The following is a 56,953-nucleotide window of genomic DNA, read 5'->3' on the forward strand; positions in this document are numbered from 1 at the left end:
AGGTACACCGTCTGCTCGATGCGCTCCAGGAACTCCTCCCACTTCAGCGGGCGGTTGTCCATCGCCGAGGGGAGCCGGAAGCCGTGGTCGATCAGGGTGCGCTTGCGTGCCGCGTCGCCCTCGTACATCGCGCCGATCTGCGGGACCGTCTGGTGGGACTCGTCGATGACCAGCAGGAAGTCGTCCGGGAAGTAGTCGAGCAGGGTGTGCGGGGCCGAGCCGGGGTCGCGCCCGTCGATCTGCCGCGAGTAGTTCTCGATGCCTGAGCAGGTGCCGATCTGGCGCATCATCTCGATGTCGTAGGTCGTGCGCATGCGCAGCCGCTGGGCCTCCAGGAGCTTGCCCTGCTTCTCCATCGTGGTGAGCGTCTCGGCCAGCTCGGCCTCGATGGCGTTGATGGCGCGCTCCATGCGCTCGGGGCCGGCCACGTAGTGCGAGGCCGGGAAGACGTACAGCTCCTGGTCGTCGGAGATGACCTCGCCGGTGAGCGGGTGGAGCGTGGAGAGGGCCTCGATCTCGTCGCCGAACATCTCGATGCGGACGGCCAGCTCCTCGTAGACCGGGAAGATCTCGATGGTGTCGCCCCGGACGCGGAAGGTGCCCCGGGTGAAGGACACGTCGTTGCGCGTGTACTGGATATCGACGAAGCGGCGCAGCAGCTGGTCCCTGTCGAACTCCTCGCCGACCTTGAGCGGCACCATCCGGTCCACGTACTCCTGGGGGGTGCCCAGGCCGTAGATGCACGAGACGGAGGCGACCACGACCACGTCACGCCGGGTGAGGAGGGAGTTGGTGGCGCTGTGGCGGAGGCGCTCCACCTCCTCGTTGATCGAGGAGTCCTTCTCGATGTAGGTGTCCGTCTGGGGGACGTACGCCTCCGGCTGGTAGTAGTCGTAGTAGGAGACGAAGTACTCCACCGCGTTGTTCGGCAGCAGCTCGCGGAATTCGTTGGCCAGCTGGGCCGCGAGCGTCTTGTTGGGGGCCATCACCAGGGTCGGACGCTGGAGCTTCTCGATCATCCAGGCCGTCGTCGCCGACTTGCCCGTACCGGTCGCGCCGAGCAGGACGACGTCCTTCTCGCCGCCCGTGACGCGCTGGGCCAGCTCGGCGATGGCGGTGGGCTGGTCGCCGCTCGGCTGATAGGGGCTGACGACCTCGAAAGGCGCCACCTTGCGTTCGATCTCGGTGTTGGGCCGCATGCAATCCACGGTACGGCTCGCCACTGACAATGGGCCGCCGCGCCCAAACAGTCCCCGGGTGGCAGATAGCTGCCAGTTTGTCCCGCCGCAGGTCAGCGGCTCGGACGTCCCTCGTTCAGCTCCGCGCCACTTTGTCCCCGCTTGTTTGTATTGCGCATCGGGAACTGTCATCGCAGTCCGTGCACAGACAGAAGCGAGGAGTCCCGCATGTCGATACGCCCACTGACTGCGACCGCCACCACCGCCGGTGCGCTGCTGGGTATGAGCGCGCTCTTCCTCACCGTCGCCCCGACCGCCTCTGCGGCCGAACGGGCAGCGGCACCGACAAGACCAGGCCAGGCCCCCGCCGTGGGGGCAGCGGCCCCGGCAGCCCCGGCAAGTCACCGCCCCGCCCTCCCGGTGGGGCACCGGGGAGCATCCGCGTACGCGCCGGAGAACACGCTCGCCGCCGTCGACAAGGCCCGTCAGCTCGGCATCGAGTGGGTCGAGAACGACGTGCAGCGCACCAAGGACGGCGAGCTGATCGTCATGCACGACACGACGCTCTCCCGCACGACCGACGTCGAGCAGCGCTTCCCGGACCGCGCCCCCTGGAAGATCGCCGACTTCACCGCCAAGGAGATCAAGTCGCTGGACGCGGGCAGCTGGTTCGGCAAGGAGTTCGAGGGCGAGAGGGTCCCGACTCTGGACGAGTACCTCAGCCGGCTCAACCGGAACCGCCAGGAACTGCTCCTGGAGCTGAAGTCGCCCGACCTCTACCCCGGCATCGAACGCCAGACCCTCGACACGCTGAGCCGCAAGGGCTGGCTCAACAGGCACCACACCAAGAACAAGCTCATAATCCAGAGCTTCGACGCCAAAGCGGTCGAGAAGGTGCACCAGGACAGGCCGGATGTGAAGACCGGCTTCCTGGGCACGCCGAAGGTGAGTGAGCTGAAGTCCTACGCGAAGTTCGCCGACCAGATAAACCCGGCCTACGGCGACGTCAGCAAGGAGTACGTGGACGCCGCCCACGACGTCAGGGGCCCCCACCACCGCCGTCTGGAGGTCTTCACCTGGACGGTGAACGACGCCGAGACCGCGAAGAAGGTCGCCGGAGCGGGTGTGGACGGCATCATCTCCAACAAGCCGGACGTGGTACGGGACGCGGTGAAGGGTGCCGCGGCTCCCACGAGCTGACGCGTGAGGCGCCGCGGCTCCCTGGAGGCGCACGGCGCTGTCGGCGCCGGCGGCGGTGTCAGTGGCCCGTCCTAGTGCCCCTCCCGGCAAGCTCCTAGTGCCCCTCCCGGCAGCTTTGCCGCGTCGCGTCGTCCGGCACGCCCGCTCGCGGCGTTGGCCGGAAGTCCTGGTAGCTCCTTCCCCGAGCTCTCAACTCCTCCCCCGGCCTTCGGCCGGGAGGGACCCCCAGAGCAGGGGGAGACCCCGATCCAGGACTTCCGGCCGCCTTGCGCTCGCACGCTCCCCCACGCTCGGCTCCGCTCGCGCGGGCGGTGCCCCCACGACGACGCTCCTTCACGGGCGAACATCGCCGGTCACGGCACTAGTCTGCGGGCATGACTGACGGACCGGTGGAGCCGGTGAACGAGACGGCCGGTGCGGTGTCCTGCGCCTGGACGGTGCGGGACACCGCCATCGGCCCACTGCTGCTGGCAGCCACCGAAAAGGGCCTGGTCAACGTCGTCTTCCATGCGCGGGGACATGTGCGCGACCAGGCCCTCGCGCGGCTGTCCGGCCGTTTCGGGACCGCCGCGCCCCTCGACGGGGCCGGACCCGCCGGATCCGATACGGGCGCGCCTTCCTCACCGGCGGCGCATCTGGAGAGCGCGGGGAGAGCGCTGGCGGATTACTTCGGCGGGGCGCCCGGCCCCTTCCCGGTCCCGCTGGACTGGTCGCTGACCGGCGGATTCCACGAGCGGGTGCTGCGCGAGCTGGCCGCCTCGGTGCCGTACGGCACGACCGTGGGATACCAGGACCTCGCCGTGCGGGTCGGGGAGCCGGGCGCGGCCCGCGCGGTCGGGGTGGCCATGGGAGCCAATCCGCTGCCGGTCGTCGTCCCCTGTCATCGGGTCCTGGAAAGCTCCGGCCGCATAGGCGGCTTCGGCGGCGGCCTGGAGACCAAGCGCACGCTGCTGACGCTGGAGGGTGTGCTGCCCGAACCGCTGTTCTGAGGACCCGCCCGCCGCCTCCGCGGGCCGTCGCAGCCTCGCCCGCCACCACGTCGCCACGTCACCGCGCCGCCGCACCGCCGCGCCGCCGCGCCGCCGCATGGTGGGACGTCGCCCCATGGTGGGACAGAACCCGTGGCTGCCACACTGCGCGACGTGACCGACATCCGTGACTCAGCCGACGCACCTGCCACCTCCGACGGCCCGGGAGACATACCCGACGGCCCGGGGAACGTACCCGACGGTCTCCTTCCCGGCGGGGATCTGCGGGCTGTACGGCGGCGGATCCAGAACGCGCTCGTGGTCAGCCAGATCCTCGGGGGCCTCGGGGTGGCCACGGCGGTGGCGCTGGCCCCCGTGCTCGCCGAGGCAATCGGCGGATCCGAGGCGGTCGCGGGCCTCGCCTCCACCTCCTCGGTGATCGGGACGGCCCTCCTCTCGCTGCCCTTCGCCGCGCTCATGGCCCGGCGCGGCCGGCGGGTGGGCCTGGTCACGGCATACGCGGTGGCCGCCGTGGGCGGGCTCGTGGTCGTGGCAGCCGCGACGGCGGGGAACTTCCCGCTGCTGCTGGTGGGAATGGCGGCGTTCGGCGCGGGCACCTCGGCGAACCTCCAGGCGCGGTTCGCCGCCGCCGACCTGGCCGAGCCCGCGCACCGCGCGCGGGCGATCTCGACCGTCGTGTGGGCGACCACCATCGGCGCCGTACTGGGGCCGAACATCGCGGCGCCCGCCGGACGGTCCGTCGCCGGGCTGGGCGTGCCCGAGGCGGCGGGCCCGTTCCTGTGGGGTGCGGGCGTCTTCCTGGTGGCGGGGCTGGTGATGCAGGTGATGCTGCGGCCCGACCCGCTGCTGACGGCGCGCGCCCTGGCCCGCGCGAGCGGCGCGGAGGAGGGATCGGGCGCCGAGCGGTCGCTGCGGGCGGGGCTGGCCGCCGTGGCCGCCTCCCCGTCCGCGCGTGTGGCGCTGACCGCCATCGCCGGGTCGCACACCGTCATGGTCTCGGTGATGGTGATGACCCCCGTGGATCTGGGCGGGCACGGCGCCGGGGTGCAGCTGATCGGGCTGGTGATCAGCGGCCACATCCTGGGGATGTACGCGTTCTCGCCGGTCATGGGGGCTCTCGCGGACCGCGTCGGGCGGCTCGGCGTGCTCTTGACGGGCGTGGCGCTGCTGGCCTGCGCCACGGCGCTGGCGGGGACGGCGAACGGCCATCACGCGCAGTCCGCCGCCGGGCTCTTCCTGCTCGGCCTCGGCTGGTCGGCCGGGCTGGTGGCAGGCTCGGCGCTGCTCACCGACTCGGTGCCCCAGCCCGCCCGCGCCGCGGTGCAGGGCCTCTCCGACCTGATCATGAACTCCGCCGCGGGGATCGGCGGGGCCCTCTCCGGGCTCGTCGTCGCCCAGGCCGGCTACGGCTGGCTCAACGTCCTGGCCGCCGCGCTGCTGGTGCCGGTGGCCGTGCTGACGCTGCTGTCCCTGACGCGGCGGCGCAAAGTGACAGCGCGGCAGCGCCAGTGACAGCGCGCGTGACGGTGCGGCGGCCCCAGGGGAGAGGGCCGCTCCGCCTCCCGGCTGTCGGTGGCCCGCGACGAGCGCGAAGTCCGGGTGCCCTCAGCATCGGCGCCCTCAGCAGGGGTGCCCTCAGCAGGGGTGAAGTTCGAAAGCCACCGCCCGGCGGCCTCCGTAGCTCTGGCCGTACATGTCCAGTGCCCGGTCCACGATCGAGCGGGCGTACGCCTCCGGCTCCTCGTCGGTGAGCGCGGTGATGTAGGCGCGGTGCTCCAGCAGCGAGGCGAGCCCCTTGCGCGCCGCTTCCTCCCCCACCTCCACGGCGTGGGTCACGGCGGGTGTGGCGGCCACCGCGACCCAGCGCACCCCGTCCCACGGCCCCACGCCGTCCTTCTTCATCCGTTCGGTGAAGATCCACCGGTTGCCCGCGTCCCCGACGGCGTCCAGGACGGAGCGGCCCAGGGCCCGGTGGTCCGGGGTGTTCCAGGGGGCGCCCGGGGCGGCGCCCCAGGTGTCGCGGTGGTTGACGGTGATGACCAGTTCGGGGCGCAGAGCGCGGATGACCGCAGCAATGTCCGAGCGCAACGCGGGGCCCTCTTGCAATACCCCGTCCTGGTGGTCCAGGAAGCGCACATCGGTGACACCGACGGCGGCGGCGCTCGCGCGCTGTTCCCCCTCGCGCACTCGTGCGGCCTCCGCTGGATCCATGGTGTCGATGCCCGCCTCGCCCCTGGTCGCGAGGAGATAGCTGATCTGTTTGCCGCGCGCGGTCCACTCCGCGATGCCGGCGGCCACGCCGTACTCCAGGTCATCGGGGTGTGCCACCACCGCCAGGGCCCGGGTCCAGCCCTCCGGCATCGCCGCGAGCTGCGGGCTCGTGCGCGCCGCCGCTCCCGCTTCGGGGCCGCCGGGCACACCCCCTTCGCCCGGCATGCCTCCCCCGCCGGGCGCGCTCGCCCAGCCCGGTGCGCCTCCCCCGTCGGGCGCAGCCGCGTCGTCCGTTGTGGCGGCCATCGGTCTCACCCCTCGTATCGGCGTGCCCGAGCACGCTGGTCGGCGGCGGTTACGGCCCGTACCCGTGCCCCGTGCCCCGTGCCCGTACGAGCCTGTGCGGTCTCAACAGCGGTGGGAGAATGCGGGGTTCCCGCACGGGGGGCCGCTGCGGGTTTCCCCTCCCAGCTTCCCACCGGTGCCCTCTCCCGGCCTGCCGTCCCGGTGCTGCCCCGTTCCCCGTTGCTGCCGCCCCGGGGTCAGAGATCGCCGGGGCCAGGGACCGCCGGGGGGCTCAGCGCCAGCCGTACACCTGCTGGAGGCGGTGCACGACGGCCTGGAAACGGGCGCGGTCCAAGGCGCATGCCTCGCGGCGCATACCACCGGGTCGCACGCGCAGCACGCGGTCGATGCCGACCCAGGAGTCCCGGCCCTCGCGGTCCCAGGGCCCCGAGCCGAGCGGCAGCCACTCCTGGTCACCGTGGTGCTCGCGGGAGGTGAGCTGTACGGCGAGGACACTCTCGCCTCCGTGCCCGCTCCGGCCGGTGCCCTCGCGCGCGACGATCAGGACCGGCCGGTCCTTGCCCCGGCCGTCGGCCTCCTCGTAAGGCACCCACGTCCAGACGATTTCGCCGGGATCCGGGTCGCCGTCCGGGTCGGGCGCGTACTTCGTCCGTACCGGGCCGACGGAGCGGGGATCGACCTGGACGGTCGCGCCAGGACCATACCGTCCCGGAAGACTCTCCTCATCCGGAGCGCCGCCGAATCCCCTGGCGTCCTGGCCCTCGTCGCGTCCTTGATCGCGCACATGACTCATGGGATCAAGTTATCGTCCGCCTTCGGCTCCTCGAATTCCCCTTGAACCGGGCGCTTGAGGGAAGGGAAGGACTCGACTGCCGCGACGACCCGGAAAGCGGGGCACCGCCATGCCTCATGACGTCACCTCCCACGGCGCATCGCATACCGGCACATCCGCCGGTTCCCGAGCCCGCTCGGGCCTCTCCGCCCTGGAACGGCTGCGGGACGCGCTCCCGCGACCAGCGCGCCTCGCCCGTCTCGCGCCCCACGCACGCCACGCGCGCCGGATGTTACGGGACTGGTGGCTGAGGCGCGGTGCGCACGGCGACCACATCGCCTTCTACCGGGGCGTGATGCGTTCGGACGTGGCCCGGGACCCCAACGCCGCCGTGGGCACCCCGACCCAGGAACGCTGGGAGGCGGTGGGCGAGTTGCAGTTCAGCTACCTGCGCTCCCACGGGCTCCAGCCCGCGCACCGGCTACTGGAGATCGGCTGCGGGAATCTGCGCGCCGGATGGCGGTTCATCGACTACCTCGCGCCGGGCCACTATCACGGCCTCGACATCTCGCCGGACATCCTGCTCGCGGCCCAGCGTGTACTGGCCTCGCGCGGGCTCCAGGAGAAGCTGCCCCACCTGACACTCGTGGACGACATGCGCCTGGACCACCTGCCGGACGGGCACTTCGACATGGCACACGCGCACAGCGTCTTCTCGCACTCACCGCCGCAGGTGATCGAGGAGTGCCTCAGCCACATCCCGCGTGTCCTGAAACCGGGCGGATTCTTCGACTTCACCTACAACAGGACGGATGGCGAGGAACACCACGTCCTGCACGAGGACTTCTACTACCGTCCCGCGACGCTCATCGCGCTCGCCCAGGCGCAGGGGCTGCTGGCCGCGACGATGGACGACTGGGACGAACTGCCGCACCGGCAGTCGAAGATCCGCGCCACGCTGCCCCGCGCGTATGTCCGCGACGGGGAATGACCCGGCGGCGCGACGTCCGAACTCGCGTTGCGAGGCCGGCCGCCGGGGCGCGTGCACCCGTGGAGGCGCCACTTACGCGTACGGGTTGCCGCCCTGCGGCTGGCCGGGGTTGCCGTAGTAGGGGCCGGGCTGCCCCTGCGGGTCCGGGGCAGCCTGCGGCGCGCGGGGGTCGTTGTAGGGGCCCGGCCGCTGGGGCGGATACGGCTCCTGGGGCTGCTGGTAGCCAGGGTGGCCCTGCGGCTGCTGCTGATAGCCCGGCTGCGACTGCGGCTGTTGGGGCGGCTGCGGGGTGTAAGGCTGCTGGGGCTGGGGCTGCTGAGGGGCGTAACCCGGCTGCGACTGCGGGGCGTAACCCTGCTGGGGCGGCGGGGGCGCGTAACCCTGCGGGGGCGCGGGCGCGTACCCCTGCTGCGCTCCCTGCGGGCCCGGTGCGCCGCCGACAATGGCGAGCAGCTCCTCCAACTCCTTGCGCCACATGCGGTGCACGTTGATACGCACCGGCTTGGCCGAGTCCGGCAGGCTCATGGAGAAGAAGCTCCACAGCGGGTTGAGCTGGACCTCCCCGAACAGCGGGGGCGCCTGAACGCGCGGGATCGCGTACACGATCTCCTTCGGCTTCTGCGAGAACCGGGCCATACGGTGCAGGAGCAGGGCCTGATCCGTGACGGTGATGAAGTAGTACTTGACCAGGAACTGTCCGATCAGGCCCAGAAGTCCGACGCTGAGCCACGGGTTGGGGCCGGAGACAGTCATCACCGAAACCAACGGACGGTCCCCCGGGGCCTGTTGCGCGATGGCTTCGGCCACCTGCTTCTTCATCGTCGCCTTGCGAAAGGCCATCGGGCCACTCCTCGCTCCGTGCGCTGTGTGCGTCCTCGCTGCGGTCTGCGCGCTGCCCAGCCCGATGGCTGCTCCAACGCCCGGCGCAGCGTACTCGGCGAACATGACATGGATATGCCGGGGGTCCACGAGCCGGGACGAGCGTCCGGGCCGGGGTCCGGCCCGTGGTCCGGCCCGGTCAAAATCCCGGACAAGATCGGGGAGATCGCAGGTCAGCATGTGGTCACGGCCGGCCAAAGGAACTCGACCTCCGCGCAGGGCGAGTCAGGACGGCGGGGGGACGGGCGGTGGGGCGGTCACGTTGCCACTCCGCACCGGCGTGCAGCGTGGGCCCCATGGCCACATGAAATACAACAAATCCCAACTGTACACATCAATTATCAACAACGATTGCCCAAGAACTCTGAGCGCGCGCCGAAAGATCGATCAGAATCTCGTCCCGAAGAGCCCCGGTCAGAGCGTGGAAGCCGACGGGCGAACCAACGGACGGTGAGTACGGATGAGCAGAATATGGCTGGTGACGGGCGCGGGAAGCGGCTTCGGGCGCGAGATCACGCGGGCGGCCGTGGCCGTCGGCGACACCGTCGTCGCGACAGCCCGCCGCACCCCGGCACTGGATGACCTTGTCAGCGCCCACCCAGGCCAAGTCGACGCCGTACGGCTCGACGTGACCGACATGGAGGGCATCCAGGCGACGGTGTCCGACGTGATTGCCCGGCACGGCCGGATCGATGTCCTGGTCAACAACGCCGGGCGCGCTCACGTCGGAGCCATCGAGGAGACCACCGACGCCGAATTGCGAGCCATGTTCGACGTGCACCTCTTCGGCCCCGCCGCGCTCATCCGCGCCGTACTGCCGGACATGCGCGCCCGCCGCTCCGGAGCGATCGTGCAGCTCAGCAGCATGGGCGGTCAGATGTCCTACCCGGGCTTCGGGGCGTACAGCGCGACGAAGTTCGCGCTGGAGGGGATGTCCGAGGCACTGGCAGAGGAAATCTCGCCCTTTGGAATCAAGGTGCTGGTGGTGGAGCCCGGTACCTTCAGGACCGGGCTGTTCGGCGCCAGAAGCGCGAGCGAGGAGACCGGCCCCTACGCGGAGACCGTGGGGCCGACCCGGCGCATGATCGAGTCGAACGTCACCACGGCGCCCGGCGACCCGGCCAAGGCCGCCGCCGCGATAGTCACCGCACTGGATGCCGAACGCACCCCGCTCCGGCTCCCCCTCGGCGCGGACGCCGTCGAGGCGATCCTCGACCATCTGGACAGTGTGCGCGCGGAGATCGGCGCCTGGGAACAGGTCGCGCGGGCCACCGATCTCGCCGTCCGAACCCCTCTCCCGTGCACGCGAGGGGAGGGGCGGCCTTGGTCACCCCTCCCTCAGAGCCGCTGACATGGCGGTCAACGGGTCGGCGGCGGACGGGCCTTCGGGCCACCACTCCCCGTCCTCCCCGTCCTCGCCGTCCGCTCGGTAGGGATACCAGCGGCCATCCGGACCGTAACGGAGCTGAAGGAGACGGGTGGTGTGGGTAAGGCGGTTGCGGCGGATGGTCACGGGTATCCCCGCCGCGGCCAAGGTGCTGCGCGCCCGGTCGAAGTCACCGGCGGGCGGGTCCCACTCGTCCTCCAGCACCGTGAGCCCCGCCTCCTCGCCCTGCCGCCAGGCCGCGGCGGCGCGCGCCAGTTGCGGAGCGGCGCAACCCGCCGTACGCGCGAGGCCGGCGAAGAGCGGGGAGAGGGTGCGCCGCCCGGTCAAGTGAGGGTGGGTGGCCGCGAGCCGGATGATGTCGTGCTCCAGCGACAGTTCAGGCAGCGGACCGGCGGCGGCGGACGGCTCGCGTGCGGCGGGGGAGCCGTGTGGGACAGGGGTGCCGCGTACGTCCGGGATGCCGCGTACGCCAGAGGTGCCGCTTTCGGCGAGCGCGCTGTGTGCGACAGGCACGCCGTGTGGGACAGGCGCGCCGTGTGGGACAGGCGCGCGGTGAGTGGTCAGCGCCTGGTGCGCTCGCGTGGCCGCGTCGATCGCCAGGAACGCGAGGGCGTCCGGGCTGGGCCCGCCCGGAACGTCGGGAAACGGACCGGGTTCTCCCGGCGCCTCCGGCACGGGCAACGGCGCGGGCAACGGGGGCCGTACGAAGGTGGCCAGCCCCTCCCGCGCGGGCACGGAGCCCACAGCCGGCGGCCGGCCGGAGTGCGGTGGGGTGCCCGGTCCGGGGGCCGGGTCGGCGCCGCCGCTCTCCTCCCCCGCCGCCGGACCCTCCGTATCCGCACCACTCGCCCCGAAGCCCGGGAGACTCCCACCTCGCCCGCCGGTACGCGCCGTGCCGGTGCCCCCACCCCTCAACCGCGCCCGCCGGGCCGCCAGACGCGCCGCCTCCCGGCCACCGCCCGCGGCACCAGAGCCGGGGTCGGGGTCGGAGTCGGATCCGGGGTCGAGGTCGAGGTCGGGGTCGGGTCCGGAGTCGGGCCCGGGGAAAGGTCCGGATCCGGGTCCAGATCCGGCCGTCCCCGCATCCGCGACGGCCATCCCCGCTCCCGCGTCCACCCGGGCGTCAACGTCCGCACCAGCACCCGAGGTGTCGGCACCGGAACGCACCGCCGCCACATCGGCGCTTCCACGCTCCTCCCTCGCACGCCGCGCGGCCTCACGCGCCGCCTGCGCGGCGGCCGTTCGCGTGCTCGCCGCGCCAGAAGGCGTCCCGCCCGCGTCCGCGTCCTGTTCCCCCCTCCCGGTGTCACGTGGTCCCGCCGCCCCTCCCGAACCAGCCGTCGCCTCTTCACGTGGCGCCGCCGCCTCACCCGCGCCCCCTGACGCACCAGTACGCGCGCGCCTCACAGCCAGGCGCGCCGCCCACGCGCCGGTGCCTCCACTCTTCGGCGCCACGTCGCCAGAACTCGCGCCACTGTCAGCGCCAACGCCGGCACCGGAACCGGCTCCAACACCCGCACCAGTCCCAGTCCCGGCACCGGAACCGGCTCCCGCACCAGTCCCAGTCCCGGCACCAGTCCCCGCACCCGCACCCGCACCCGCACCCGCACCCGCACCCGCACCCGCACCCGAGCTGAGCGAACCGTCAGGGCTCATCGCATCGGGCTCGCTCTCATGCCGACGAGCACGGCGGAGCAGGCGGGTGTGGAGTTCGGGCTTCGCGAGTCCTCGGGCCCTGAGCAGGGTGAAGGGGTCGGCGTCCAGTTGGACCGCCATCTCGTGGCAGAGGGCCGCCACGTGGGCGCACGGGCGGCCCCTGTCGGGGCAGGTGCAGGCGGGGAGCAGTTCGCCGGGGCCGGGCAGGAGTCTGGCGCCCGCCTCCTGCGCGCGGGCCGTCAACCGCTGCGGAACCTCGCCCTCCGACAGTGCGGCCACCCACGTCGGCTGCTCCGCCGCCGTGTCCAGAAAAGCGTCCCACTGTGCGGGGGTCAGCACGGGAATCCGCAGCTCGGCGCGGTAGGGGCGGGGCCTGCCTCCGTACACGTACGCGGTGATCCGACCGCGCTCCACGCGCACCCCGGCAACGCCGCCGGCGACGCCCGCCGAGCCGGGCTCCCGCGCCTGCTGCGGGCGGGCCGTATCCAGCGCGACTCCCCCCAGCGCGGTCTCTCTCAGCGCGCGCAACCACGCCTCGCCCCACGGGCCGAGCCGGGCGTCCGAGCCACTCATGGCTCGCTCCGCAGCGAGACGAGGTCGGCGAGCTGCGCGTCGGACAGCTCGGTGAGCGCGGCCTCGCCGCCGCTGAGCACCGCTTCCGCCAACTGCCGTTTGGAGTGCAGAAGTTGGGCGATACGGTCCTCCACGGTGCCCTCCGTCAGGAGTCTGTGCACCTGGACGGGCTGGGTCTGGCCGATGCGGTAGGCACGGTCGGTGGCCTGCTCCTCGACCGCCGGGTTCCACCAGCGGTCGTAGTGGATCACGTGCCCGGCACGCGCGAGGTTCAGGCCCGTGCCGGCCGCCTTGAGGGACAGCAGGAAGACGGGGATCTCGCCGGACTGGAAGCGGTCCACCATCTCCTCGCGCCGCGCCACAGGGGTGCCACCGTGCAGAAGCTGGGTTCTCGTCCCGCGCTCGCCGAGGTGGGCCGCGAGGAGGTGGGCCATCTCCACGTACTGCGTGAAGACCAGCACCGAGCCTTCCTCGGCGAGGATCGTCTCCAGCAGTTCGTCGAGGAGTTCGAGCTTGCCGGATCGGCCGGGCTGCCCGGTGGCGGCCTCGCGCGAGCGCGGACGACCGTCGGCGGCCTCGCGCAGATACTGCGCCGGATGGTTGCAGATCTGTTTGAGGGCGGTCAGCAGCTTCATCACCAGACCGCGCCGCGCGATGCCCTTCGCCGCCTCGATCTCCGCGAGGGTCTCGCGCACCACCGCCTCGTACAGCGACGCCTGCTCGCGGCTGAGGGCGACCGGATGGTCGGTCTCGGTCTTGGGCGGCAGCTCGGGGACGATGCCGGGGTCGGACTTCTTGCGCCGCAGCAGGAACGGACCGACCAGGCGGGCGAGCCGCTGTGTCGCCTCCGGATCCTCGCCGCCCTCGACGGCGCGGGCGTGCCGGGCGCGGAACGTCTTGAGCGGGCCGAGCAGCCCTGGCGTCGTCCAGTCCAACAGCGCCCACAGCTCGGAGAGGTTGTTCTCGACCGGGGTACCGGTCAGGGCGACGCGGGCGGCGGAGGGAAGGGTGCGCAGGGCGCGGGCCGTGGCGGAACGCGCGTTCTTGACGTGCTGGGCCTCGTCGGCGACGACCAGGCCCCAGCGGCGTCCTGCCAGTTCGGCCGCGCTGGTGCGCATCGTCGCGTAGGTCGTGAGGACGAACCCGGCAGCCGCGCCCCCGCGCCCGGCCCGGCCCCCGTCCTCGCCCCCGTCCGTCCCAGCGGCGATGCCCCTGCCCTCGTCCTCGCCCGGCTCCGCGCTGCCCGTGCTGGGCTCGGGCTCTTCCGCTCCCCCGTCGTGCCCCCCGGCGAGGCCCCCGGCGGGCTCTTCCACGCGCTCGGCCAGTCCTTCGAGGCTGCGGCCGGGCCCGTGGTAGCGGCGGATGGGAACGCCGGGGGCGAAACGGGCGATCTCCCGCTGCCAGTTGCCCAGCAGCGAGGCCGGGCATACGACCAGCGTCGGCGCCGTCTCGCCCCGTTCGGCGCGGCGCAGGTGGAGCGCGATGAGGGTGACGGTCTTGCCCAGTCCCATGTCGTCCGCCAGGCAGCCGCCGAGGCCGAGCGAGGTCATCAGGTCGAGCCAGGCCAGCCCCCGGCGCTGGTAGCCGCGCAGCGTCGCGCGCAGCGCCGCAGGAGGAACCTCCACTCCAGCCCCGCCCACTCCCGCGCCCTCCTTCGCCCTCTCATCCTCCCCTTCGTCCTCCTCTCCGTTCGCCCTCTCGCCCTCTCCGCCGCGCTCTCCCCCGCCCTTCGCCTGGGCGGTGAGGCGGTCCCGGAGCGCGGCCAGCGCCCCCGTCGCCACGGCCGCCACCGGTTCGCCGTCGATCTCGGCTTCGCCCGACAGCGCGGCGGCGAGCGCCGCTGAGGGCTGGAGCAGACCGAGGTGCCGTTTACGCGCCTTGCGCACCAACTCCGGGTCCACCAGCACCCATTGGTCCCGCAGGCGCACCAGCGGGCGGTGCGCCTCGGCCAGCTCGTCCATCTCCCCCTCGGTGAGCGGGTCCCCTTCGAGGGCGAGCTGCCAGCGGAATTCGAGGAGGTGCTCCTCCTTGAAGAACCCGAAACCATCAGCGGCCGAGCCGGGCGCGTGCCGCCGGGGCCCGACGACGGCGGTCGCGTCCAGCTCGCGGGCGAGGTTGCGCGGCCAGTGCACGGCGACGTCCGCGGCGGCCAGCTCCCGCGCGGTACGGCCCAGCAGGTCGTTCAGCTCCTCCTCGGAGAGCGGGAGGACATCGGGCACCGGCCGCTGGAGCAGACGCTCCAGCGGGGGCCAGACGCGTGCCGCGCGGCGGATGGCCAGCAGGGTGTCGGCCCGTGCGCGGGGGCCGAGATACGCGGCCTCGCCCCGCCACAGCTGGCCGACATCCGCGACGAGCGTGGCGTCCTCGACGCTGTGGGCCTGGACGAGCGCGGCGGCACGCGACGGGGGCCCCGAGCCACCACTCGGACGCCCGGGCCCCGAGCCGTGCTCCGCCTCCCGGCCGCCACGTCGGTGCTCCGGCCCGGCGTCCGTCCGTACGCCCGCCCCCGCCTCCTGTTCCTCGTCCGTTCCCGAGTCGAACAGCCCGCGCGGCGACAGGTCCAGGCGCAGCGAGATCCGGATCCCGGCGTCCTGGCCCGCCGCGACCTCGGCCGCCCACTCCCGCACCCTCGGATAGCGCTCCGGGAGCCGCTGCGGCTCCCGCGCGGCGAATGCGGGCCCCACGACGGAAGGCCCGGCAGGCGTACGGGGCAGCGTGTCGGCTACAGCGTCCAGGAACGCGCGAACGAGCCCCTCGGCCTCCGGCACCCACGCCTCGGCTCCATCGGCCCTCTCAACTCCATCAGCCCTCTCGGCTCCAACAGCCGCTTCGGCCCTCTCAACCCCGTCGAGCCCTGCCGCTCCGCCCCAGCCTCCGCCTCCCTTTCCCCCGGACACGACTGCCCCGTCGGACGCCTCGCCCCCGCCCGCCGTCGCACCCGCGCCCCCGGACGCCGGCCGCACCGGCACCGCGTGGCCCTCCCCCGGCATTGCGGCGGCGATCGCTCGGAGATGCGCGGCATCGCTCTTGTCGAGAGGCCCGGCTCGCCACACATCCGTGTCCCCCTCACCCACCGAGGGCATCAGCCGACCCTGCGCGACCAGCCGCAAGCCGTGCAGCGCTGCGGCGCCCCAGCACGCGGCGGACGGGTGGGCTCCCGGGGCAGTGCGCGCCCGCATCAGCAGGGGCAGGGCCTCGCGGACCGTCAGCATCCGGGCGGGCACCTCCCGCCGTCGCACATCGCGCCCGCACAACTGGGCGACGGTCAGCTCGCCCGGCTCCCCCGGCTCTCCTTCGTCGGGCACCTCAGCCCCGTCCGGGCTCCAGAACGCCAGCCGCCCGGACCGGGGCACCTCGCCCGGAAGGAACACCACAGCGCACCGCAGCAGGTCCGCACCGCTCCCCTGCCTCATACGTGCCACCACTCTCCTGCTCACCACCGGCCACCCAGGCCGCCTCGCGGACCACTCACCCGCACGCGAGTCTAGGAGCGCCCACTGACAATTCCCGCCGACGATCAAGGAACAAGCAGGTCAGAGCCCTCACTAGCAGGTCAGGACCCTCAGCAGCAGGTCACAGCCCTCACGAACGGTCACGGCCGCCACGAGCCTCGCCGTCAGAGCCTTGAGGAGGGATACGAGCCGCGAGCGGCCACCCGGGCCACGAGGCGTGGCGGGCTACCGCTCAACCGGCCTGTGCCAGCCCGAAGTCCGCGCCGGAGATGGCGGCCAGGGCCGTGGCGATGCGGTGCAGCGGGGTCCGCAGGGCCGTCAGTTCGGCGCCGAGGGTCGCGGCGTGCGGCCAGGCGGTCGTGGTCCAGTGGGCTGGTCTCGGGGGGCCGCTGGGTCTCGTACGCCGCCAGGCGCGGGTGCCAGGTTGGACAAGAACAGCCGCAGTGTGCCGTTGAGCAACTCGTGTGCCAGCGCATGCACCGTACGCGCCGCCGGCTCCGGCGCGTCCCCGGGAGCGTCCCGGCGCTCGTCTCCGCCGACCGCCCCGGCCTCACGGCCCAGGCCGTCCGCCCTGTCCTCCCCGTCCGCCGGACCGCCATCCGTACCGTCGCCGGTAACGCCATCCGTACCGTCGCCGGTCCGGCCGCTCTCGGCCAGGCTGATGCTGTACTCGCGCAGCGTGCCGCGGGTGAAGGCGAACAGCGCGTGGAGCGAGGAGCGCCTCGCGCGCCGCCGGGCTGCCGGTCACCAGGGGCGCGGCGTGCGCGTGCAGCGCGCTGTGGACCCGCCACAGTTCCGGCAGCCGGCCCACGAAGCGGGGTGCCGCCGCGGGCAGCGGGCCGGGCAGCCAGCGCGGCTGTCCGGCATCCTGGCGGACTGATGGGCGTGACGGGTCTGACGGGCCTGGCCCCCTTCCCACTCCGGGATCCGCAGAGGTGAGCGCAGCGGCGCCAAGTGGGCCTGTATGTCCGCGACGAGCGCCTCCGCGGCTCCGGCGCCGCCGGGGGGCGGCCAGGGCCAGTGGCGGGCGTCCCGCAGTTCCACGGGGTGGATGTGGCCGCGCCCCGCTCGGGGTTGACGACCATGACCCTGGCGCGGGGGTCGCCCTCGGCCAGCCCGGCCAGATAGGCGGCGGTCAGCTCCCACTGACACGCCTCGCGCTCCGGATACTCGCGTGAATAGAAGGCGAGCAGCGCGTAGGAGCGGGCCAGTTCGGTGCGGATCGTCCGGCTGATTCCGGAAAACCCGGCAACACCCGTCTCATCCGTGAAGACCTTCAGCCCGGCACCGCGCAGGACCTCCAGCGACGGCCGCACGCGCTCCGCGTCACCGCGGCTGTAGCTGAAGAAGACGTCCCACACGGCGTCTTACCCTGCTGTGGTCGGACGGGGAGGGAGTCATGAGCCGAAGGCAGCAAGGTGGCAGGAAGCCGGCGAGGTTGCCGGGCCCGACACAGGTCAGCGCGCGGCTCGCGCTTCCGTTCGTCGGAGAGATCTCCGGTGTGTGGGAGCCGGCGGACGCGGAGCGCCGCGCTTCGTGGGAGCTGTATCTGGAGCTGGCGAGCCGCGTCTCGGTAGTCGAACTCGACCCCGAAGAGGGGCTGTTGCGCGAGGCACTGTCCTCGCTCTACTCCCTCTCGGCACCACCCGTGACATCCTCCGCCGCTAGGGCCCGGAAGTCGCACCGCCGCTCCGGCCCGGCCATGTGAGCTTCGGTGTGCTGGCGATGACGACGCTGAACCGCGTGCCGCGCCCCCTGCTGACCCGCTGGCATCCCCGGCCGGCCGCCTACGAGTCCCAGCGCCCCGAGGACACCGATCCGGTGGCCCACGAGCGGGCCTGGGAGCACGCGGAACAGTTGCGCTCCGACATCGCGGCGGTGCGCGAAGCGCTGCTCGCGCTGGCGCTCACCCCGCAAAAGGTCGCGGGGGTGGGCGATCTGATCCGGCTGGACGCGCCCTTACCGCCGCAGCCGCCCCTGCCGCCCCAGCCCCTCTCTCCGTCCCCACCCCCGCCCCAGCCTTCACCCCTGCCTCCGCCCGAGGGAGACTGACGCGGCGGCGGTGACCTTGGCTCCCCGCCCCCGCGAGGCTCCGTAAGCCCGGATCGACGGCGCCCGTGCCCTCAGCCGAGGTTGATGCCGCCGTGAATGTCGCCGGCCTGGATGACGTGGCCGGTCACCTGCGCGGAGCCGCCGACCGTGTTGTGCACCTCGGAATGCTCGGCACGCAGCGCCGGAGCGTGCTGTTCCGCCCAGACACGCAGCTGCGCGGCGAACTCCTCGTCCGCGCGGGCCCGGTCGGCGAGCCGCCCCGTGAGCACCCGCACCTGGTCCGCGTCCCCGGGATCGACGGGCGTCAGCTCGCCCGCCGCGCCCGCCCCTTGACCGCCCGGATCGCGCTGCCCCTCGGCGCCACGACCGGTGGCCCTCCGCGCGAGGGAGAGCAGAGACTCCCACGCGGACTGCCCCGCGGCGGTGGCGGCGCCCCCGGCGGCGGAAGCCGCGGCGGTCCTCGCGAGGGTGAGTGCGGCGTCAATGTCCATGCGGCACACGGTAGATCGGCCGATGCCCTCCCCGCCAGGGCTCCCCGCCGCTACGACCGGCGAGTACCGTCAGGCAGCATGGAAGCAGAGTCCGGGCGCCCCTTTCTCCTGCTGGACATCGACGACCCCGCTCAACCCCTTCGCGGCCAGGCTTCCGCTGCACCCGCGCGGCTACCGCGCGCACCGGCTGCTGCCACCCAGTCACGTGGCACGGCTGGCGGCCCGCGGACGGCCGCCCAGCCGCTCCGGGTCCGGCGCAACGCGGCCCACGGCGCGACGCTGCTGGGCCTCGGCTACGAGTTGGTGTGGGCGACCGCCTGGGCCGCCGAGGCCAACGAGTACATCGCCCCCTGCCGGGACTGCCACGGCTGCCCGTGATCGAGTGGCCCAAAGGCCCGGATCTCGTGCGGGACCTGGACGGGCTGCTGTGGAAGACCCGGTACGTGGTCGAGTGGGCGGCCGGACGCCCCTTCGCCCGGGTGGACGACGGGCTCACCCGCAAGGAGAGCGGGTTCGTCGCGGCCCACCACCCCGGCCCCGCGCTGCTGCACCCGGTGGACGCCCGGCGCGGGCTGCGCGCCAACGACTTCGCGGCGCCGGCCCGCTGGGCGGCCAAGCGGAAGCCCGGGGCCTGACGAGACGTCAGCGCACCCTCTCGGACGCCCCCGAGCCGGCCTCCGGCTGTCAGTTGCCCAGATCAGTGCTGCCGGGGGCCGGGGGCTCGAAGGAGTCGAAGCCCGCGGCCTCGACGAAGTCGGGGCGTGGATCGAGCGCGGCGGCGAGCTTGAAGTGTCCTCGCGCCTCGTCTTCCCGCGAACAGCGCTGGAGCGTGCGGGCGAGGGCGAAGTGCGCGAAGGCGTTGTCCGGCTCGCGCTCCAGCACCCATTGGAACTCCTGCTCGGCCGACTGGAGCCGGGCTTCGAGGAAGTAGGCACGGGCCCGCAGCAGCCGGGCGGCCGTGTGCTCGGGGTGTGCCTCGATCACCCCGTCGAGGAGGTTGACCGCACCACGCGGATCGCGCGCTTCCAGCAGTTGCTCCGCGGCGCGGAACTGGATGATGTTCGTCTCGGGGCTGGTCACGGACACCGCCCTCCTCTTCGGGTCGTTGCCCCGCACAACAGCACACGGGACCGCGCCATTCCCACCGGGTTTCCGCCGCCCTCCCCCGGCGATCTGCCCTCCCGGAGGCCGCCCTCCCGTGGGACCGGGGAGGTCACAACCCGCCCCGCGCTGAACCGGACAACGGCACAACCGCTCAACCGGACGACGGGATCGGCTCAACCGCGCCGATCCGGCCCGCCGAGCCGCTTCCACACCTCCCGCACCTGCGGCTCCAGCTCCTCCAGCGGGCCGTCGTTGTCGATCACGACATCGGCGACGGCCAGCCGCTCCTCGCGCCCTGCCTGCGCCGCCATCCGGGCCCGTGCCTCGCCCTCGTCCATGCCACGCAGCCGCACCAGCCTGTCGAGCTGGGTCCGCGGGTCGGCATCGACGACGATCACCTCGTCGTAGAGGGGCGCGAGCCCGTTCTCCACGAGCAGCGGCACATCGTGCACCACCACGCTGTCCTCGCCCGCCGCGCGCTCCAGCTCCGCCGAGCGCTGTCCGACCAGCGGGTGGACGATCGCGTTCAGCGCGGCGAGCCGTTCCGTGTCGGAGAAGACGAGCGAGCCCAGCCTGGGGCGGTCGAGCGTGCCGTCGGGCGCCAGTACGTCCGGCCCGAATTCCGCGACGATCGCGGCCAGCCCGGGGGTCCCGGGCGCCACGACCTCGCGGGCGATCACGTCCGCGTCGATGATCACCGCGCCGTATTCGCCCAGCAGCCGCGAGACCTCGCTCTTGCCGGCGCCGATCCCGCCTGTCAGACCCACCTTGACCATACGGCCACGCTATACGGTCCGCACCGGCCGCCACCTCGCCGTACCCGCCCCGGTCGCCCGGCTCTCTTCCCCGGCTCCATCACCGGCGCTACCCGCCTCCCGTCAGCTGCCGCGCCGCCCGTCCCCGTCGGGGCCTTCGCCCTCCCGGTCGGCGAGGAACTGCTCGAAGACCGCGCCGAGTTCGTCGGCGGACGGCAGCTCGACGGGCTCCGCGACCAGATTGCCGCGCGTTTCGGCACCGGCGACCGCGTCGTACTGCTGCTCAAGGCCGCGGACGACGGACACCAGTTCGTCGTCGCCCTCGGCGAGCTGCCGTTCGATCTCGTTCTGCGTGCGCAGCGCCTCGGTGCGCAGCGCGTGTGCGACATCGGGCAGGACGAGGCCGGTGGCGGAGGTGATCGCCTCGGTGACGATGAGCGCCGCGTCCGGATAGGTGGACCGCGCGATGTAGTGGGGCACGTGGGCGACGACGCCGAGCACGTCGTGTCCGCTCTCGGCCAGCCGCAGCTCGCTCAGTCCGGCGGCACTGCCGGGCACCTGGGCCTCCTCGAAGACGGGCCGCTGCCCCGGTACCAGCTCGGTGCGGTTGCCGTGCGGCGTCAGGCCGACCGGCCGGGTGTGCGGGACGCCCATCGGGATCCCGTGGAAGGTGACGGAGAGCCGGGCCCGCACCCGCTCGACGATCTCCACGACGGCAGCCGAGAACCGCTCCCACTCGTTGTCCGGCTCCGGGCCGGCGAGCAGGAGGAACGGCGCGTCCGTGGCGTCCCGCATCAGGCGCAGCTCCAGGCGTGGTGTCTCGTAGGAGACCCACGCGTTCCGGCGGAACGTCATCATCGGGCGGCGCGCGCGGTAGTCGATGAGCCGGTCCACGTCGAAGCGCGCGACCGTCACGGAGGGCTGGCTCTCCAGGAGCCGCTCCACGATCTGCTCACCGGTGTCGCCCGCGTCCATGAAGCCTTCGAAGTGGTAAAGCATCACCAGTCCGGCGCTGTCGGGCTCACCGACGATCGCGTCGACGGCCTCCAGCCCGGTCTGGTCCCACGCGTACAAACCCTGCGGATCCACTGATTCACGCTCCTCTGGCATACATACGCTCAACGCCCGCCACCCATCGGTCATTCCCACCGGGCCACACCGGCGGCGCGGACGCCCCCCTCACGCGCCGTACGCTCCGGGGGACGCGCCCCCGATCGCAGAGGCGGTGCGCCCACGCGCCCATGGGAGCACTCGCACAAGGGGCGCACCCGGACAACGGGCGAGGCCCGCACTCCCTTCAAGGGAGTGCGGGCCTCGTCGTGGGCTTGAGCCCGGGGTCAGCCGTCAGCTCTGACCACCGGCAAGCTTCTCGCGGAGCGCGGCGAGTGCCTCGTCGGAGGCCAGCGCGCCGCTGTCCTCATCCGAACCCTCGGACGAGTACGAGCCGCCGCCACCGCCCTGGCCGCCGCTGCCACCGCCCTGCGGTGTCGGGGCGCTGGTCGAGGTGGCACCCTCGGCAGCGGCCTGCTCGTCGGCCTCGCGGGACTTGATGACCTGCGCCTGGTGCTGCTCGAAGCGGGACTGCGCCTCGGCGTACTGGTTCTCCCACGCCTCGCGCTGGGCCTCGTAGCCCTCCAGCCAGTCGTTGGTCTCCGGGTCGAAGCCCTCGGGGTAGATGTAGTTGCCCTGGTCGTCGTAGGACGCCGCCATGCCGTAGAGCGTGGGGTCGAACTCGACGGCCGACGGGTCGGCGCCGAACGACTCGTTCGCCTGCTTCAGCGAGAGGCTGATGCGGCGGCGCTCCAGGTCGATGTCGATGACCTTGACGAAGATCTCGTCGTTGACCTGGACGACCTGCTCCGGGATCTCCACGTGGCGCTCGGCCAGCTCGGAGATGTGGACCAGACCCTCGATGCCCTCGTCCACGCGGACGAACGCGCCGAAGGGCACCAGCTTGGTGACCTTGCCGGGGACGACCTGGCCGATCTGGTGGGTCCGGGCGAACTGCTGCCACGGGTCTTCCTGGGTCGCCTTGAGCGACAGGGAGACGCGCTCGCGGTCCATGTCCACGTCCAGGACCTCGACCGTGACCTCCTGGCCGACCTCGACGACCTCGGAGGGGTGGTCGATGTGCTTCCAGGACAGCTCGGAGACGTGCACCAGTCCGTCGACGCCACCCAGGTCCACGAAGGCACCGAAGTTGACGATGGAGGAGACGACGCCGGAGCGCACCTGACCCTTCTGGAGGGTGGTGAGGAAGGTCTGGCGGACCTCGCTCTGGGTCTGCTCCAGCCAGGCACGGCGGGACAGGACCACGTTGTTGCGGTTCTTGTCCAGCTCGATGATCTTGGCTTCCAGCTCCTTGCCGACGTACGGCTGGAGGTCGCGGACGCGGCGCATCTCCACGAGGGAGGCCGGCAGGAAGCCGCGCAGGCCGATGTCCAGGATGAGGCCGCCCTTGACGACCTCGATGACGGTACCGGTGACGATGCCGTCCTCTTCCTTGATCTTCTCGATGGTGCCCCAGGCACGCTCGTACTGAGCGCGCTTCTTCGAGAGGATCAGGCGGCCTTCCTTGTCCTCCTTCTGGAGAACCAGGGCCTCGATCTCGTCGCCGACGGCCACGACCTCGTTCGGGTCGACGTCGTGCTTGATCGACAGCTCACGGGAAGGGATGACACCTTCGGTCTTGTAACCGATATCGAGCAGGACCTCGTCCCGGTCGACCTTCACGATGACGCCGTCGACGATGTCGCCGTCGTTGAAGTACTTGATCGTCTCGTCGATCGCGGCGAGGAATTCTTCCTCGGAACCGATGTCGTTTACCGCAACCTGCGGAGTGGTGGCGGAGGTCTCGGTGCTGCTCGTCATGTGGTTAACGGTCTCCGGTACGGACATTGAGTCGTAGGTACTGCTACGCCGAGAGCCCTTGATCGCACCACGTGCAAGCCAGCCGGACAGCCTTGAGAGACAGGAAACCCGAGGGGACATACAACCGATGCGAGCGCGGCCTGCTCCGTCTGAGGCGCACAGGCCCGCAGCGCAACTTGTAGCATACGGGGGCCGCTGGGCATGGTCAATGCGCGAAAGAGCACACCTGGGATGGAACGACCCATACCCGGCAGAACTCGCCGCTTTACATGGTCAGATGGCCCGCCCCGGCGCGGTCCGGAGATCGTCTCCGGTGTCCCACGGGGACGGCAGCGGACATCAACGAGAGTACGGCGGCAGGCGCTATGGAACAAAAGCACGATGCGGGCGGGGGTGTCCAGCCCGCCGCGCACGGCGGCACGGCAACCGGCCACGAGGCAGTCGATCACGAGACCGGCGGCCGTCAGGACACCACTCACAGCGGTGCTGCGGCCCCTGACGAGAACGTGCGGGGCGAGGCTGTGCTGGACGAGGCCGTGCAGGCCGTACGGCGGCCCGCCGGGGGCGGGGAGAGCAGCCGCGCGAACCGTGGCTGGTGGGACCGCAACGCCGACGAGTACCAGAACGACCACGGCGGTTTCCTGGGAGACGCCCGCTTCGTCTGGGGCCCGGAGGGTCTGGACGAGGCGGCGGCCGGGCTGCTCGGGCCCGCCTCGCAGCTCGCCGGGCTCGACGTGCTGGAGGTCGGTGCCGGCGCGGCGCAGTGCTCGCGCTGGCTGGCCGCACAAGGCGCGCGGCCCGTCGCGCTCGACCTCTCCCACCGTCAGCTCCAGCACGCGCTGCGGATAGGCGGTGAGGACGGTGGTGGCCGCGGCGGTGAGCCCGGCGAACCGGGATTTCCGCTGGTCGAGGCGGACGCGCGGGCGCTGCCCTTCGCCGACGCGTCCTTCGATCTGGCCTGCTCGGCGTACGGAGCGCTCCCGTTCGTGGCCGACCCCGAGCGGGTCTTCCGCGAGGTGCGGCGGGTGCTGCGGCCGGGCGGGCGCTGGGTCTTCTCGCTCACCCATCCGCTGCGCTGGTGCTTCGACGACGAGCCCGGTCCAGAGGGCCTCGTCGCCCTGGCCTCCTACTTCGACCGCACCCCCTACGTCGAGCAGGACGAGCAGGGGCGCACGGTGTATGCGGAGCATCACCGGACCATGGGCGACCGGGTTCGGGAGCTGGTGGGCGCGGGCTTCCGGTTGGAGGACCTCGTCGAACCGGAATGGCCGGAATGGAACCAGCAGGTCTGGGGCGGCTGGTCCCCGACGCGCGGCCGCCTCCTGCCCGGGACGGCGATCTTCGTCTGCTCCCGGCCGGAGTGAGCCGCTCGGTGCGGCGGACGGGGGAGCTGGCGGGGCTGCCCATCGGGGAGGCGCTGCCCCGGGTGCGCGCGGCGCTGGCGGAGTGCGGGGCCGCCGTGGTGCACGCCCCGCCCGGTACCGGCAAGACCACCTTGATCCCGCTCGCGCTGGCCGGCCTGCTCGGGGACGGTGAGCCCGCCCGCACCGTCCTGGTGGCCGAGCCGCGCCGGATGGCGGCCCGCTCGGCGGCCCGCCGGATGGCCTGGCTGCTGGGCGAGGAGCCCGGGGGCAGCGTCGGCTTCACCGTGCGCGGCGAGCGCCGCGCGGGTCCGCGGACCCGGGTGGAGGTCGTCACCACCGGCGTTCTGCTGCAACGCCTCCAGCGCGACCAGGAGTTGGCCGGGGTGGACGTCGTCCTCATGGACGAGTGCCACGAGCGGCATCTGGACGCCGATACGGCGCTCGCCTTCTTGCTGGACGTGCGCGCCACGCTCCGCCCCGACCTGCGGCTGATCGCCGCTTCCGCGACGCAGGACAGCGCGGCGTGGGCGCGGCTGCTGTCGGCTCCCGTCGTCCATGGCAGCGGGACCGGCCACCCCGTGGAGACGCGGTATGCCCCGCCGCCGTCCGGGGTGCGGCCCGCGCACGGTACGTGGGTCGATCCGGCGCTGCTGCGGCATGTCGCGGCGACGGTGCGCGAGGCGCTGGAGACCGTGCCGGAAGGCGATGTGCTGTGCTTCCTGCCCGGCGTCGGGGAGATCGACAGGGTCGGCGCTCTGCTGGGGGGCGCGGGGGATCCGGGCGCCGAGGTGCTGTCCCTGCACGGCCGCGCCCCGGCCGCGGCGCAGGACGCGGTGCTGCGGGGCGGCGGCGGGGGCAGGCGGCGGGTGATCCTCTCGACCGCCGTCGCCGAGTCGAGCCTGACGGTGCCCGGCGTGCGGGTTGTGATCGATTCGGGGCTCGCGCGGGAGCCCCGGATGGACCATGCGCGGGGCCTGGGCTCACTGGCGACAGTCCGGGTCTCCCGCGCGGGCGCCGACCAGCGGGCCGGCCGGGCGGGACGTGAGGCGCCCGGGGTCGCGTTCCGGTGCTGGCCCCGGGGCGAGGACGCGGGCCGGCCCAGGGAGGCGTCGCCCGAGATCACCGTCGCCGATCTGACGGCCTTCGCGCTCCAGGCCGCCTGCTGGGGCGACCCCGGTGCCGCGGGGCTGGCGCTGCTGGACGTACCGCCGCGCGGGGCGATGACGGCGGCCCATGACACCTTGCGGGCCGTCGGCGCGGTGGACGAGGCGGGGCGGGCGACCGCGCGGGGCGGCCGGATGGCCCGTCTGGGCCTGCACCCCCGGCTGGCCCGCGCGCTGCTGGACGGTGCGGCGGCAGTGGGTCCTCAACTGGCGGCGGAGATCGTGGCGTTGCTGAGTGAGGAGCCGCCGCGCGAGTACGGCGACGACGCGGCCGAAGCGCTGCGGCGGGCCCGCAGGCGGCGCGGGGGCGACGCGTACGGGGCGCGCTGGGCCGCGGAGGTACGGCGGTTGCGGGCGCTGCTGGGCGGCGGGGCTGGGCAGGAGGGCGGCGGCAGGGCCGGAGGCGGCCCGGCGGGCGGGGCCCGGTCCGCGCCACGGCCGCGCTCCCTCGGTGACGACGAAGCCGTGGGCCTGGTCATCGCGCTGGCCCAGCCGGAGCGGATCGGGCGGGCGCGGGGCGGCGCCTCGTATCTCATGCTCGCCGGAACCGGGGCCGAGCTGGGCGGGGACAGCGCGCTGCGGGGTACGCCATGGCTGGCTGTGGCCGTCGCCGACCGGCCGGTGGGCGCCGCCTCGGCCCGCGTGCGGCTCGCGGCGGCCCTCGACGAGCGGACGGCGCTGGAGGCGGCGGGCGCGCTGCACGAACTGCGCGAGGAGGTGCGGTGGGATGCCGCACAGGGCGCGGAGGGGGATGTCGTGGCGCGGGAAGTGGAATCCCTCGGCGCGGTCCGGCTCGCCGTACGCGCCCTGCCCCGTCCGGCGCCCGAACGGCTGCGGGCCGCCGCGCTGGAGGGCCTGCGTCGATCAGGACCCGGGCTGCTGCGCTGGACGGAGGGGGCCGTCTCGCTGCGGCGGCGGCTGGGGTTTCTCCACCGTGCGCTGGGCGAGCCGTGGCCCGACGTCTCGGACGAAGCGCTGCTGGCGCGGGCCGGGGAGTGGCTGGGCGCGGTGCGCTCCCGCGCCGACCTGGCCGCGACCGATGTCGCCGCGATGCTGACCGGGCTGCTGCCCTGGGCGTCGGGGGAGGCGGCGAGGCTGGCGGAGCTGGCGCCGGAGCGGATCGAGGTCCCTTCGGGGTCGCGTGTCCGGATCGACTACGAGCAGTATCCGCCGGTGCTGGCCGTCAAGGTCCAGGAGATGTTCGGCGCGCGGGAGACGCCGCGGATCGCGGACGGCCGGGTGGCGGTGCGGGTGCACCTCCTCTCCCCCGCCGGGCGCCCGGCGGCCGTCACCTCCGACCTGGGCTCCTTCTGGCAGAACGGGTATCCCGCCGTACGCGCGGAGCTGCGCGGTCGCTATCCCAAGCATCCCTGGCCGGAGGACCCCGTCTCGGCGGAGGCGACGCGGCATACGAAGGCGAGGCAGGCGGCGCGGGGGCGGGGCCCCTCGGGGAGCTGACCTGGCCTCCCCTCGCCGCCAAGCCCTCGTCCGCCGCCGTGCCCTGTGTCGTCGGTGTGCCGTCGGCGCGCGGCTGTCGTTGCCGCGCGGCGCTGTCACACCTGAAGCCGGTGCCTGCCGGGCGGACCTGCCGGCCGGTCCCCGTCCCCCTCGTTGCCGTCGTCGCCGTCGTCGCCGTCCGCTCCCGGGAGTGTGCCGGGGGCGGCGTGGCCCCGGCCCCGGCTCCTGGCCTCCAGGGTGAGGGAGAGGGCCAGCAGGATGCCGCCGAGGGCGAGGAAGCCCCAGGGCAGGTATGTCGTCATCGTCAGGACGAGTTGGCGCTGGGAGGAGACCAGATCGACCGTCGCGTCCTGGAAGTCGGGGCGCATCTTGACGTGTCCGGCGAAGGCGGTGAGCGGCTTCTTGCCGGGCTTGCCGCTCCAGCGCATCTCCTCCTTGTGGATCTCCTGGCCGTCGAGGGGTGCGCCGGTGGCCGGCTCGACCCAGAACATCCGCTTGGTGGTGTACCAGCGCTCCAGCCCCATCTGCCCGACGACCTCGGGGGTGGCTCCCAGGGGCAGCTTCTTGGGGACCTTCACCTTCGTCCAGGGGATGTCCTGCTCGAAGTAGTAGACCTCCATGCCGCGCACGGTGCGGGTGCCCTTGTAGTGGATGGGGGCCGAGGTGCGGGTCTGGAAGTCGAAGTATTCGTAGTCGCGCTTCTCGGTGAGGAAGGGCCACTTGTACTCGATGCCCTCGCGGCGTACCCGGTCGCCGTCAACGTGTTCGCCGGGGTCGTGGACGGGTTCTTGGGAGTGGGCGTCGAAGATGTAGCGCTCGGGGATCTGGGAGACCATCTTGCCCTCGGGGTCGGCGACGTAGCTGAGGGAGTCCCAGACGACGACGTCCCGCCCCGTGCGGTCCTTGACCTTCCCGGCCTCCGGCGCATTGCCCTTGAGGGTCTGGACGATGCTGACCTTCTCGACCTTCTTGGACTTCATGGTGGCGTAGTCGAGGAGGGTGGCGTTCTTCGCCTCCAGCACCATTTCCTGGTACTGGCCGGGCGGGATCTTCGCCAGGCGCGGGAAGGCGTACCAGCGGATCAGGGGCGAGAGCGCGGCGAAGAACACCGCCAGCGCCAGGAGGACGAGGCTCGCTTTCCTGCGCATGCTGCCTCCTGTTCACGGGTGCCGGGGGACGGTGGTGTGCAGCGGCTTCTTCGAGGTCTCGCCCGGTGGTGCGCCCACGGCCGTGATCGCGAAGACGAGCGCGAGGGCGGCGGCCAGGCCGATGACGGCCGCGATGAGGGCTCGCATACGGGGCCTCCCGGGGGTGGGCACGGCGAACTGATGCTCCGTCAGTTGCCGGGCCACGGTAGCAAGCGCGGCGAGGGATGGGAACCCGGCCGTGCTTGATCGGGATCCGAAGTGCGGGCGCCCGCCCGGGACTTGCGCTCGGGACCCCGCACGGCCCCGGCCCCTGAAACGCCCTCGCCCCCGGTGCGGGGCACCGGGGGCGAGGGGTGTCTGGCAGGTGAAGCGCGGAAGAAGGGGCGAGGGGGGTCAGCCCTTGATGGTGAGCTTTACCTCCAGCTTGGCGCCGCCGGTGGCGGTGAGGGTCAGGGTGTAGTCACCGGGGTTCGCGTCGGCGAAGAGCGCGGGGAGCCGCAGCACACCGTTGGGGTCGGTCTTGAGGCCCTGGAGAGTGCGCAGCGGATTGCCGTCGGCGTCCTTGAAGAAGGGGCCTTTCTCCGTGTCGGCCAGGGCCGCCGTCACCGTGACACCGGCCGCAGCCTTGTCGCCCCGGGTGGCCTTGACCTCGACGGGGTTCACGAAGGCACCGCCCTTCCCGGCCTCCAGCGGCGCCTCGCCCGTGCGGGCCAGCGCGTCCGCCCTCGGGGCCGTCACCGAGGCGCCGAACTCGACGGTGCCCAGGCCCTTGCCCGGGGCCGAGGCCCGCACCGTGAAGGGGCCGGGCTTGTCGCCCGCGTGCAGCATGGGTGCGGTGGCGAGGCCCGCGGAGTTCGTGGCGACGGCCACGCTCTTGATGCCGCCGGCGAAGCCCGCGCCGGTCTCGCCGCTGATCTCGAAGCGGACGCGGACGCCCTTGACGCCCTTGCCGTTGGACGCCGTGACCTTGACCTGGGGCCGCTGGGCGAAGCTCTCGCCTGCGGCTGCGGTGATGTCCTGGGCGCCGACGCGCTTGAGGGAGGAGGGCGCCGTAGGAGTGGGGGACGGAGTCGGAGTCGGGCTGGGGCTGTGGCCGCCGCCCCCGCCGGAACCGCCGCCGGGGCCGCCGTTGCCGGGCTTGGTGTGGCCGGAGCCGCCCTTGCCGCTCTCGCCCTTGCCGCCCTTGCCTCCGCTTCCGGCGCGCTCGACCGAGCCCGGGGAGGACTCGCCGCCCGAGCCGCCGCCCGCCCCGGGCGAGGTCGGCAGCGCGCCCGCGCCGTCGGGGACCGAGTGGGCGCCCTTGCGGTAGTAGTCGAACCAGGCGAGGACCGTGCGCAGGTAGGCACTGGAGTTGTTGTAGCTGAGGATCGCCCGGTCCAGGTCGGCCTTGACGCTCAGGTCGCGGCCGTCCGCGCACAGGTACGCGCCCGCCGCGAGCGCGGCGTCGTAGACGTTGTCGGGGTCCTCGCGGCCGTCGCCGTTGCCGTCCGCGCCCCACCGGTTCCAGGTGGAGGGTATGAACTGCATGGGTCCGACGGCCCGGTCGTACTGGGTGTCGTCGTCCCACCTGCCGCCGTCGGTGTCCTTGATGCTGGCGAAGCCCTGGCCGTTGAGCACCGGACCCAGGATGGGCCGCAGCGTCGTGCCGTCCTCGTCCACGGCGCCGCCGCGCGCCTGGCCCGACTCGACCTTGCCGATGGCGGCGAGGACCTCCCAGCGCAGCCCGCAGCCGGCCGAAGAGGAGGCCAGCGATCTGGCCGCCTTCTTGTAGGCGTCCAACACCGAGGCCGGGATACCCGATTGGTCACCCGAGCCGCCGGGGGCCGAGCCACCGGGCGGGTTGGGGGTCTCCAGCGGCGGCAGCTCGGTGTGGTACGAGTCGTCGCCGGACGTGCCGTCCCTGGCCGCATCCGGGCGGCCGTTGTCCCCGTGCTGCTCTCCGCCCAGTTCCACCCCGGGCGCCTGGGACGCGGTCAGCGCCGCCATGACGAGCGCTGCCACCGCCGTCCCGCCCAGTCCACGGCGGAGCCTCTTGCCGCTCAGCGCTCTGCGCCGCCTGCCCGTGACGCCCTGCCTCATTGCCGCGTGCCTGGCCCGGTATCGCACCATAAGTCAGTCCCGTCCTCTCCCCTGGGGACGCAATCAACGTGACCTTACGGCACCTGCGGGGCCCAAGTCAGCGGTCATCGGGCACTTACGGCTCTCCTGGTCCGCGATCCGGCCCGGTTCCCGCGGCATTTACCCGGGTGTCACCCCAACTCCCCCCGCGCGTACGGCAGATCACCGCGCCCGCGGCGGCCCCGGTGCGCCGGGGAGCGCCCCTGGCGCCCCCGGGGAGCCGCCCCGGGCAACCGGAGCGGCGGCTCTCCCCGCGCACCGGGTGGCGGACCGGCACACCAGGTGGCGGACCCGGCGCGCGGCACCGCCTGCCAGTGCGCCGCCGGCTCGCATGTCAGTGCGCGGCCGACTCCCAGTCCTGGCCCACACCGACCGAGACGTCCAGGGGCGCGCGCAGGCTGACGGCCGTGGACATCTCGGCACGCACCAGCTTCTCGACCTGCTCCCGCTCCCCCGGGGCGATCTCCAGCACGATTTCGTCGTGGACCTGGAGCAGCATCCGCGAACGCAGGCCCGCGGCGCGGATGCCCGCATCGACCTTCAGCATGGCGACCTTGACGATGTCCGCGGCCGTGCCCTGGATCGGCGCGTTGAGCGCCATGCGCTCGGCCATCTCGCGGCGCTGCCGGTTGTCGCTGGTCAGGTCGGGCAGATAGCGGCGGCGGCCCATGATCGTGTGGGTGTAGCCGGTGGCGCGGGCCTCCTCGACAGCAGTCCGCAGGTAGTCCCTGACCCCGCCGAAGCGCTCGAAGAAGGTGTCCATCAGCTTGCGCGCCTCATCCGGGGCGACGCCCAGCTGCTGGGAGAGGCCGAAGGCGGACAGACCGTAGGCCAGGCCGTAGGACATCGCCTTGATCTTGCGGCGCATCTCCGGATCGACCGCGCTCTTCTCCACCCCGAAGACCTGCGCGGCCACGGTGGTGTGCAGGTCCTCACCGGAGGTGAACGCCTCGATGAGGCCCGCGTCCTCGGACAGGTGCGCCATCACCCGCAGCTCGATCTGGCTGTAGTCCGCCGTCATCAGCGACTCGTAGCCCTCACCGACGCGGAAGCCGCGGCGGATGGCCCGGCCCTCGTCGGTGCGCACGGGGATGTTCTGGAGGTTCGGGTCCGTGGAGGAGAGCCGGCCGGTGGCGGCCACCGTCTGGTTGAAGGAGGTGTGAATGCGGCCGTCGGGCGCGATCGTCTTGATCAGGCCCTCGACGGTGGTGCGCAGCTTCTGCTGCTCGCGGTAGCGCAGCATGATCACCGGCAGTTCGTGCTCGGTCTGCCCCGCGAGCCAGGCCAGCGCGTCCGCGTCCGTGGTGTAACCCGTCTTGGTCTTCTTCGTCTTGGGCAGGCCCAGCTCGCCGAACAGGACCTCCTGGAGCTGCTTGGGCGAGCCGAGGTTGAACTCGTGGCCCACCGAGGCGTGGGCCTCGCTCACCGCCTGCTGCACGGCGTCGGCGAACTGCTGCTCCAGGCCCGTCAGCCACTCCCGGTCCGCGCAGATACCGGCCCGCTCCATACGCGCCAGCACCTCGGAGGTGGGCAGCTCCAGGTCGCGCAGCATCTCGGCCGCGCCGACCTGCTCCAGGCGCTCCTCGAAGGCGACGCCCAGATCGAGGATGGTGCGGGCCTTGACCATCAGCGCGTCCGCCTCGGCCCGCTCGTCCACCCCCAGCGCGAGCTGCCCGTCCGCCTCGGCCGCGGGCCCCAGCTCGCGGGCCAGGTACTCCACCGACAGCGCGTCGAGCGCGAAGGAGCGGCGGCCGGGCTTGTCGAGGTAGGCGGCCAGGGCGGTGTCCATCCATACGCCGCCGACGCTCCAGCCGTGCTCGGCGAAGACGCGCGTCAGGGACTTGGCGTCGTGCATGACCTTGCGCTTGCCGGAGTCGGCGAGCCAGGCGGCGAACGCCTTGTCGTCGTCCTCGGACAGCTGCGCCGGGTCGAACCACACGGCGGGGCCGGCCGCGGTGGCCAGCGCCACCTCGCTCACGCTGCCGCTGCCCAGCTTCCACACGTCCACCGTGGCCGCGCCGAGCGTGCCGGAGCCGTGCTCGGCGAGCCAGGGGCCCAAGGTGCCGGGCTCCACGAGGGTGCCCTCGACCTCGACGCCCTCGGCCACGGCGGGAGCCTCCTCCGTGGCGTTGCCCGGGTCCACGGCGAAGAGGCGGTCGCGGAAGTTCTGGTGGCGGAACTCCAGCGCGTCCAGGATGACGGCGAGGGCGTCCCTGTCGTACGGGGCGCGGACCAGGTCCTCGGGGCGGTCGGGCAGCTCGACGTCGCGCACCAGCTCGGTCAGCCGGCGGTTGAGCTGGACGGCCTCCAGGTGGTCGCGGAGGTTCTGGCCGGCCTTGCCCTTGACCTCCTCGGCGCGGTCGGCCAGCTCGGCGAAGGAGCCGAACTCCCGGATCCACTTGGCCGCGGTCTTCTCGCCGACGCCGGGGATGCCCGGCAGGTTGTCGGAGGGGTCGCCGCGCAGCGCGGCGTAATCCGGGTACTGCGCCGGGGTCAGGCCGTACTTCTCCTCGACCTTCTCCGGGGTGTAGCGCGTCAGCTCGGAGACGCCCTTGGTCGGGTACAGCACCGTGATGTTGTCGTTGACCAGCTGGAAGGCGTCGCGGTCGCCGGTGACGATGGAGACCTGGAAGCCCTCTTCCTCCGCCTCGGTGGCCAGTGTGGCGATCACGTCGTCGGCCTCGAAGCCGTCCACCGCGTAGCGGCGGACCTTCATGGCGTCGAGCAGCTCGCCGATCAGCTCCACCTGCCCCTTGAACTCATCAGGGCTCTTGGACCTGTTGGCCTTGTAGTCCGAGAACTGCTCGGAGCGCCAGGTCTTGCGCGAGACATCGAAGGCGACGGCGAAGTGCGTGGGCGCCTCGTCGCGCAGCGTGTTCGCCAGCATCGAGGTGAAGCCGTAGATCGCGTTCGTCGGCTGGCCCGTGACCGTGTTGAAGTTCTCCGCAGGCAGCGCGAAGAAGGCGCGGTACGCCAAGGAGTGTCCGTCCATGAGCAGAAGGCGGGGCCGGGCCTCGCCGCTCGCTGTCTCAGGTGCCTGCTGGGTCGTCTTCGCTGCTGCCTTCTTAGCCACGAGTCCGATCCTCGCATGCGGCACTGACACTCTCGGCGCGGCGGCGCGGAGAGCGCGGTGACAGGCGCCGGGCCGGACCCCGGTACGCGCCGCCGCGCCCCGTTGGCGTTCACGCCGTGCGCCCGTACGTGTTCACGCGGTGCGGCCCGGTCCCGCGGCCAGGTGTGCGGCTCGGCCCGACGGCCGGCCCGACACCCGGTCCGACGGCTGGTCCGGCATCCGGGCCGGCATCCGGTCCGGCATCCGGTCCGGCATCCGGTCCGAGGGTCCGGGCCCCGGCCCGGGTGCCCACGGCAGGTGATAAGTGGCACCATCTGACTCATGACGCGTAAGCCGCCCTCCTCCGACCCTGTTCAGGACGCCCCCGAGGTCGGGGCGCCGCATCATGCCGCGGCCGGGCTGCCGGCTGTCGGGCATTCACTGCGTATCGCCCGGCAGCAGATGGGTGTGAAGCGCACAGCCCTGACCCTCCTGCGCGTCAACCAGAAGCAGGGGTTCGACTGTCCGGGCTGCGCCTGGCCGGAGGGTGACAAACGGCACGCGGCGGAGTTCTGCGAGAACGGCGCCAAAGCGGTCGCCGAGGAAGCGACCACCCACCGGGTCACCCGGGCGTTCTTCGCCGAGCATCCGGTCGACGACCTGGCGGGGCGCTCCGGATACTGGCTCGGCCAGCAGGGCCGCCTCACCGAACCCATGTTCCTGCCCGAGGGCGGCGAGCGCTATGAGCCGATCAGCTGGGAGCGGGCCTTCGCGCTGGTCGCCGAGGAGCTGAAGGCACTCGCCTCACCGGATGAAGCGGTCTTCTACACCTCGGGGCGCACCAGCAACGAGGCGGCGTTCCTCTACCAGCTCTTCGCCCGCGAGTACGGCACGAACAACCTGCCCGACTGCTCCAACATGTGCCACGAGTCCTCCGGTTCCGCACTGACCGAGACCCTCGGCATCGGCAAGGGCAGCGTGCTGTTGGAGGACCTGTACAAGGCCGACCTGATCATCGTCGCCGGGCAGAATCCGGGCACCAACCATCCGCGCATGCTCTCCGCTCTGGAGAAGGCCAAGGCGGGCGGCGCGAAGATCATCACTGTCAACCCGCTGCCCGAGGCGGGTCTGGAGCGGTTCAAGAACCCGCAGACCCCCAAGGGCCTGGCCGGCGGCGGCACCGCGCTGACCGACCTGTTCCTCCAGATCCGCCTCGGCGGGGACCAGGCGCTCTTCCGCGTGCTCAACCGGATGCTGCTGGAGCGCGAGGGGGCCGTGGACGAGGAGTTCGTCCGGGAGTACACGCACGGCTTCGAGGACTTCGCGCGCGCCGCGCGGGCCGCCGACTGGGACGAGACGCTGACGGCCACCGGCCTGGAGCGCGCCGGGATCGAGCGCGCCCTGGAGATGGTGCTGGCCTCCCGGCGCACCGTCGTGTGCTGGGCCATGGGCCTGACCCAGCACAAGCACTCGGTGCCCACCATCCGGGAGGTCGTCAACTTCCTGCTGCTGCGCGGCAACGTCGGCCGGCCGGGCGCCGGGGTGTGCCCGGTGCGCGGGCACAGCAACGTGCAGGGCGACCGCACCATGGGCATCTTCGAGCGCCCGGCGCCGGAGTTCCTGGACGCGCTGGAGAAGGAGTTCGGCTTCGCACCGCCGCGCGAACACGGCTTCGACGTCGTACGCGCCATCCGGGCGCTGCGCGACGGGCAGGCCAAGGTCTTCTTCGCGATGGGCGGCAACTTCGTCTCCGCCTCACCCGACACGGAGGTGACCGAAGCCGCGATGCGCCGGGCGCGACTGACCGTGCACGTGTCCACCAAGCTCAACCGGTCGCACTGCGTGACCGGCGCGCGGGCGCTGATCCTGCCGACGCTGGGCAGGACCGAGCGCGACACCCAGTCCGCAGGCGATCAGTTCGTGACCGTCGAGGACTCCATGGGCATGGTGCACGCCTCCCGTGGCCGACTGGCTCCCGCAAGCGCCCAACTGCTGTCCGAACCCGCCATCGTCGCCCGCCTGGCGCGCGCCGTACTCGGCTCCGGCAGCGCCACACCCTGGGAGGACTTCGAGGGGGACTACGCCCTCATCCGGGACCGCATCGCCCGCGTCATCCCCGGCTTCGAGGACTTCAACGCGCGCGTGGCGCACCCCGGAGGGTTCGCGCTGCCGCACGCGCCGCGCGACGAGCGCCGCTTCCCCACCGCCACGGGCAAGGCCAACTTCACGGCGGCACCCGTCGAGTACCCGAAGCTGCCCGAGGGCCGCCTGCTGCTGCAGACGCTGCGCTCGCACGACCAGTACAACACCACCATCTACGGCCTGGACGACCGCTATCGCGGCATCAAGAACGGCCGCCGCGTGGTGCTCGTCCGCCCGGAGGACGCGCGGGCGCTCGGGCTGGAGGACGGCGCGTACGCGGACCTCACCAGCGAGTGGAGCGACGGGGTGGAGCGGGTGGCGCGCGGCTTCCGCGTCGTCCACTACCCGACAGCGCCCGGCTGCGCCGCCGCCTACTACCCCGAGACCAATGTGCTGGTCCCGCTGGATGCCACGGCCGACACGAGCAACACCCCGGCCAGCAAGTCCGTGGTGATCAGGCTCACCCCCGCGGGCGAGGAAGATCCGCTCGTCTGACCTAAGCTCGAAGCGGACGACGAACGAGAGCGATCGGAGCCGCGCGCATGGGTGAGAAGAGCACGACGAAGTTCCCCCAGGAGGTCCTGGACCAGTGGGCGGACTCGGGGCTCGACTTGTCGGCGCTCTTCTCGGCCGGGCACCTGGGCGAGCGCATGGGCCTCCAGATCGTGGAAGCCTCCCCCGAGCGCGTGGTCGGCACCCTCCCGGTCGAGGGCAACACCCAGCCCTACGGGCTGCTGCACGGCGGCGCGTCGGCCGTGCTGGCCGAGACGCTCGGCTCGGTCGGCGCGATGCTGCACGGCGGCCCCCGCAAGGCCGCCGTGGGCGTGGACCTCAACTGCACGCACCACAGGGGGCCGCGCTCCGGCCTGGTCACGGGCGTGGCCACCCCCACGCACCGGGGCCGCACGATGACCACGTACGAGATCGCCATCACCGATGAGGACGGCAAGCGGGTCTGCTCGGCCCGGCTCACCTGCCTCCTGCGCGATGCGTAGTCGGCAATCCGGCTGATTTTCCCGCGAACGTGGAGGCCGGGGTCGTCCCGGATTCCGCCGGGCCCTCACCGTCGTGGCCGCGCGCCGTCGCGGCGGTACGAGCGCCTGGCCCGCTCTCGCGGACGTACCGCCCGCCGCCGGTTTCTCGCGAGCGTGGGGGCCGGGGTCGTCCCGGATTCCGCCGGGCCCTCGCCGTCGTGGCCGCGCGCCGTCGCGGCGAGAAGGGGCATGCGCCGTCGTGATCACGCGCCGTCGAGGTGAGAAGGAGTGCGCGCCGTCGTAGTCGCGCGCGGCGGGGGGCTCGTGACGCGTAAGCGGGCGAGGTGGTGACCGGGGCGGCTCGAGGGGTGTGGCTCCGTGCCCGGGTGTGGTCCGGGCGGGGCGCGCCGATGGGGGGGCGCGGCTGCTCCGACTTCTGGTGACCCTGCGTAACCTGCGCACCGCGCAAGATCTCCGCTGCCTCCCCGGTGATCACTATGCGCGATCACTGAGCCGCGCCTTCCGTACGGTATGCGGACCCTCTCCGCGGGGCCCCGTGCGCGTCCCCTGAATCAACTGCGGCTTCGCCACGCGAAACGTGTCCGCCACATCCCCGTAACAGAGCGGAAGTTGGGGGGAGCCGTGGATCGTGACTGTCGGCTGTATGACGGTGATAACAAGAGAGTCACATCCTCTCCCGCACCTCTGCCCGTCTTCACCCCATCCCCATAGAGTCACCGCCAGTCACCGCGCCGCCGGGCGTGTACGACAAGCACCGATCTGTACCTCCGTACGGCCCGGCGCGCGAGACGGCCACTCACCACGAGGGCCGCGCTCTGGGGAAAGGACTGATCGTGCGTCACCGTTCCTTGCTCATACTCACCACCACCGTCACGGTGGGAGCTCTCACCCTGTCCGCGTGCGGCTCACGCGACGACAAGGGCAGCAGTGGCGACAGCGGTGCGGAGGCCACTGTCGTCATCGGGCTCGACGCCCCGCTGACGGGTGATCTGTCCGCGCTCGGCCAGGGCATCAAGAACTCCACGGACCTCGCCGTCAAGACCGCCAACAAGAACAAGGAAGTCAAGGGCGTCACCTTCAAACTGGAAGCCCTCGACGACCAGGGCCAGGCCGGTACCGGCCAGCAGAACGCCACCAAGCTCGTCGGCAACCAGGACGTCGTCGGCGTGGTCGGCCCCCTCAACTCGCACGTGGGCCAGTCCATGCAGAAGGTCTTCGGCAACGCCGACCTGGTCCAGGTCTCCCCCGCCAACACCGCGCCCCAGCTGACGCAAGGCCCCGACTGGCAGTCCGGAAGCAAGAAGCGCCTGTTCAAGACCTACTTCCGCACCGCCACCACCGACGCCGTCCAGGGCCCGTACGCCGCCCAATACCTGTACAACAAGAAGAAGTTCAAGAACGCGTACATCATCGACGACAAGAAGACCTACGGCGCGGGCCTGGCCGGAACCTTCGGCGACGAGTTCAAGAAGCTCGGCGGCAAGGTCGTCGGCACCGACCACATCAACCCCGAGGACCGCGACTTCTCCGCCGTCGCCACCAAAGTCGCCAAGTCCAAGGCCGACTTCGTCTACATCGGCAGCGAATACCCCACCGCCGCCCCGCTCTCCGCACAGATCAAGAAGGCGGGCGGCAACATGCCCGCCGTCGGCGGCGACGCGCTCTACAGCCAGGAATACATCAAGCTGCACAAGAAGAAGTCCGAAGGCGACATGGCCACCTCCGTCGGCGCGCCCCTGGAGACCCTCGACACCGCCAAGCAGTTCATGAAGAACTACAAGGCAGCCGGCTACAAGCTGCCCTACGAGGCATACGGCGGCTACTCCTACGACAGCGCCTGGGCCATCATCCAGGCCGTCAAGGCCGTCGTGGACAAGAACGACGGCAAGCTCCCCGACGACCGCGACGACGCCCGCAAGCAGATCACCGAAGCCATGCAGGACGTCAGGTTCAGCGGCGTGACCGGCGACGTCGCGTTCGACAAATACGGCGACACCACCAACAAGCAGCTCTCCGTCTACGAGGTCAAGGGCGGCAAGCACGTGCCCGTACAGACCGGCACCTTCCAGGGAAGCTGAGCCTCCTCCCGCCCGCTCCCCCCACCCGTTCCGGCTTCTCACTCCTCCCCCCCACCCGCCCCGCCCCAACCGAACCTCACTGCTGCGCGGGGGCGCCACGGCGCCCCCGCGCAGCCGTATCCGACACACCCGGAGGACACCCGGTGCAAGATCTGCCGGATCAGCTGGCGAACGGCCTCGCACTCGGCGCGTTGTACGGTCTCATCGCGATCGGGTACACGATGGTCTACGGCATCGTCCAGCTCATCAACTTCGCCCACGGCGAGATATTCATGATCGGCGGCTTCGGCGCGCTGACCGCCTACCTGTGGCTGCCCGACGGCACAGGACTCGCCATCGCCCTGCCCCTCATGATCCTGCTCGGCGTCGTGTGCGCCACGCTCGTCGGCGTCGGCGCCGAACGCTTCGCCTACCGGCCGCTGCGCGGCGGACCACGGCTCTCCCCGCTGATCACCGCGATCGGCCTGTCCCTCGCACTCCAGCAAGCCGTCTGGTCCTTCTACCCCGACGCCAAAAAGGCCCGCCCCTTCCCGCAGTTCACCGGCGGGGACTTCGACCTCGGCTTCGTCACCCTCTCCCGCGAGGACCTGTTCATCTACATCTCGGCACCCGTGTGCATGATCGCGCTCGGCGTCTTCGTCGCCAAGACCCGCACCGGGCGCGCCATGCAGGCCACCTCGCAGGACCCCGACACCGCCAAGCTCATGGGCATCAACACCGACCGCATCATCGTCATGGCCTTCGCCATCGGCGCCGCCTTCGCCGCCGTCGCCGCCATCGCGCAGGGCTTCAAAACCGGCGAAGTCAGCTTCCGCATGGGCTTCATCGCAGGGCTCAAAGCCTTCACCGCCGCCGTCCTCGGCGGCATCGGCAACATCTACGGCGCCATGGTCGGCGGACTCGTCCTCGGCGTCGCCGAAGCCATGGCCACCGCCTACATCGGAGACATCCCCGGCATGGAACAGTTCGGCGGCGGATCCTGGAAGGACGTATGGGCCTTCATCCTGCTCATCCTGGTCCTGCTGCTACGACCCCAGGGGCTTCTCGGCGAACGCCTCGCGGATCGGGCGTGATACCCATGACCGACCACCACACCACCGAAGCAGCCACCCCCGCCCCCCACACCACCACCGCGGGCCCTGCGCCCCTCCCCCTCAGCCCCGACCCGTACACCAGCCGCAAGCTCGGCCGGATCCTCGTCGGCGCCGGCGCGATCATCTCCCTCGCCAGCACCATGCTCGCCTGGACCTGGACCGCCGAATTCCCCGGCGACCTCACCGTCGCCTTCTACCCCGCCGGACTCCAGCTCCTCACTCTCGCCGCCTCGATCCTCACCGCCGCCCTCCTGCTGGCCGGCGCCCAGGTACGCGGACTGCGCTGGCTCACCCCCGGCGGCAAGCACAGCGCCCTGCTGCTGATGACGCTCGCCAACCTGGCCGCCACCTGGTACACGGCAGGCGCCATCGCCGTCGAACTCGGCGGCCTCGCCAACTTCGAACCCGGCATGTGGACCGGCATCGCCGGCACCCTCATCGCCCTCGTCGGAGCACTCGCGCTCCCCGCCGACCTGCCGCCCGAACCCTCCCCCACCGGGCAGGGCGGCAACCCGTGGCGCCGACTCGTCCACGCCCTCAAAGCGCCCTCACCCGGAGCCCCCACACCCGTCCCCGGCTGGGCCGAGATCCTGATCATCTGCGCGTCCTGCGCACTGGGCCTCTACGTCTTCGCCTACGGCATCGAAGCCGAGGACGGGCCGCCCTTCATCGGCTTCCTCGTCCTGGTCGCCTTCGCCGCACCCGCCCTGGGCAGGGCCGGGCTGACCCGCCGCCTGTCGGCCATCGCCGCCAAGCACCGCAACGTCACCCTGGCCGCCGCCTTCGTCGCCGCGCTGCTCTTCCCCCTCACCCAGAGCAACGAGGCATACACCAACATCGCGGTCAGCGTGCTGATCTTCGCCACCGTCGCGCTCGGCCTCAACATGGTCGTCGGCCTCGCCGGCATCCTCGACCTCGGCTACGTCGCCTTCCTCGGCGTCGGCGCCTACACCGCGGCCCTGCTCTCCGGCGCCGACACCTCACCGCTGGGCTTCCATGTGCCCTTCTGGGCGGCCGTCCTGATCGGCGCGGCCGTCGCCCTCGTCTTCGGCCTGATCATCGGCTTCCCCTCACTGCGGCTGCACGGCGACTACCTCGCCATCGTCACGCTCGGCTTCGGGGAGATCTTCCGCATCTCCGTACAGAACCTCGACGGCGACTCGGGCCCCAACGTCACCAATGGACCCAACGGCATCCCCAACATCCCCGACCTCGAACTCTTCGGCTTCAACCTCGGCGAAGAACACACCATCCTCGGCTTCGAACTCGGCAGATTCGCCAACTACTACCTGCTGATGCTGCTGTTCACCGCCATCGTCGTCACCATCTTCCGCCGCTCCGACAACTCCCGCATCGGACGCGCCTGGATCGCCATCCGCGAGGACGAGACCGCCGCCCGCGCCATGGGCGTCAACGCCTTCCGGCTCAAACTGATGGCCTTCGCCCTCGGCGCCACCCTGGCCGGCATGGCCGGAACCGTCCTCGCCCACGTCGAGTTCTCCGTCACACCCGAGTCCTACAAGTTCGTCCACACCGCGCCGCCCAACTCCGCCTTCCTCCTCATCGCCGTCATCCTCGGCGGCATGGGCACCGTCACCGGCCCCCTCATCGGCGCGGCCCTGCTCTACCTCATCCCGGCCAAGCTCCAGTTCATGGCCGACTACCAGCTGCTGCTCTTCGGCATCGCGCTCATCCTCCTGATGCGCTTCCGGCCCGAAGGACTCGTCGCCGACCGCCGCAAACAGCTGGAATTCCACGAAACGGGCCAACTCGACGTCCCCACGGCAGCGACCCCCGGCCTCAGCAAGACGGAGGCATGAGAAGAGATGACGACCACCACCACACCCGCGGACACCACCGCACCCGGCGCCGGCCGCGACACCGTGCTCGACGCCTCGGGAGTCACCATGCGCTTCGGCGGTCTCACCGCCGTCCGCGACGTCGGCCTGCACGTACGAGCCGGCGAAATCCTCGGCCTCATCGGCCCCAACGGCGCCGGCAAAACCACCTTCTTCAACTGCCTCACCGGCCTCTACACCCCCACCGAAGGCGTCGTCCGCTACCGGGGCACCGTCCTGCCCCACCGCTCCCACCTCGTCACCCAGGCCGGCATCGCCCGCACCTTCCAGAACATCCGGCTCTTCGCCAACATGACCGTCCTGGAAAACGTCCTCGTCGGCCGCCACACCCGCACCAGCGAGGGCCTCTTCTCCGCACTCCTGCGCGGCCCCCGCTTCCGCCGCGCCGAACGCGAATCCGAAGACCGCGCCATGGACCTGCTCCGCTTCACCGGACTCCAGGACAAACGCGAACACCTCGCACGCAACCTCCCCTACGGCGAACAGCGCAAGCTGGAAATCGCCCGCGCCCTCGCCAGCGAACCCGGACTCCTCCTCCTCGACGAACCCACCGCCGGCATGACCGCGGGCGAGACCACCGCCACCCGCGAACTCGTCCTGGCCATCCGCCAACAAGGCACCGCCGTACTCGTCATCGAGCACGACATGCGCTTCATCTTCAACCTCTGCGACCGCGTCGCCGTCCTCGTCCAAGGAGAAAAACTCATCGAGGGCACGCCCGAGACCGTACAGAACGACGAACGCGTCATCGCCGCCTACCTCGGCACACCCTTCGAAGGCGAACCCGGCGAAGCCGAGGCGGCAGAAGTCCGGGCCGCCGAAGCACACGTCCACGACGAAACACAGGTCCACGACGAGACGCACCCGCGCGAAGGGGACGAGGACTGATGGCCCTGCTCGAAGTCGAGGACCTCCGCGTCGCCTACGGCAAGATCGAAGCCGTCAAAGGCATCACCTTCTCCGTCGAAGCCGGCGAAGTCGTCACCCTCATCGGCACCAACGGCGCAGGCAAGACCACCACCCTGCGCACCCTCTCCGGCCTGCTCAAACCACTCACCGGAAAGATCACCTTCGACGGACAGCCACTCAACGGAGTCGGCGCCCACAAGATCGTCTCCATGGGCCTGGCCCACTCCCCCGAAGGCCGCCGCATCTTCCCCCGGCTCAGCATCGAGGAAAACCTCCAGCTCGGAGCGTTCCTCCGCAAAGACAGCGACGGCGTCACCCGGGACATCCACAGCGCCTACGAACGCTTCCCCATCCTCGGCGAACGCCGCAAACAAGCCGCCGGCACCCTCTCCGGCGGCGAACAGCAGATGCTCGCCATGGGCCGCGCCCTGATGTCCCAGCCCAAACTCCTCATGCTCGACGAACCCTCCATGGGGCTCTCGCCGATCATGATGCAGAAGATCATGTCAACGATCAGCGAGCTGAAGGCACAAGGCACCACCATCCTGCTCGTCGAACAGAACGCCCAGGCCGCACTCGCGCTGGCCGACCACGGCCACGTGATGGAGATCGGCACCATCTCCCTCTCGGGTACCGGCGAAGAACTCCTGCACGACGAGTCGGTACGCAAGGCATACCTCGGGGAGGACTGAGCCGGCATGGGGAACTGAGACAGCGCACGGCGCGGACGGGCACCCGTGGGCCCGCCCGCGCCGTGCACGCCACCCCGTAACGGGGCCCGCGGCCCTCACGGGCCCGGCACCCGCCCCGCCCGAACTCTTCGCCCCACTTGCCCCAGTCGCCCTCCTCGGACCATCGGGACCACTCAGGCCACTGGGACCACCCGGACTGCCCGGACTGCCCGGACTACTTCTCCTTGGACTTCTTGCGCTCCTCGCCATCGGCGATAACCGCCTCGGCGACCTGCTGCATCGAAAGCCGCCGGTCCATCGACGTCTTCTGGATCCAGCGGAACGCCGCCGGCTCCGTCAGCCCGTACTGGGTCTGGAGCACGCTCTTGGCCCGGTCCACCAGCTTGCGCGTCTCCAGCCGCTGGGAGAGATCCGCGACCTCCGACTCCAGCGCCTTCAGCTCCGTGAACCGCGACACCGCCATCTCGATCGCCGGCACCACATCGCTCTTGCTGAACGGCTTCACCAGATACGCCATCGCACCGGCGTCCCGGGCCCGCTCCACCAGCTCGCGCTGGGAGAACGCGGTCAGCATCAGCACCGGCGCGATGCTCTCCTCGGCGATCTTCTCCGCCGCCGAGATGCCATCGAGGACCGGCATCTTCACATCGAGAATGCACAGGTCAGGACGGTGCTCCCGGGCCAGCTCGACGGCAGCCTGCCCGTCCCCGGCCTCGCCGACGACGGTATAGCCCTCCTCCTCCAGCATCTCCTTGAGATCCATGCGGATCAGCGCCTCGTCCTCCGCGATCACAACCCGCGTCGTGGCCGGAGGCACGTGCTCACCACCACTCGTCTCAGCGCCCGCCTCGATGGGCTCGGCGCTCTCTGCACTCTCAGACTCGGGGACGTCCGCGGCGCTCACTGGGCTCCTCGTTTCCGCAAAGGTGGGAGGTACGAGCCTACCCAGGTCCTGTAGAGTGTTGGCGCAGCGGGTGGCCGTACACCTTCGCTCCGAAGGAAGCCCCGGTAGCCCAACGGCAGAGGCGATACTCTCAAACAGTATATAGTGTCGGTTCGAATCCGACCCGGGGCACTTTACCTTCGTTTCCAAGGTCGCAACCGATACGCGCTAGCTTCGCCGTATCGGACGAATGACCCCTGATACCTCTAGTGATCCGCACGGGTCATCGAATCCTGTGCCCATGTACGAGATCGCTACCCGCAAGCGCGTCCTCGCCCTGATCGCCCAGGGGCGCAGCATCAACTCCGTGAGCAAAGAGACAGGCATCTCCCGCTGGGCGCTTCGCTCCTGGCAACAACGGCTGCACCCGCTCGCGCGGAAGAGCGCATGCCCCCGTTGCTCGCCCTCTCCCCGACCGCCGGAAGAGCCCGCCACCTACAGCTACCTGCTGGGCCTCTATCTGGGAGACGGCTGCGTCAGCCGTCTGGCCCGCACCTATACCCTCCGCATCTCCTGCGCGAACGCTTGGCCAGGGCTCATCGACGAGTGTGAGCGCGCGATCCGCGCCGTACGCCCGGGCAACAGCGTCAACCGTGTCCAGGCTCCGGGCTGCGTGGCCGTCACCGCGTACTCCAGCCATTGGCCCTGCCTCTTCCCCCAGCACGGCCCCGGCAAGAAGTACCAGCGCCGGATTGCGCTGGAGCCGTGGCAGCGGGAACTCGTGGACGCCCATCCATGGGAGCTGGTCCGAGGGCTCGTCCACTCCGACGGCTGCCGGATCATCAACTGGACCACGAAGTCGGTTGGCGGGGTCCGGAAGCGCTACGAGTACCCGCGGTACTTCTTCGCCAACAAATCCCACGACATCGCCCGGCTCTACTGCGACACACTCGACACCCTCGGCGTCGGATGGACCAGTAGCCAGAACCGCAAGGGCGCCTACGCCATCTCCGTAGCCCGCAAACACTCCGTCGCGCTCATGGACCGGCACATCGGCCCCAAGAGCTGACGCGTTCATGTGCTGGTGCGGCACCATGGCCCGCATGTCCGTGTTGACGCGCGAGGAAGCGCAGAGCCGAGCTCAGGTTCTCCAGGTGCAGCAGTACGCGGTTGATCTTGATCTGACGCGCGGGGAGGACGTCTTCGGGTCCACGACCGTGGTGCGGTTCGCTGTGCGCGAGGCGGGGGCGGAGGCGTTCGTCGAGGTGCGGCCGGTGACGCTGGTGGCGGCCGAGCTCGACGGGGTGGCGGTGGATCCCGGGGGGTTGCGCGGGGGGCGGCTGCCGTTGCGGGGGCTCGCGGAGGGGGAGCACGAGCTGCGTGTCGTGGCGGAGATGGCGTACTCGCGGGTGGGCGAGGGCATGCACCGGTTCACGGATCCGGAGGATGGCCGCACCTACGTCTACACGATGTGCTGTATGTCGGATGCGCCGCTGGTGTTCGCGTGTTTCGACCAGCCGGATCTGAAGGCGGAGTTCCGGGTGGCGGTGACCGCGCCGGAGGAGTGGACGGTGCTGGGGAACGGGGTGTCGCGGCGGGCGGACGGCGGGCGTTGGGAGTGCGCGGCGACTCCGCCGATCAGTACGTATCTGATGGCGGTGGCGGCGGGGCCGTTCCATTCGGTGCGCACGGAGCACGCGGGGTTGCCGTTCGGGCTGCATGTGCGCAGGTCGCTGGGTGCGTATCTGGAGGCGGATTCGGCGGAGTTGCTGGATGTCACGCGCCGGTGTTTCGACCGGTATCACGAGATTTTCGACGAGCCGTATCCGTTCGACTCCTACGACCAGGCGTTCGTTCCGGAGTTCAATGTGGGCGCGATGGAGAATCCGGGGCTGGTGATGTTCCGGGACGAGTTCATTCACCGTTCGGCGGTCACGGATACCGAGCGGCAGGCCCGGGGCATGGTGATCGCTCATGAGATGGCGCATATGTGGTTCGGCGATCTGGTGACGCTGCGCTGGTGGGACGACATCTGGCTGAACGAGTCGTTCGCCGAGTACATGGGCTTTCAGGTGCTGAGCGAGGCGACGCGGTTCACGGATGCGTGGACGGAGTTCGCGTTGGCGTACAAGAGCTGGGGATATGAGGCGGACGAGCGGTCCTCGACGCATCCGGTGGCACCAGTTCCGGATGATGTGCCGGATACGGCGGCGGCGCGGCAGAATTTCGACGGGATCTCCTATGCCAAGGGGGCTTCTGCGCTGCGTCAGTTGGTGGTGTGGCTGGGTGAGAAGAGTTTCCTGGCGGGGATCAACGAGCATTTCGCGCGGCACCGTTTCGGCAATGCGACGCTGGCCGATTTCCTGGATTCGCTGGCGCGGGCCTCGGAACGGGATGTGCGGGCGTGGGCGGAGAGCTGGCTGCGGACGACGGGTGTGGACACGCTGGTTTCGCGGGTGGGCGAGTCGGCGGAGCGACAGTGGTATGTGGATCTGGAGCATCGGGGCAGCAGGCCGCACCGGCTGGCGTTGGGGCTGTATGACAAGGCACCGGCGGATGAGCGGCGGCTGGTGCTGCGGGAGCGGGTGGAGCGGGATGTGCCGGCCGGGGGTGGCCGGACGCTGGTGACGTTGGCGGGGCCGCGGCCGGATCTGGTGCTGGTCAATGACTTGGATCTGACGTATGCGAAGGTCCGGCTGGACCGGGTGTCGTGGGAGACGCTGACTGCTTCGCTGCCGGGGCTGTCGGGGCTGCCGGGGCAGTTGTCGCGTTCGGTGGTGTGGAACGCGGCGCGGGACATGGTGCGGGACGGTGAGTTGCCGCCCCTGGAGTTTGTGCGGGTGGCGCGGGAGCATCTGCCGTCGGAGTCGGACGGCGCGGTGGTGGCGGGGGTGCTGGCGTTCGCGCGGGCGCAGGTGGCCGACCGTTTTCTGGGGCCGGAGGCGCGGGTGGCGGCGTTGGGGCTGATCTCGAGGTTGTGCGGTGAGGTGCTGGAGCGTACGGGCTCGGGTGGCGGCGCGGGTGTGAATTCGGGTTCGGGTGCGGGTGCGGATGTGGGCGAGGGGGCGGGTGCGGGGCTGCGGTTGACGGCGGTGCGGTATTTCATCGACTCCGCGACGGAGGCCGGGGAGCTGGCGGCGTGGCGTGCGGCGGGTGAGGTGCCGGGTGGGCCTGTGCTGGACGCGGAGTTGGGGTGGCGGCTGTTGTCGCGGTTGTCGGTGCTGGGCGCTGTGGGCGCTGAGGACATCGAGGAGGCGCGGGCCGCGGACCGGAGTGCGACGGGTGAGCAGAGTGCGGCGCGCTGTCTTGCGGCGTTGCCGAGCGCATCGGGCAAGGCGGCGGCGTGGGAGGCGATGTTCGGTCCGGGGGACGCGCTGTCGAACTACCTGTTCACGGCGACGGCGCGGGGGTTCTGGCAGCCGGAGCAGACGGCGCTGCTGGAGGATTATCCGGCGCGCTTCTTCGAGGACGCGGTGCGGGTGGCGGCGCGCCGTGGTGCTTCGCTGGCCGAGTTGGCGGGGCGTTACGCGTTCCCTGTGACGTCGGTGGACGGGGGGACGCTGGCGCGGGGTGAGGCGTTCTTGGCCTCGCGGAGTCCGGAGCCGGCGCTGCGGCGTCGGGTGGCGGACCATCTGGATGATCTGCGGCGGGCGCTGCGGGTGCGGGAGGCGGCCGGGGAGTGAGGCGGGGCGCGGGCCGTCGCGAGTGAGGCGGGTGCGGGGGCGCCATCGCGGGTGAGGCGGGTGGGGGCCGTCTCGCGGGGCGCGGGTGCGGGAAGGTGTCGGGGGTGACGCGCGGCGCTGTTCCTTTGCGGGGCCGGGCTCTTGTCGCGTGGTCAGGCGCGTGCCGCGTCGTCAGGCGCGGCTCTCTCGTCGGCGGATGCGGCTTCCTTATCAGATCGGGCGGGGAGCGCCCGTACCGGAGTACCACCTTCGGGCGAACAAGCCCGGAGTTCGTCCGGGGGCGCGCGACCGGCGAATAGGTTAGGGCCACCTAACTACCCGTGGCCGTACTGGCAGTTCCCTTCCGTCGGGCTGACAGTCCAACTCCTGGTCGTACCGTTCCGGCCGTTCCGGTCGCCGTGCATGAAAGAGCCCGCCCATGTCTGCGTTCGCCGTCGATGATTCCGAGGATGCCGGTTGGCCGGCGGGCGGGGCAGCGGGTCCCGCTGCCTTGCGTCCGCTGCTGGAAACGGTGCTGGACGCGCTTGCCTCGGGTGCCGCCGAGCGTGGAGGTCCGCTTCCCGCCGGCGGTCCGGCGGCGGTCGCCGCGGATGTGCGTACCGCGGTCGGGGCCGTGCTGCCGGAGCGGGGGGCGGGGGCGCATGAGGCGCTGGACGCTCTCGTGGGTGCGATGGCGCGGGGTGCGGCGGATCCGGCTGAGCCGCTGTGCGCCGCGCATCTGCACTGTCCGCCGCTGGCGGTGGCGGCTGCCGCCGATGTGGCCGCCAGTGCGCTGAACCCGTCGATGGACTCGTGGGACCAGGCACCGGCCGCCTCGGAGCTGGAGGGCCTGGTGTGCGGGGAGTTGGGGCGGCTGGTGTATCCGGCTCGGCGTCCCGTCCCGCCGTCGAGGTCCGCCGAGGGGGCCGGGGCGGGTCCGGTTCCGGACGCGCTGGTGACGACGGGCGGTACGGAAGCCAATCAGCTGGCGGTGCTGCTGGCGAGGGAGTGTGCGCGGCAGGCCGGGGCGGGGCGCGCGGTGCGGGTGGTGTGCGGGGCCAACGCGCATCACAGTGTGCACCGTGCGGCGTGGCTGCTGGGGCTGGAGCCGCCGCTGGTGGTGCCGGCGCCGCGGGGGGTGCTGCATCCGGTGGCGCTGGAGGAGGCGCTGGCGGGGCTGGCCGGGGCGCCCGCGCTGGTGGTGGCGACGGCGGGCACGACGGACGCGGGTGATGTGGATCCGCTGCCGGAGATCGGCGCGGTGGTGGCGCGGCATGGTGCGCGCTGGCATGTGGATGCGGCCTATGGGGGGCCGCTGCTGTTCAGTGAGCGGTTGCGGGGCCGGCTGGCGGGGGTGGAGCGGGCGCACAGTGTGACGTTCGACCTGCACAAGCTGGGGTGGCAGCCGGTGGCGGCGGGGTTCTTGGTGGTGCCGGACGGTGCGGCGCTGCGTCCGCTGGATCACCGTGCGGACTATCTCAACGCGGACGACGACACCGAGGCGGGTCTGCCGGATCTGCTGGGGCGTTCGCTGCGGACGACGCGGCGCCCGGATGTGCTGAAGGTGGCGGTGACGCTGCGGGCGCTGGGCCGTTCCGGGGTGGGGGAGCTGGTGGAGCGCACCTGCGAGGTGGCGGGCCGGATGGCGGATCTGGTGGCGGCGCACGGGCGGTTCGAGCTGTTCGCGCGGCCCATGCTCTCGACGGTGCTGTTCCGTCCCGCGCGCGCCGGGGACGCGGTGGTGGCGGCGGTGCGGCGGCGGCTGCTGGAGCGGGGGCTGGCGGTGCTGGGGCGCGCTTCGCTGGGCGACGGGCTGTGGCTGAAGGCGACGCTGTTGAACCCGTGGGTGCGGGAGGCGGAGCTGGCGGCGCTGTTGAAGCTGGTGGAGGAAGTGGCGGACGAGGTGGTGGCCGAGCGTGCGGCGGCGGAGAAAGTGGCCGGCGGGGCGGCGCACGGGGCGGCGGTCTGTGGGGCGTTCGCGGGTGACACGGGTGACGCGGCAGCCGAGGAAGCGGTAGCGGTAGTGGAGGGAACACGCGCGTGAGGGACACGGAAACGGAAGCGGTGGCAGCGGGGCCGGGCGCGGAGCCAGGCGCGGCGGCGGGGCCGGGCACGGAGCCCGACGCGGCGGCGGATCCGGGCGCGGATCCCGGCGCGGCGGCGGATCCGGGCAAGGAGCCCGGCGCGGCGGCAGGACCGGGCGCAGCGGGTCCGGCGGCAGCCGGTCCGGCGACGGTGGCGAGCGCGGCGGCCGGGAGTGCGACGAGCACGGCGGATGGAGGCGTGGCGTACCCGGCGGGTGCGGCGTACTCGTCGGCTGCGGGCGCGGCGAGCACGGGTGCCGGGGGCGCGGCGAGCGGGCCGGAGCGGTCGCCGTCGTCGGGGCCGGGCCCGGTCGGGGGCTTGTCGGGGTCCGGGCCGGTCGGGGGCGAGGAGGAGCCGCTGGATCTGGCGGGGGTGGGCATCGGCCCGTTCAATCTCTCGCTCGCCGCGCTGGGGCAGGGTGTGCCAGGGCTGCGGGCCGCCTTCTACGAGCAGCGGCCGGACTTCCGCTGGCATCCGGGGCTGATGATCGAGGGCGCGACGCTTCAAGTGCCGTTCCTGGCCGATCTGGTGACGCTGGCCGACCCGGCCAACCCGTGGTCGTTCCTGCGGTTCCTACGGGAGCGCGACCGGCTGTTCCCGTTCTATTTCGCGGAGCGGTTCCACATGGAGCGTACGGAGTACGACGCGTATTGCCGGTGGGTGAGCGAGGGGCTGGCGGGGCTGCATTTCGGGCACCAGGTGGACGAGGTGCGCTGGAACGGCGAACGGCGGCTGTTCGAGGTGGACTTCACACAGCTCGACGCGCGGGGCGAGGCGGAGGCGCTGGGAAGGTCGTACGCGCGGAATCTGGTGCTGGGCATCGGTACGGCGCCGCATGTGCCCGAGCCGCTGCGTCCGCTGGCGGAGTCACCGTCGGTGCCGGTGATCCACTCGGCGGAGTACCTGGCGCACCGGGAGCGGCTGTTGGAGGCGCGGCATGTGACGGTGGTGGGGTCGGGGCAGTCGGGTGCCGAGGTGTTCTTGGACCTGTTGCGGCGGCGTCCGCACGGGAGCGAGGGGCTGCACTGGCTGACGCGCAGCGGCGCGTTCGCGCCGATGGAGTACAGCAAGCTGGGCCTGGAGCACTTCACGCCGGATTACACGCGCTATTTCCACGGACTGCCGGAGCGGGTGCGCGACCGGCTGTTGCCGCGGCAGTGGCAGCTGCACAAGGCGGTGGACCACGAGACGCTGGCGGCGGTGCACGAGGAGCTGTACCGCAGGACGCTGGACGGCGGCTGGCCGGACGCGGTGCTGATGCCCGGGGTGCGGGTGCGGACGGCGGGGCGGCTGGGCACCTCGCGGCTGGAGCTGCGCCTGGAGCACGCCGATCAGGAGGAGCACGACCGGCTGGTGACGGATGCCGTGGTGCTGGCGACCGGCTACCGGGAGCGGCCGGCGGACGGGATGCTGGCGGCGCTGGAGCCGTATCTGCACCGGGACTCCTCTCAACGGCTGTGTGTGGACGCGGAGTTCAAGCTGGTGCTGGACAGCACGGTGACGGGCTCGGTGTTCGTGCAGAACGCCGAGCGGCATACGCACGGGGTGGGGGCTCCCGATCTGGGGCTGGCGGCGCATCGCAGTGCGGTGATTTTGAACGCGCTGCGGGGTGAGGAGGTGTATCCGCTGCCGAGGCGTACGGCGTTCACCAGCTTCGGGCTGCGGGAGGCCCGTTCGGGTGCGGGGGCGGCGGGGAGGTCTGCGACAGTGGGCGTATGACGATACCGCCACCGCCGCCACCGCCCCCGTTCATCTCCTCCGGTCCCGATCCCGACTCCGATTCGGGTCCCGACTCCGAGGCGGGGGCAGGGTCCCCGGGGGTCGGGTCGGGGGCCGCGGCGCGGGGCGCGGTTCCCTACGGGACCCCGGAGGCGCCCCGGGTGGCGGTGCGGGGTGAGGCGGTGCTGGAGTTCGACCCGGAGATCGCGCGGGTGTGGGTGACGGTCAGCGCGCGGGGTACGGACCGCCGGACCGCGCTGGAGGATCTGACGCAGCGGAACGCGCGGGCGCTGGAGTTGGTGAGGGGCTACGGCGAGGCGGTCGAGAAGCTGGAGACCGGCACGTTCAGTGTGCAGCCGGAGCTGACGGACAAGGGCCGCAGGGAGCGGGTGCACGCCTATCACGGGCGGGTGCGGCTGACGGCGGTGGTGCGGGACTTCACGGTGCTGGGCGAGCTGACGACGCGGCTGGCGGATCTGGAGCTGACGACCGTGGAGGGGCCGGCGTGGGCGCTGCGGCCGGGTTCGGCCGCGCACCGTACGGCACGGCAGCAGGCGGTGCGGGAGGCGGTGACCCGGGCGCGGGAGTACGCCGGGGCGCTGGGTGCCTCGCTGGTCGCGCTGGTGGAGCTGGCGGATCTGGGGGCGGAGAACAGCGGGGCGCCGCCGATGCCGGCGGCGCCGGGCGGGATGATGCGCTCGGGTTACGGGGGCGGTGCGCCGGAGGTGACGCCGCTCGCGCTGGAGCCGCAGCGGCAGACGGTGCGCGCGCATGTGAACGCCCGCTTCGTGATGAGTCGTCCGGTACTCGACTGAGCGGGCGGCGGGCGGAGTATCCGGGGCGCCTGGGGCGTTCGGGGCGCCGTAGAGGAGATGCCCCGAACGCTCATCAGAGCATATGAGTGCGCACTTTATTAGTTGACCAATGGCCTTTCGCTGAAAGGCGGTTGGCCAATTGGCGGGCAAGGGCGCTCTACGCACGGGTAAGTCGTAGGCTCGGACCATGCGCCGAGCGAAGATCGTCAGCACTCTGGGCCCGTCCACCGACTCGTACGAGCAGATCAAGGTGCTTGTGGAAGCGGGAATGGACGTCGCCCGGCTCAACATGAGTCACGGCACGCACTCGGAACACGAGGAGCGCTACCACCGGGTGCGCGCCGCCTCGGAGGAGACGAAGCGCAGTGTCGGTGTGCTCGCGGACCTTCAAGGCCCGAAGATCCGTCTCGGCCGGTTCCGGGAAGGTCCTGTACTCCTTGAACGGGGCGATGAGTTCTCCATCAGTGTCGAGGAGTGCGAGGGCGACCGCTCGGTCTGCGGCACCACCTACGAGGGCCTGGCGGCGGACGTCACCAAGGGTGAGCGGATCCTGGTGGACGACGGCCGGGTCACCCTGGAGGTGACCGGCGTCGAGGGCGCGCTCGTCCGCACGATCGTCATCGAGGGCGGCATGGTCTCCGACCACAAGGGGCTCAACCTGCCCGGCGTGGCCGTCTCGGTGCCCGCCCTGTCCGAGAAGGACGTGGAGGATCTGCGCTGGGCGCTGCGCACCGGTGCCGACGTCATCGCCCTGTCGTTCGTGCGCAGCGGGCACGACGTCAAGGACGTCCACCGCATCATGGCGGAGGAGGGCCGGCGGCTGCCGGTCATCGCCAAGGTGGAGAAGCCGCAGGCGGTGGACAACCTTGAGTCCATCGTGGACGCCTTCGACGGGATCATGGTCGCGCGCGGCGACCTCGGCGTGGAGATGCCGCTGGAGCAGGTGCCGCTGGTGCAGAAGCGCGCCGTCAAGTTGTGCAGGCGTAACGCCAAACCGGTGATCGTGGCGACGCAGATGCTGGATTCGATGATCGACGCCTCGCGCCCCACCCGCGCCGAAGCCTCGGATGTGGCCAACGCGGTCATGGACGGCACGGACGCGGTGATGCTCTCGGGTGAGACCAGCGTGGGCAAGTACCCCACGGAGACGGTACGGACGATGAGCAGGATCGTCTCGGCGGCCGAGGAGGAGATGCTCGCCAAGGGCCTGCCGCCGCTGACGCAGAGCAGCAAGCCGCGTACCCAGGGTGGGGCCGTGGCGAGGGCGGCGGCGGAGATGGGGGACTTCCTCGGCGCGAAGTATCTCGTCGCCTTCACCCAGTCCGGGGACACGGTGCGGCGGCTCTCGCGCTACCGCTCCCCCATCCCCGTCCTGGCCTTCACCCCCGACCCGGCCACCCGCTCGCAGCTCAATCTGACCTGGGGCGTGGAGGCTTTCCTCGGGCCGATGGTGCAGAGCACCGATGAGATGGTGGACCAGGTCGATGAGCTGCTGCTGAAGCTGGGGCGGTGCGACCGCGGGGACCTCGTGATCATCACGGCGGGCTCCCCGCCCGGCGTCCCGGGCTCGACCAATCTGGTGCGGGTGCACCGCCTGGGCGAGGACGACAGGTAACGGCGCCCGGACGAGGACGACGGGTAGCAGCACCCGGACGAGGACGACGGGCAGCAGCACCCGGACGAGGGCGACGGTAGCGGCGGGCCCCGGAAGCTCGTCGCCGGGCCCGGCTCGCGGGGCCGGGCGACGGCGGGGCGGTCCGGCCGGTTCTGTGTTCGCAAGCCCCCGCTGTCAGGTGATTCGGGCCGGTGTGAGGGTTCACGGTCGCGGGTGTGAGCAGACCCCCACCACAACTTGTCGCGCTGGACGGCATGTTGGCGGTCATCGGTGAGGGGTGGATTTGATGGTGAACGGAGATCCGGGGGCGGCGGCGACTGTCGGTGGGGCCAGTTGGCTCGCGCTGTTGAGGGGAGATGTCACCTACCGGCGGCGCTTCAGTCTGCTGGGGCGGGAGTGGGATCTGTTTCCCGGGGTGTTCTCCCCGATGCAGAGCCACAGCACCGGCTTCTTCAGCCGTGCGGTGCCGCAGCGCGAAGGGGGCACGTTCCTGGATGTCGGCTGCGGCAGCGGAGTCATGGCCGTGGAGGCGGCGCTGGCCGGGTGCCGGAAGGTACTGGCCGTCGATCTGGACACCGCGGCGGTGGACAACACCCTGCACAACGCCCGCCTCCACGGGGCGGAAGCCGTCAGCGCGCAGGTCAGCGACTGCTTCGCGGACATTCCCCCACAGCTGCGCTTCGATACGGTCTTCTGGAGCCTGCCGTATGCCGCGGTTCCGGCCGACGACCCCTCCGCGCTGGACACCGGGGCCCACACCATCTGCGACGTCGGGCACCGCTGCCTGCGGGCCTACCTCAGCGGGGTAGGCGGCCGGCTCGCCCCCGGCGGCCGGGCGTTCCTCGGCTTCTCGGACATGGGGGACCACGCGGCGCTGGTCCACACCGCCGAGGAAAACGGATGGAGCCCCCGACTGCTCGCGGCGTCCTCCGGCGAGCCCAACCCGAACATCGAACACCACCTGTACGAGTTGATCAGCATGCGCCGCTGAGGGCTGCCGCCAGGTCCGGTGCCGGGCCGGGCGTGGCCTCGCCCAAGGGAACGCCATGCGTCAGGGGAGGTCCGCCGCCGACGCCTCAGGAGGTTTCGTCCGCTTCTCCGCCGCCGGCAGAGCCCGTCTGTGCGATCTGTTCGTGGTGTCTGATGACCTCGGCGATGATGAAGTTGAGGAGCTTCTCCGCGAACGCGGGATCCAGCTCTTGACCTGCCTTGCGGCAGCATCTGTGCAGTTCATGGGGCCATGTGGTCGGTTTCGTTCCGCATCGCATCCTGACTCCCTACGGTCTGCATACACTCTCGCTACACGTTGCCTTCGAGGTCGGGGCTCCCGAATATCTCCCAAATGATCTAGAGGGACTCCCAGCTCAGGGCAGGTGACACAGCGGCGCGCCCCCACCGGTCTATGGCCGGTGGGGGCGCTCCGTGCCGGGACCATCTCGGGGGGCCACCACGAGTGGTACCCGGCACGATTGCCGGGTGGGCAGTCCGCGCGTAGCAAGCCACGCCCACCACGTCTGCACATACATCTGCAATTACGTGGGGGTAGACCAACGGGGTTCCCCGCACGGAGCGTTCTGAACCACGCACAAGTGGTGCGCTCTATAGAGCTCCATGCAGCTCCAAGGGGCTACCCATAGGTTTACGCAGCTCAGAGGGGCTCTACCTTGTGACAGCATGGGAGATGATCTTGGTGGGCGGGTTGACCCCAGCCTGCCGGTCTACGTGTACGTCCAGGTGGCCAACGACATTGCGTGTCGAATCGATGACGGCACGCTGCAGCCTGGTGCGCGTCTCCCCGCTGAGCGGGACCTGGCCGAGGAGTACGGCATCGCCTATGGCACCGCCCGCCGCGTCGTCGAGGAACTTCGCGACCGTGGGATGGTGATAACCCTCCCTGGCAAGGGGACCTACATCCAGGCCCCGCAACCCGGCTCGACTGACAGTGGCCCCGAATAGACTCCGGGCATGACCACGCCATCGGGGGCCGGGGGTTGCGAGCGGTGCCAGTCGGCTGTCGCCGCGAACGAGGCGATCCGCCGGTTCGTAGCCGGCCGCACCGTATGGCCTCCGGAGGCTCTCGCCGAGCTGGACCAGCTACGTGCCGCATGGCGGGCAGCGGTCGCGCGGGAGATGGTCGAGGCGGCGTGACCCGGGATTGTCAGAGCCCGGTCGTAGGCTCGCGGGCATGGCATCTGTGATTGATCCCGAGAGACATGCTGACCTGATCCGCCTCCAGCGCGCCGTCTTCCGGGCGGACGCCGAGCTGTACGCCTACGAGGGCGAGGATGCGGGACCGCTGCGGGAGGCGATGCGGCAGGCCGCCGCCATCAAGGACACGGCGCTCCGGGGCGCGGAGGGGAGAACCTCTACCCGGCTGATCAGGTGCAGGCAGCTCACGCCTCCCGCCCAGGCCAGGGGCACCGCACTGACCTCGCACGATAGTCCCGAGATGCGCCCGCGCCCGCCGTGTCGCACGGTGGGCGTATGGCTGCTGTCGTCGTGCACCCGCCCGACGCTGAGGGCGGCCGGCGCGTCGTCGCCCGCGGCCGGATCCTAGGCGTCGCCTACAACGCCATGGACGTCCTCGACCTCCTGGAGACCGTCGGCCTCGACCGGGCGGACGTCCGTCTCGACGACGCGGACCTCATCGACTGGCGCGGCGGCGGCTCATATGAATGGACACCCGGCAGCGGGTAGCCTCACACAACGGTGCCCCCGGTAGGTCGAATACCGGGGGCACCGTGCTGAGCGAGTGCGGTCAGGCTTTCTGCGCCTCCTGCCATTCGATCCGCAGGGTACGCATCTCATCGGCCAGCTTGTCGTAGCGAGCGCGGGCCCGGTTCAGGGTCTGCCGGGCGTCCTCCATGTCGGAGGACAGACGCCGACGCCTGTCCTCGTATTCCTCACGGGTCATGGTCGCTTCTCCTCTTCTTCGGTGTTGAGTCTGGCGGCGAGTTTCACGGCGAGGCTGTAGGCGGGGTGGTCGTCGCAGTGCGGGTTACTCGGCGGGGGCCACGGTTACTGTTGCGCAGACTGCGGGCCTGCCGTCGTCCAGCGAGTCGTAGCTGACCTCGACGTCCTCTACGAGGACGGGCACCCCGTGGATCCGGATTCGCTGGCCGGCTGTGGGGATGTGCAGGTAGCCGTCGGCGCGGAACTCGGCGAGTGCCTGGTTCGACGCCGCGAATTCGATGGCGTGCGGGATGGGGCCGTCCTGCTGGAGCTTGTCGCGCTC

48 protein-coding genes, 1 tRNA gene and 1 pseudogene (2 of these 50 only partly in view) are annotated in these 56,953 nt (G+C 71.6%); 30 read left to right on the forward strand and 20 right to left on the reverse strand.

Going from position 1 to position 56,953, the window contains the following annotated elements:
• Nucleotides 1–1,199 carry the 5' portion of an excinuclease ABC subunit UvrB gene (uvrB, locus tag ABD339_RS24770; protein WP_344568757.1) on the reverse strand. The gene continues 928 nt to the left of window position 1, outside the view, so 1,199 of the gene's 2,127 nt are visible here — the first part of the coding sequence; it begins with the start codon at nt 1,197–1,199; the stop codon falls past the left edge of the window.
• Nucleotides 1,200–1,406: 207 nt separating this feature from the next.
• Here uvrB and ABD339_RS24775 point away from each other — a divergent pair, with 207 nt between their 5' ends.
• The 3 genes from ABD339_RS24775 (at nt 1,407) to ABD339_RS24785 (ending at nt 4,879) form a co-directional block, all read left to right on the forward strand.
• Nucleotides 1,407–2,378 (forward strand): glycerophosphodiester phosphodiesterase, encoded by a 972-nt coding sequence (locus ABD339_RS24775; RefSeq protein ID WP_344568758.1) that lies wholly within the window; start codon nt 1,407–1,409, stop codon nt 2,376–2,378.
• Nucleotides 2,379–2,752: 374 nt separating this feature from the next.
• Nucleotides 2,753–3,367 (forward strand): methylated-DNA--[protein]-cysteine S-methyltransferase, encoded by a 615-nt coding sequence (locus ABD339_RS24780; RefSeq protein ID WP_344568759.1) that lies wholly within the window; start codon nt 2,753–2,755, stop codon nt 3,365–3,367.
• Nucleotides 3,368–3,577: 210 nt separating this feature from the next.
• The gene (locus ABD339_RS24785) at nt 3,578–4,879 is read left to right on the forward strand and encodes an MFS transporter (RefSeq protein WP_344569024.1); all 1,302 of its coding nucleotides are present in this window, start codon (nt 3,578–3,580) and stop codon (nt 4,877–4,879) included.
• A gap of 123 nt (nt 4,880–5,002) precedes the next feature.
• Here the strand turns inward: ABD339_RS24785 and ABD339_RS24790 are convergent, their stop codons facing one another.
• Together ABD339_RS24790 and ABD339_RS24795 are read right to left on the reverse strand one after the other, a co-directional pair.
• Nucleotides 5,003–5,728, reverse strand: coding sequence for a PIG-L deacetylase family protein (locus ABD339_RS24790; RefSeq protein ID WP_344569026.1), 726 nt, complete (start codon nt 5,726–5,728; stop codon nt 5,003–5,005).
• 427 nt (nt 5,729–6,155) lie between these two features.
• A complete protein-coding gene (locus tag ABD339_RS24795) occupies nt 6,156–6,677 on the reverse strand; it encodes a type II toxin-antitoxin system PemK/MazF family toxin (RefSeq protein WP_344568761.1) in 522 nt (173 codons plus the stop codon).
• Nucleotides 6,678–6,786: 109 nt separating this feature from the next.
• Here ABD339_RS24795 and ABD339_RS24800 point away from each other — a divergent pair, with 109 nt between their 5' ends.
• A complete protein-coding gene (locus tag ABD339_RS24800; protein WP_344568763.1) occupies nt 6,787–7,647 on the forward strand; it encodes a class I SAM-dependent methyltransferase in 861 nt (286 codons plus the stop codon).
• A 72-nt stretch (nt 7,648–7,719) separates the two neighbouring features.
• Here the strand turns inward: ABD339_RS24800 and ABD339_RS24805 are convergent, their stop codons facing one another.
• On the reverse strand, nt 7,720–8,487 hold the full coding sequence (locus ABD339_RS24805) for a hypothetical protein (RefSeq protein WP_344568765.1): 768 nt from the start codon (nt 8,485–8,487) through the stop codon (nt 7,720–7,722).
• Nucleotides 8,488–8,986: 499 nt separating this feature from the next.
• On the opposite strand from ABD339_RS24805, the gene ABD339_RS24810 reads away from it, so the two are divergent.
• Nucleotides 8,987–9,877, forward strand: a complete 891-nt coding sequence (locus ABD339_RS24810; RefSeq protein WP_344568767.1) for an oxidoreductase — start codon at nt 8,987–8,989, stop codon at nt 9,875–9,877.
• Here ABD339_RS24810 and ABD339_RS24815 read toward each other — a convergent pair.
• From ABD339_RS24815 to ABD339_RS24825, 3 genes are all read right to left on the reverse strand, one after another.
• Nucleotides 9,854–12,142 (reverse strand): SWIM zinc finger family protein, encoded by a 2,289-nt coding sequence (locus ABD339_RS24815; protein ID WP_344568769.1) that lies wholly within the window; start codon nt 12,140–12,142, stop codon nt 9,854–9,856. The two genes, ABD339_RS24810 and ABD339_RS24815, sit on opposite strands and share 24 nt — an antisense overlap.
• Complete coding sequence (locus ABD339_RS24820) at nt 12,139–15,555, reverse strand: DEAD/DEAH box helicase (RefSeq protein ID WP_344568771.1); 3,417 nt, start codon at nt 15,553–15,555, stop codon at nt 12,139–12,141. Before ABD339_RS24820 ends, ABD339_RS24815 begins: the two co-directional genes overlap by 4 nt.
• A 203-nt stretch (nt 15,556–15,758) precedes the next feature.
• Nucleotides 15,759–16,955, reverse strand: coding sequence for a toll/interleukin-1 receptor domain-containing protein (locus ABD339_RS24825; protein WP_344568773.1), 1,197 nt, complete (start codon nt 16,953–16,955; stop codon nt 15,759–15,761).
• Nucleotides 16,956–17,032: 77 nt separating this feature from the next.
• On the opposite strand from ABD339_RS24825, the gene ABD339_RS24830 reads away from it, so the two are divergent.
• Together ABD339_RS24830 and ABD339_RS24835 are read left to right on the forward strand one after the other, a co-directional pair.
• Nucleotides 17,033–17,302, forward strand: a complete 270-nt coding sequence (locus tag ABD339_RS24830; RefSeq protein WP_344568775.1) for a hypothetical protein — start codon at nt 17,033–17,035, stop codon at nt 17,300–17,302.
• Between the two features lie 17 nt (nt 17,303–17,319).
• The gene (locus tag ABD339_RS24835) at nt 17,320–17,646 is read left to right on the forward strand and encodes a hypothetical protein (protein WP_344568777.1); all 327 of its coding nucleotides are present in this window, start codon (nt 17,320–17,322) and stop codon (nt 17,644–17,646) included.
• Between the two features lie 71 nt (nt 17,647–17,717).
• Here the strand turns inward: ABD339_RS24835 and ABD339_RS24840 are convergent, their stop codons facing one another.
• Nucleotides 17,718–18,137 carry a hypothetical protein gene (locus tag ABD339_RS24840; RefSeq protein ID WP_344568779.1) on the reverse strand — a complete coding sequence of 140 codons (420 nt, stop codon included), beginning with the start codon at nt 18,135–18,137 and terminating at the stop codon, nt 17,718–17,720.
• Nucleotides 18,138–18,215: 78 nt separating this feature from the next.
• On the opposite strand from ABD339_RS24840, the gene ABD339_RS24845 reads away from it, so the two are divergent.
• Together ABD339_RS24845 and ABD339_RS24850 are read left to right on the forward strand one after the other, a co-directional pair.
• Entirely contained in the window at nt 18,216–18,515 is a 300-nt protein-coding gene (locus ABD339_RS24845) for a hypothetical protein (protein ID WP_344568781.1), read from the forward strand.
• Complete coding sequence (locus tag ABD339_RS24850) at nt 18,512–18,772, forward strand: hypothetical protein (protein WP_344568783.1); 261 nt, start codon at nt 18,512–18,514, stop codon at nt 18,770–18,772. Before ABD339_RS24845 ends, ABD339_RS24850 begins: the two co-directional genes overlap by 4 nt.
• A 49-nt stretch (nt 18,773–18,821) precedes the next feature.
• Here the strand turns inward: ABD339_RS24850 and ABD339_RS24855 are convergent, their stop codons facing one another.
• From ABD339_RS24855 to rpsA, 4 genes are all read right to left on the reverse strand, one after another.
• Complete coding sequence (locus ABD339_RS24855) at nt 18,822–19,223, reverse strand: tetratricopeptide repeat protein (protein WP_344568785.1); 402 nt, start codon at nt 19,221–19,223, stop codon at nt 18,822–18,824.
• A 191-nt stretch (nt 19,224–19,414) separates the two neighbouring features.
• Nucleotides 19,415–20,017 (reverse strand): dephospho-CoA kinase, encoded by a 603-nt coding sequence (coaE, locus tag ABD339_RS24860; protein ID WP_344568787.1) that lies wholly within the window; start codon nt 20,015–20,017, stop codon nt 19,415–19,417.
• A 102-nt stretch (nt 20,018–20,119) separates the two neighbouring features.
• Nucleotides 20,120–21,085, reverse strand: a complete 966-nt coding sequence (locus tag ABD339_RS24865) for a proteasome assembly chaperone family protein (RefSeq protein ID WP_425576083.1) — start codon at nt 21,083–21,085, stop codon at nt 20,120–20,122.
• Between the two features lie 255 nt (nt 21,086–21,340).
• Nucleotides 21,341–22,867: a 30S ribosomal protein S1 gene (gene rpsA, locus ABD339_RS24870; RefSeq protein ID WP_344568791.1), complete on the reverse strand. Its 1,527-nt coding sequence runs from the start codon at nt 22,865–22,867 to the stop codon at nt 21,341–21,343.
• 365 nt (nt 22,868–23,232) lie between these two features.
• Between rpsA and ABD339_RS24875 the strand changes: the two genes are divergently transcribed.
• Nucleotides 23,233–24,231 carry a class I SAM-dependent methyltransferase gene (locus tag ABD339_RS24875; protein WP_344568793.1) on the forward strand — a complete coding sequence of 333 codons (999 nt, stop codon included), beginning with the start codon at nt 23,233–23,235 and terminating at the stop codon, nt 24,229–24,231.
• On the forward strand, nt 24,132–26,852 hold the full coding sequence (hrpB, locus tag ABD339_RS24880) for an ATP-dependent helicase HrpB (RefSeq protein WP_344568795.1): 2,721 nt from the start codon (nt 24,132–24,134) through the stop codon (nt 26,850–26,852). Before ABD339_RS24875 ends, hrpB begins: the two co-directional genes overlap by 100 nt.
• Nucleotides 26,853–26,947: 95 nt before the next feature.
• Here hrpB and pgfA read toward each other — a convergent pair whose 3' ends face one another.
• The 4 genes from pgfA to polA form a co-directional block, all read right to left on the reverse strand.
• Entirely contained in the window at nt 26,948–28,000 is a 1,053-nt protein-coding gene (pgfA, locus tag ABD339_RS24885; protein ID WP_344568797.1) for a cell envelope lipid trafficking protein PgfA, read from the reverse strand.
• Between the two features lie 12 nt (nt 28,001–28,012).
• Nucleotides 28,013–28,147: an SPW_0924 family protein gene (locus ABD339_RS24890; RefSeq protein ID WP_344568799.1), complete on the reverse strand. Its 135-nt coding sequence runs from the start codon at nt 28,145–28,147 to the stop codon at nt 28,013–28,015.
• Nucleotides 28,148–28,393: 246 nt separating this feature from the next.
• On the reverse strand, nt 28,394–30,079 hold the full coding sequence (locus tag ABD339_RS24895; protein WP_344568801.1) for a lytic transglycosylase domain-containing protein: 1,686 nt from the start codon (nt 30,077–30,079) through the stop codon (nt 28,394–28,396).
• 373 nt (nt 30,080–30,452) lie between these two features.
• Nucleotides 30,453–33,191: a DNA polymerase I gene (gene polA / locus ABD339_RS24900; RefSeq protein ID WP_425576084.1), complete on the reverse strand. Its 2,739-nt coding sequence runs from the start codon at nt 33,189–33,191 to the stop codon at nt 30,453–30,455.
• A 321-nt stretch (nt 33,192–33,512) separates the two neighbouring features.
• On the opposite strand from polA, the gene ABD339_RS24905 reads away from it, so the two are divergent.
• From ABD339_RS24905 to ABD339_RS24935, 7 genes are all read left to right on the forward strand, one after another.
• Nucleotides 33,513–35,807 carry an FdhF/YdeP family oxidoreductase gene (locus ABD339_RS24905; RefSeq protein ID WP_344568803.1) on the forward strand — a complete coding sequence of 765 codons (2,295 nt, stop codon included), beginning with the start codon at nt 33,513–33,515 and terminating at the stop codon, nt 35,805–35,807.
• A 47-nt stretch (nt 35,808–35,854) separates the two neighbouring features.
• On the forward strand, nt 35,855–36,307 hold the full coding sequence (locus ABD339_RS24910; protein ID WP_344568805.1) for a PaaI family thioesterase: 453 nt from the start codon (nt 35,855–35,857) through the stop codon (nt 36,305–36,307).
• Nucleotides 36,308–37,140: 833 nt separating this feature from the next.
• Complete coding sequence (locus ABD339_RS24915) at nt 37,141–38,385, forward strand: branched-chain amino acid ABC transporter substrate-binding protein (protein ID WP_344568807.1); 1,245 nt, start codon at nt 37,141–37,143, stop codon at nt 38,383–38,385.
• Nucleotides 38,386–38,528: 143 nt separating this feature from the next.
• Complete coding sequence (locus tag ABD339_RS24920; RefSeq protein ID WP_344568809.1) at nt 38,529–39,458, forward strand: branched-chain amino acid ABC transporter permease; 930 nt, start codon at nt 38,529–38,531, stop codon at nt 39,456–39,458.
• A gap of 5 nt (nt 39,459–39,463) precedes the next feature.
• A complete protein-coding gene (locus tag ABD339_RS24925) occupies nt 39,464–41,299 on the forward strand; it encodes a branched-chain amino acid ABC transporter permease (protein ID WP_344568812.1) in 1,836 nt (611 codons plus the stop codon).
• Nucleotides 41,300–41,305: 6 nt separating this feature from the next.
• A complete protein-coding gene (locus ABD339_RS24930) occupies nt 41,306–42,226 on the forward strand; it encodes an ABC transporter ATP-binding protein (protein ID WP_344568814.1) in 921 nt (306 codons plus the stop codon).
• Nucleotides 42,223–42,939: an ABC transporter ATP-binding protein gene (locus ABD339_RS24935; RefSeq protein ID WP_344569030.1), complete on the forward strand. Its 717-nt coding sequence runs from the start codon at nt 42,223–42,225 to the stop codon at nt 42,937–42,939. The genes ABD339_RS24930 and ABD339_RS24935 overlap by 4 nt, the downstream gene beginning before the upstream one ends.
• Before the next feature lie 214 nt (nt 42,940–43,153).
• On the opposite strand, the gene ABD339_RS24940 is transcribed toward ABD339_RS24935, so the two are convergent.
• On the reverse strand, nt 43,154–43,792 hold the full coding sequence (locus ABD339_RS24940; protein WP_425576088.1) for an ANTAR domain-containing response regulator: 639 nt from the start codon (nt 43,790–43,792) through the stop codon (nt 43,154–43,156).
• A gap of 149 nt (nt 43,793–43,941) precedes the next feature.
• Between ABD339_RS24940 and ABD339_RS24945 the strand changes: the two genes are divergently transcribed.
• The 8 genes from ABD339_RS24945 to ABD339_RS24980 all read left to right on the forward strand — a co-directional run bounded on the left by ABD339_RS24945 (nt 43,942) and on the right by ABD339_RS24980 (nt 54,709).
• Nucleotides 43,942–44,014, forward strand: a tRNA-Leu gene (locus tag ABD339_RS24945).
• A gap of 109 nt (nt 44,015–44,123) precedes the next feature.
• On the forward strand, nt 44,124–44,891 hold the full coding sequence (locus ABD339_RS24950; RefSeq protein WP_344568816.1) for a transcriptional regulator: 768 nt from the start codon (nt 44,124–44,126) through the stop codon (nt 44,889–44,891).
• 34 nt (nt 44,892–44,925) lie between these two features.
• Entirely contained in the window at nt 44,926–47,505 is a 2,580-nt protein-coding gene (pepN, locus tag ABD339_RS24955; protein WP_344568817.1) for an aminopeptidase N, read from the forward strand.
• A gap of 418 nt (nt 47,506–47,923) precedes the next feature.
• Complete coding sequence (locus ABD339_RS24960) at nt 47,924–49,528, forward strand: pyridoxal phosphate-dependent decarboxylase family protein (RefSeq protein WP_344568818.1); 1,605 nt, start codon at nt 47,924–47,926, stop codon at nt 49,526–49,528.
• 359 nt (nt 49,529–49,887) lie between these two features.
• Nucleotides 49,888–51,288, forward strand: coding sequence for a lysine N(6)-hydroxylase/L-ornithine N(5)-oxygenase family protein (locus tag ABD339_RS24965; protein WP_344569032.1), 1,401 nt, complete (start codon nt 49,888–49,890; stop codon nt 51,286–51,288).
• Entirely contained in the window at nt 51,285–52,103 is an 819-nt protein-coding gene (locus ABD339_RS24970) for an SIMPL domain-containing protein (protein WP_344568819.1), read from the forward strand. The genes ABD339_RS24965 and ABD339_RS24970 overlap by 4 nt, the downstream gene beginning before the upstream one ends.
• 187 nt (nt 52,104–52,290) lie before the next feature.
• Nucleotides 52,291–53,718: a pyruvate kinase gene (pyk, locus tag ABD339_RS24975; protein WP_344568820.1), complete on the forward strand. Its 1,428-nt coding sequence runs from the start codon at nt 52,291–52,293 to the stop codon at nt 53,716–53,718.
• A gap of 286 nt (nt 53,719–54,004) precedes the next feature.
• A complete protein-coding gene (locus ABD339_RS24980) occupies nt 54,005–54,709 on the forward strand; it encodes a 50S ribosomal protein L11 methyltransferase (RefSeq protein ID WP_344568822.1) in 705 nt (234 codons plus the stop codon).
• Nucleotides 54,710–54,794: 85 nt separating this feature from the next.
• Here the strand turns inward: ABD339_RS24980 and ABD339_RS24985 are convergent.
• Nucleotides 54,795–54,917, reverse strand: a pseudogene (locus ABD339_RS24985) (chorismate mutase); the annotation flags it as partial.
• A gap of 475 nt (nt 54,918–55,392) precedes the next feature.
• Here ABD339_RS24985 and ABD339_RS24990 point away from each other — a divergent pair.
• From ABD339_RS24990 to ABD339_RS25005, 4 genes are read left to right on the forward strand one after another with little or no spacing between them, the layout of a single operon-like run.
• Entirely contained in the window at nt 55,393–55,674 is a 282-nt protein-coding gene (locus ABD339_RS24990) for a winged helix-turn-helix domain-containing protein (protein ID WP_344568823.1), read from the forward strand.
• Nucleotides 55,675–55,683: 9 nt separating this feature from the next.
• On the forward strand, nt 55,684–55,866 hold the full coding sequence (locus ABD339_RS24995; protein ID WP_344568824.1) for a hypothetical protein: 183 nt from the start codon (nt 55,684–55,686) through the stop codon (nt 55,864–55,866).
• Between the two features lie 37 nt (nt 55,867–55,903).
• The gene (locus ABD339_RS25000; protein ID WP_344568825.1) at nt 55,904–56,275 is read left to right on the forward strand and encodes a hypothetical protein; all 372 of its coding nucleotides are present in this window, start codon (nt 55,904–55,906) and stop codon (nt 56,273–56,275) included.
• A 17-nt stretch (nt 56,276–56,292) separates the two neighbouring features.
• A complete protein-coding gene (locus ABD339_RS25005) occupies nt 56,293–56,415 on the forward strand; it encodes a hypothetical protein (protein WP_344568826.1) in 123 nt (40 codons plus the stop codon).
• Nucleotides 56,416–56,476: 61 nt separating this feature from the next.
• On the opposite strand, the gene ABD339_RS25010 is transcribed toward ABD339_RS25005, so the two are convergent.
• Together ABD339_RS25010 and ABD339_RS25015 are read right to left on the reverse strand one after the other, a co-directional pair.
• The gene (locus tag ABD339_RS25010) at nt 56,477–56,632 is read right to left on the reverse strand and encodes a hypothetical protein (protein ID WP_344568827.1); all 156 of its coding nucleotides are present in this window, start codon (nt 56,630–56,632) and stop codon (nt 56,477–56,479) included.
• Nucleotides 56,633–56,716: 84 nt separating this feature from the next.
• Nucleotides 56,717–56,953 carry the 3' portion of a hypothetical protein gene (locus ABD339_RS25015; protein WP_344568828.1) on the reverse strand. 51 nt of this gene lie beyond the right edge of the window, so 237 of the gene's 288 nt are visible here — the last part of the coding sequence; its start codon lies off the right edge, out of view; its stop codon occupies nt 56,717–56,719.

Source organism: Streptomyces axinellae (assembly GCF_039532135.1).
Classification (GTDB): domain Bacteria; phylum Actinomycetota; class Actinomycetes; order Streptomycetales; family Streptomycetaceae; genus Streptomyces; species Streptomyces axinellae.

Coding starts and splice junctions, on each gene's coding strand:
- ABD339_RS24820 (WP_344568771.1), bottom strand. CDS start 15,555: ATGAGGCAGGGGAGCGGTGCGGACCTGCTGCGGTGCGCTGTGGTGTTC.
- ABD339_RS24790 (WP_344569026.1), bottom strand. CDS start 5,728: ATGCCGGAGGGCTGGACCCGGGCCCTGGCGGTGGTGGCACACCCCGAT.
- ABD339_RS24960 (WP_344568818.1), top strand. CDS start 47,924: ATGTCTGCGTTCGCCGTCGATGATTCCGAGGATGCCGGTTGGCCGGCG.
- ABD339_RS24990 (WP_344568823.1), top strand. CDS start 55,393: ATGGGAGATGATCTTGGTGGGCGGGTTGACCCCAGCCTGCCGGTCTAC.
- ABD339_RS24970 (WP_344568819.1), top strand. CDS start 51,285: ATGACGATACCGCCACCGCCGCCACCGCCCCCGTTCATCTCCTCCGGT.
- ABD339_RS24840 (WP_344568779.1), bottom strand. CDS start 18,137: ATGGACATTGACGCCGCACTCACCCTCGCGAGGACCGCCGCGGCTTCC.
- ABD339_RS25000 (WP_344568825.1), top strand. CDS start 55,904: ATGGCATCTGTGATTGATCCCGAGAGACATGCTGACCTGATCCGCCTC.
- ABD339_RS24995 (WP_344568824.1), top strand. CDS start 55,684: ATGACCACGCCATCGGGGGCCGGGGGTTGCGAGCGGTGCCAGTCGGCT.
- ABD339_RS24800 (WP_344568763.1), top strand. CDS start 6,787: ATGCCTCATGACGTCACCTCCCACGGCGCATCGCATACCGGCACATCC.
- pepN (WP_344568817.1), top strand. CDS start 44,926: ATGTCCGTGTTGACGCGCGAGGAAGCGCAGAGCCGAGCTCAGGTTCTC.
- ABD339_RS24895 (WP_344568801.1), bottom strand. CDS start 30,079: ATGAGGCAGGGCGTCACGGGCAGGCGGCGCAGAGCGCTGAGCGGCAAG.
- ABD339_RS24845 (WP_344568781.1), top strand. CDS start 18,216: ATGGAAGCAGAGTCCGGGCGCCCCTTTCTCCTGCTGGACATCGACGAC.
- ABD339_RS25010 (WP_344568827.1), bottom strand. CDS start 56,632: ATGACCCGTGAGGAATACGAGGACAGGCGTCGGCGTCTGTCCTCCGAC.
- ABD339_RS24780 (WP_344568759.1), top strand. CDS start 2,753: ATGACTGACGGACCGGTGGAGCCGGTGAACGAGACGGCCGGTGCGGTG.
- coaE (WP_344568787.1), bottom strand. CDS start 20,017: ATGGTCAAGGTGGGTCTGACAGGCGGGATCGGCGCCGGCAAGAGCGAG.
- ABD339_RS24910 (WP_344568805.1), top strand. CDS start 35,855: ATGGGTGAGAAGAGCACGACGAAGTTCCCCCAGGAGGTCCTGGACCAG.
- ABD339_RS24795 (WP_344568761.1), bottom strand. CDS start 6,677: ATGAGTCATGTGCGCGATCAAGGACGCGACGAGGGCCAGGACGCCAGG.
- ABD339_RS24875 (WP_344568793.1), top strand. CDS start 23,233: ATGGAACAAAAGCACGATGCGGGCGGGGGTGTCCAGCCCGCCGCGCAC.
- ABD339_RS24930 (WP_344568814.1), top strand. CDS start 41,306: ATGACGACCACCACCACACCCGCGGACACCACCGCACCCGGCGCCGGC.
- pyk (WP_344568820.1), top strand. CDS start 52,291: ATGCGCCGAGCGAAGATCGTCAGCACTCTGGGCCCGTCCACCGACTCG.
- ABD339_RS24890 (WP_344568799.1), bottom strand. CDS start 28,147: ATGCGAGCCCTCATCGCGGCCGTCATCGGCCTGGCCGCCGCCCTCGCG.
- rpsA (WP_344568791.1), bottom strand. CDS start 22,867: ATGACGAGCAGCACCGAGACCTCCGCCACCACTCCGCAGGTTGCGGTA.
- ABD339_RS24980 (WP_344568822.1), top strand. CDS start 54,005: ATGGTGAACGGAGATCCGGGGGCGGCGGCGACTGTCGGTGGGGCCAGT.
- ABD339_RS24905 (WP_344568803.1), top strand. CDS start 33,513: ATGACGCGTAAGCCGCCCTCCTCCGACCCTGTTCAGGACGCCCCCGAG.
- ABD339_RS24775 (WP_344568758.1), top strand. CDS start 1,407: ATGTCGATACGCCCACTGACTGCGACCGCCACCACCGCCGGTGCGCTG.
- ABD339_RS24950 (WP_344568816.1), top strand. CDS start 44,124: ATGTACGAGATCGCTACCCGCAAGCGCGTCCTCGCCCTGATCGCCCAG.
- ABD339_RS24835 (WP_344568777.1), top strand. CDS start 17,320: ATGACGACGCTGAACCGCGTGCCGCGCCCCCTGCTGACCCGCTGGCAT.
- ABD339_RS24810 (WP_344568767.1), top strand. CDS start 8,987: ATGAGCAGAATATGGCTGGTGACGGGCGCGGGAAGCGGCTTCGGGCGC.
- ABD339_RS24815 (WP_344568769.1), bottom strand. CDS start 12,142: ATGAGTGGCTCGGACGCCCGGCTCGGCCCGTGGGGCGAGGCGTGGTTG.
- hrpB (WP_344568795.1), top strand. CDS start 24,132: ATGGCCGGAATGGAACCAGCAGGTCTGGGGCGGCTGGTCCCCGACGCG.
- ABD339_RS24805 (WP_344568765.1), bottom strand. CDS start 8,487: ATGGCCTTTCGCAAGGCGACGATGAAGAAGCAGGTGGCCGAAGCCATC.
- pgfA (WP_344568797.1), bottom strand. CDS start 28,000: ATGCGCAGGAAAGCGAGCCTCGTCCTCCTGGCGCTGGCGGTGTTCTTC.
- ABD339_RS24925 (WP_344568812.1), top strand. CDS start 39,464: ATGACCGACCACCACACCACCGAAGCAGCCACCCCCGCCCCCCACACC.
- ABD339_RS25005 (WP_344568826.1), top strand. CDS start 56,293: ATGGACGTCCTCGACCTCCTGGAGACCGTCGGCCTCGACCGGGCGGAC.